This window comes from Planctomycetia bacterium (assembly GCA_016795155.1).
GTDB lineage: Bacteria > Planctomycetota > Planctomycetia > Gemmatales > HRBIN36 > JAEUIE01.
The window spans coordinates 57,672-115,342 of sequence record JAEUIE010000029.1 but is presented as its reverse complement, the minus strand read 5'-3'; the positions used below and the strand labels follow the sequence as shown (position 1 = coordinate 115,342).

Below are 57,671 nucleotides of genomic sequence, written 5' to 3'. Positions count from 1 at the left end.
AAATGGATAGGCGATTTCCTATGGCATCATATGTGGTATAGATGTTGCGATGTACCGCGTTATTGGTCCACCAGGTTTCCTGTATTTGCCGATTCATCCGATCATATTCAAACGAAATACGATTGCCATTGCGATCGATTACTGCTGATCGATTGTGATTAGCATCATATTCATACCGGGTCAGCTGCTGATTGGGGTCGATCACGGCAATCAATCGATCCAGCGTATCATATTGGAATTCGGTCCGCTGATTTAATGGATCCGTCAGGGATGCGATGTTGCCATTGGCATCGTAGGTATACCGAGTCAACTGCCCTGCAGAATTGGTTATGGAAACAGGCAAACCCGCATCATTGTAAGTGAACTCAGTAATCAGTTGGTTGCCATCCGTGAACTGCACAAGAAGTCCATTGCTGTCATACGAATACTGCTCAACCGCACCATTTGCATAGATTACGCGAGTTGGCTGATTGAATGGCTGATCATACTCGTATTCCCTACGTTCGCCTCCACAGCAGGCAGCATCAGTTCGGGCAATAATACGCCCAGAGGAATCATACTCGGTAGTGTAAAGAACACCGCGCTGGTCGATACGGGTAATCAAACGACCATGATTATCGTAGACAAAGGTGAGGAATTGACCGAGTGCATCCGTTCTACGGATCAGGTTGTTCCCAAGGTCATATTCCAACTGAGTGTGATTGCCCAATGCATCTGTCACAGAGGTACGATTGCCTCGTTCATCGTAGGAATAGAGCGTGGTGTGGTTGTTGGCATCTGTAGTGGAAAGCAGCAAAGAACGGTTGTCGTAAATATTCAAGGTACGACCGCCATCGGCATCAATGATTTCAGTCATGTTGCCTTGCGCATCGTAGCGTACCGTGGTGGTATTGCCTCGTCTGTCCATGAAGGATTCAGTCATGGTCTCCACATCAAAAGTGGAAATCACAGGAAGGCCGGATGCATCAACCAGGCCGGTAGCACGTCCGGTAATCGGATCGTATTGCATTTCCAATGCCGTGTTACCTCGCGGATCAATCAGCCGGGAAATGTAGTGAGCAGGACTGGCAAGATACTGATACTGCGTCTGCTGATGTAGCTGGTCTGAGTAGTTAACCAGATTACCTGCTGCATCATAGGTGTAACGCAGACTCTTTCCACTGGGATCAATGATTTCCGCAATCCGCCCCCTGGCATCACGGAGAAATTGAATACTGACTCCCAGACTGCTGGTGATACCATCGGCTCCAAAGGTTAGTGTGTTGCCATTCGGATCCACTACTTCTCTCAATCCAGTATGCTGGTTGTAACGGTAAATGGTTCCATCCGTCATGGTCAGGTTGTAGCTATCGGGATTGAAACGACCCCCAAAAATGGCCATGGGCAATGTGAAAGTATCATCGGGCAGTTTGACGTAGAGATCGCCAAAGGCATTGCCCGGCTGTGTCAGAACATCGAGTTTTTCAAATACACCAGGATCAGCAACAAAACGCGGACGGTAAAAGATGCCAAAGAAGGGCACGCTGATGGCATCCATGGCCAGCGTAAAGCCCACCCTCTTACCGTTCGGCGTTGTCAGGTAGACTTTGGTTCCTTCCTTAAATGGTGCTGCTTCAGGGCCAAAGAATCCGTTACCAATGTTCTGAGGTACCGTTTCACGTATGCGTGGATCTGCAATCGAAAGCGACCAGCCATAACCAAAGTCACCCTGAATGCCGGAATTCAATGTGTCATAGACTCGGCGGATCTCAATGGGAATACCCGCAAGCGGAATGGTCAGATCGATAAACTCCTGGCGGAACCGACCAAGCTTGAGTTCACCTTGCACATTGATGGCAACATCGATCTTGCTGCTGCGATTGAGACTATCTCGTGCAATAACACGAACGATGTATTGATCGTTGGCCAAAAGTGTTGGATCAATAACTGCCAGTACATCATTTGTGACGGCACCGGTACCAGATGCCAGTTGGCGGAATTCCGTCCCCCCATAAGGAGCGATGGAAACGGTCCAGAAACTGACACCTGATGCACTGCTGATGCTGCCTATCAGGTCGGCAACGGATGATACATTGGCGTTGTCACTGGGACTGCTGATGACAATATCAGGCCCTTCACCGGTGGGATCATCTTCATCCACCACAACCAGATTGGTCGTGAAAACACCCTGATTACCAGCAGCGTCGGTGGCGATAGCTTCGATGGGAAAATTGCCAGCTGCGACTGCATCCACCATGGCGGTGCCATCAGCAGCTAGCGGAATAATGGTGCCATTCAGACGCAATTGCAGCGAAGCAATACGATCATTATCAGTAGCATTCACCCGCATCAGCACGGCATTGCCAATGACCGCCGGATTGGGATCGACACTGACACTCACCTGTGGAGCCTGAGTATCTCCCGTGACAGTCAGTTGATAGGTCTGGTTGGTTACACCGCCTCGACCATCAGTAATGGTAATGCCGATATCCACGGATCCTTGCGCCTGCGGTACCATCCAACGAACTCTTCCCTGAGCATCGATGGTCATGCCTGCCTGGAATTGAGTCAGGCTGTAGGTGAGAGTATCGCCATCAGGGTCGCTCGCCAGAACATCATAAAGATACAACGTCCCTGAAGTTCCTGTTGTTTTCGGAGACGAAGTGATAACAGGCGCCTGATTTTCGATGACGCTGATGCGATAGGTCTGCTGACCGTACACCCCGCTGGAGTCACGGGCACCCACCGTTACCAGGTGTGAACCAAACTGGGCAGGTGTGGGTGTCCAAGTGAGGAGGCCTGTTGTGCTATTGATCGAGATGCCAGAAGGGCCACTGAGCAGTGCAAAGGTGATAGCATCGTTCTCAGGGTCTACTGCTTCCACCTGGTAGCTGTAAAGCCGATTGAAAGAAGCTTTCAGTAATGGAGTCGAAGTGATCACTGGCGATCGATTGAATCCTGTTGCACTCACAACGACAGTGAAGTTCTGGACAGCTTGTCCGCCTTGCTCATCGGCGACAGTCACCTGAACACTGTGATTACCTGTTTGTCCGCTGGCAGGAGTCCAGGTGATGATGCCGGAATCAGGATTGATCACCATGCCAGCCGGTGCAGTGGTAAGGGAATAAACTAGTTGATCCCCTTCTGCATCCTGAGCCTGTACCCGGTACTCATAATCCTGCTGGATTGCTGCTTCGGTGATGGCACTCGAGAGAATAACCGGTGGCGTGTTGTTTCCACGCACAACGATGGAAAATGTCTGTGTTGTGCTGGCTAATTTGGGATCAATTGCCTGCAGAACTACCGTATGAGTACCAAGCTGATTGACAGCAGGCCGCCAGAGAATAGTACCAGTGATTGGATCTATTCCCATGCCTGCCGGTGCGGAAACCAGTGACCAGATAACCGGATCGCCATCAGCATCAGTGAAGGATGGTGCATAGCGCAGAGTGCGGTTAACCGTAGCTGCACTGGGTGCAGTTGAGGTAATGACTGGTGCGTGATTGACTTCCTGCCCGACAACATTCAGCACAAAACTCTTTTCAGCCGAGCCACCCTGTCCATCTTCAACACGCACTGTTACAGAATGCGAACCAAACTGACCGGCATCAGGAATAAAAGTGATTTGGCCTTCGTTATTGATCGACATTCCAGCAGGTGCCGATGGTAATGAATAATGGAGGGGATCGCCTTCTGCATCCCAGCCGGTGAACTGGGTGAAATATTGATCGCCGATGCGGACCTGGGTGCGTGGAGTTCCCGTCAATACCGGATCAGAATTGGGAACGGAGGCTGCTACGGAGAGGGTAAACTGCTGGAATGCTTCAGCACCCTGCCCGTCGCTGACACGCAACTGTACCTGATGAGTTCCGAGCTGGCCTGCTGATGGAGTCCAGGTGACCCATCCACTGCTGGAGACAGTCAAACCCGTGGGACCATTGACCAACGCAAAAGTCAATGGATCGTTATCAGCATCAACGGCCTGGGCACGATATTGCCATGGGCGATTCAATGCAGCCTGCAAGACAGGATTTGAAATAAACGCTGGTGCAGTATTTCCCGGACTGACATCAATGGAGAATGATTGGAGAGCGATTCTGCCTTGACCATCGCGAATGCGAATGACAACACTCTGCATGCCTTCCTGTACTTCGCCAGGCCGCCAGGCCAGCAAGCCTGTTACAGGATCGATTGCCATGCCTGCCGGTCGCTGAGGCAAATCGTAAGTAATGCCGCCAGAACCTATTGCTTCAACGTTGTACAGGTACAGTTCATTCACTTGTGCAGTGCGTATAGGCTCGGAAGTAAATTCCGGCCCTGCATCGGCCAGTCGTCGATTGATAAAGTCCATTCCTGTAGCTGTTGCCCCTGCTGCGAGATCAACACTGTGGAATGAAGGATTCGACGGACTGACTTGTTCCCATAAACCTGTTTGTCCAATGTTCTGTACTGTCACTGCCCAGTTATCGACGCCAAATTCATTCAGCAGCCTGAAGCCCGGTGTGCCAAAACCATTAATCCAGTGACCATAACCAAATTCGATCGGCGCCCCATTGGCGGAGAAATCTGGATGATTGCCCAGTCGCTCTTCGGGGACGATCGCGATATCAAAGTCTTCGGCTGTCATACCGTTTGTTGTGTAATTTCGCCAGGTTGTGGAGCCGTTGCCAAAGGGTGTCCCAAAATAAAGCTGACCATTCTGCCGCAATGCGATGACAAATGCAGTTCCGCCCGGACCCTGACCAGGCAGAACCGGTGGAAATTGAATCACATCCATGGAGAAATCGACGCTGGCCAAGGCCCCCTGTACTTGCGGATCATAAATCGCTGTCGAATTGATGCTGGCCGTAGCAATCCAATCGCCCACTCGGAAGTCATCGGCCTGGTAGCGATAGTTGGCAGGATTGCCACCTGTCGTGCGCAGTGAAGGACCTACTACCAACGGGCCTGATAGAGAAGGATTGCCATCGCGAAGGAAGACGGTGCTATCCTGCCAGTGTGCAGGTGCGAACTCACCATCGGAGTAGAGATACGATTGCGAGGCAATCGGCTGGGCATCTTCTCGAACGATGTACTGACCACTTGGCAGGTTGCTGAACTGGTAGTTTCCCTGTCCATCGGTAACCTGGTATTGTTCTCCAGGATCACGGACACCGTTGTTGTTCTGGTCGAGATAGACGACCCAGCTTGAAAGCCCCGTCGTGGGTGTTTGACGATTGATGATTATGTTGAGGTTGTCGATCAGGACTGCAGTACTGAGCGGAGCACCCTGAGGCCCACCCCCAGCATTGCAGTCAACGAAGCCAAATGTCATCGGCGCAGCATTGGCGGAGAAATCAGGATGTTGACCGTCAGGTTCACTGGGGATGGTACCACCTGTAAAACCAACCATGACATTGGTATCGAAATCGGTTTCACGGAGGCCGCTGGCGGTGAAGGTCTTCCATTCGTCAAAATTGTTGAGTCCTACTCGCAACTGCTTGTCATAATAGCGAACACCATTCTGTTCAATCATGATCTTCCAGACCGTGCCCGCCGGGTATTGCCCAGGTTCTTCGACATGGTTCTGCATCAGATCAACCGAGGCATCAATGCTGTGAATGGCACCCTGGGTTTGTGGTGTATAGATAAGATTATTACTGCTGCCGATGGTGCTGATGAAATCACCAACTCGCATGAACTCCCGGATGTATTGAGTAGCTCCGGGATTGCCACCGGTGGTACGGTGTTCAATCGTGACTGCATTGGGTCCACTCAGTGATGGGTTGCCGTCATGAATTGGCCCTTGTGCAAACGTCCAATTCGCCGGGCTGAATTCAGTTTCGTTAAGCAGAATGGGAGCAATCATCTGGCCAGCGGAGACCAGCACCGAGAGGTTGCCGTTGTTGTTGGCATAGGAAGGGTTATCGGCAATACCGATAAAGAGTCTGGTGGCGCCAGCAGGAACAGTGATCTGCTGGGTGACACCGGTATTGGTTCGTCCATCGCCAATAAAGAAGACCTGCTTGAGCAGTGGGGACAATGAAGTATAGTTGATGCCGCCTGGAACGTTCCCATCATCATTGAACATCAGCAATTCGGGAGCAGGTGTCTGATCTGGTCGGTCATCACCCAGAAAGACAGCAAGAACGCTGGCGTACGGGGCAATGACGGTACTGATGCCATTCTCTTCACCTATGGCTAAAAAGTAGCCGCGAGTGCCATCAGGAGTATAGGATGTATTCGGTTCAACACTGGTAGAGCCTACACTGAGAAAATTGAGCACCTGCCCAGGTGTCACCGAGATACCAGCCAGAGTAGGAGATTGTGCCGGAGCACTATCGCCAGTGACAGTAACCGTTTCATTGGGCATTCCTGCCAACCATGGATGCGATGTGGCAGGAACAGCAAACTCAATGACTCCTTCCTGAAGCTTGCGGCCGCTAATCGTGCCGCCTGGGCCGGCTTGCACATTAACAGTAAACGTCTGTAAGGCCTCCCCACCCTTGCCATCGCTGGCCTTCAACGTGATTAGATGGTTTCCAATGATGGCTCCGGATGTATTCCAGGTAACGATGCCCGTTTCCGGATGAATCACCAGCCCTGCCGGGCCATTGACAACACTGTAGCTGATGGCATCCTCATCAGGATCAATGGCCAGTGAATCATAACGCAGAGTTTGTCCGGAGACGACCTGTGTGGGAGGAACACTTACGAAGAGGGGAACATTGTTATCGTTGGGATTATGCACGGTTACCGTGAAAGACTGTTCAGCCTCACCACCACGGCCATCACTGAGCTTGACCTTGACTGCATGATCGCCCAGTTGCAGACCGGTGGGTGTCCAGGTAATGACGCCGGTACTGGCATTAATCGTCATCCCTGCGGGGAATATTGTCAGACTGAAACTGGTCGGATCAAAGTCTGGATCAAAGCCCTTTACATCGTAGCGGTACTGAAGGTTTGAAGGTGCGCCGATATTGTTGACATAGGCATCGACGACTGGTGTACTGGTTATAATGGGTGGACGATTAGGAATTGTCTCACGCACCGCAATAGTAAACTGCTGTGTCGCTAAACCGCCTCGACCATCGTTTGCCTGAAGAATAACTGTGTGATTACCAATCTGTTCAAGCGAAGGAATCCAGATCACCTGCCCCGTGGCTGGATGCAACGACATTCCAACTGGCCCAGCGATTAGTTGATACGACACTGTATCGCCATCTGGATCGACTGCCTGAGCAGCATAACGATAGGTGCGACCTACCATGACGTCCGGTAACGCATGAGAAACAAATTCAGGATCACGATTCGCCTGCGCCAACACGGTTAACTGATACGTGAAGGGTTTGTTGTCAGGTGAATAAAACCTCAATGCTTTGGCTTGACTCGTATTTCCTGGTTCCAGCTTGTCATCATTTAACTGACTCGTGAAGTTGTAATAGCCCCGGCCATCAGGGAGAATGCCATCAATTCCCTGAGGCACCACAGTAGGATCAGAGAGTTGATCGATAACAACAAGAACTGGCCCCCCAATACCATAGCTGCCGATATTCTTCAGCGCAAGGGTAGAATATGCAGTATCGTTGTTGGCAAAGTAACTGCTTTGGCCATACACCCCGTGAATGCTGCCACTTACATTTAACAGATTGCTGATATCAACAGAGATAGGTGATGGCGTTGGCGGAGTTGCTGTCGAGAAGGTTGCACTGGGCGGAGTCAAGCCAGGATCTTGCTCCTGCCTGACGCAATGGATAGTGACTTGTGATTGTGTGTCACCATCATTATTGAACAAGCGAAGATAAAGTCGGCCTGTGGTACCGGGAGCGATTCCAGCCAGGTTGACATTCAATCGGCCCTGACTTTCAAACACGCCCGCAGCCAACAGCGGTGACAAGCCTTCCGTTGCGTTGTAATACGCATCTCGCGTTATGGAGAAAGGCAAAACAAGACTGTTACCAGTTGCATCAACGTAGGCAATCTCGAAAGCGTCTCGCAAACGCGCGACGGCAGTGGAATCAAACTGCGGTGTCGAAAACTCGATACTCAGTCGGGCTGTGCCATTGGTTGGAACGATGAAGTCTTTGGAAAGACTGACCAGATAGGAATCACCTTCATGAATAGTTGCAGAGCCGCCGAGCACAGAGACGGTGCCCTTACCAGCCAGACTGCCGCCGAGTTCTTCGACAATCCATCCAGTCAGTTCATCATCAAAACCACAATCGCCTGGCGGCTCATGTTCAATCGTTATATTGCTGATGCGTTCATTACCAGCAATATCCGTGGCTTTGATGGAGAAAAGATTGTTACCAATGGATAAACCTATTCCTGTGAGGGTGTAACTCCCCAGACTGTTGGCAATGGTAGTCATGGCGCTACCCACCAGTTCCACAACAGCACCTGGATCAGTTTGCCCGGTAAGATTGATGACTGACAGCGACGTTTTCAAATCGCCAACGGGTGGAGTGTCTGAATCACCAGCCAAATCAACTGTCAAGGCAATTTGCGAGTCCAGAACGAAAGGTACGGTGTAAATAGCTGAAGTATTGTTGAATTGATCGCTGGCTATCAACTTGAGTGTATGTTCACCATCAGATAGTACACCGCCCGCCAATTGATTCAGCAAGCTGCGGTCAATAACGAAGTTACCGTTGCTGTTGAGACGTGATGTGAGGTTGACGAACTGCTGCAACGTTGCGCTATCAAGTCCTGCACGAAAAGAAGTAATACGGCTTTGATCAGTTACAGTACCCTGCACCTGCGGGTTGAATGTGATGGTATCATTATTGGTGGTCCCGCCTGGTGCTGTATCCTGAGACAATGCTGCCGAGATCACAGGTGCATTACTCTCAGGCGGTACTACCGGACCCTGGGGATTCGACATCGTGAATCTCACGAGGATGTCGTTGAAATCTCTGTCTCCTCCACCAAAAATGTCTTCAAATCCAAACGATTTGAAGTTAAACCATATTTGATGGTTGATCAGGTCTGGATTGGCTTGCTGAAGGGAGAAGAATGCCAATGGCCCCTGCCCTCGCTGGTTACCAGGATTTTTGTTGAGAAATTCTGCTGTGGTGCTGTTCTGCACCATGTAGAACACGACGAAACTTTGCGAGGGCAGACTAACCTTGCGCGAGGTACCGACTCGACTGTTCTTGCTGAAGATTACCTGTCTGGATTCGCTCATTAGCGCTGCTTGCGCGTAACCAGCATCCCCAGGCATGATTCCGTTGATCGAACCACTTGCATCATCCACCAGGAAAAACCCTGCTTCGTTGCGGTAGCCTGCAGAGCGCGCTGCCAGAGTAAAATGGGTGGCTACGGTCTGCCCTGGCTGTCCCGGAATCTGCAGGACAGACTCGCGAACCGGCTTGATGCTAAAGGTTTGATCATTAAACAATCGTCCGGCAGCGGTCAGGGAATCTTCCCAGCGCACCTGGGTAGTATCAGCCGTCAGGCTTTTGGTGCGCACAGCATCGCGAAGTTCCGGATTTGCTCCATCAAAGGAAAATAAAAGCAATGGAGATTGCTGTGGCAGATTGTCAGGATTCGACTCACTCCACTCCTGCAACGAACCCCGCTTAACCAGGAGATACCCAAACTGCTGTCCAGCTTCAGCAACGATTTCCTGCCTGGTTCCAACGGTAGCAGAATCAGCGAACAACTGTTGAGCACGCGAGGCAGCGGCCTGCGCATATCCTGTCTGGTTCGGCAATATTCCATTGACTCGTCCCAGAGAGTCGTCCACCAGATAGATGCCCAGTTCGTTATTGGCCGTGCTGGTTTTGCTACTCAGAGTGAACTGCAGCTTAACCGTTTCGCCCAAGACTCCGGGCACACGATACAAGTCATTGGCAAGCAACAGACGTTCTTCAAGCGATTCAACATAAGGACGATATGATTTAGTAATGCTGGATATTCTGCAACTACGGCTGGCTGCACGATTTCCCTTGACCTTGAACATAAAATACTCCTGTGTCTCGGTGTGAGACATCATTTACGACTGCTTGACCCAGTCCCATGCAGGCAGGTGTTCACGAATTGGCAGCCACATGGCATCCTGGGATAGTGATTGTTTCAATCGAATCCAGGCTGCTGCTCCAGCCTGTTTTTTTGCTTCTGATAACCAGTGAAGCGCTTGATGACTGCATTGCTGAATCTGTTTATCCTTTTCGGCGGTTGAAATCGTGGTGTCTTTCACAATCTGTGCAGCATTGCGGCAGTACGTCATGGCCAGGTATGCTTTCTGCTCAAAGTTCAATCCAGCATACTGACCGGCCAGTTTGCATGCTTCCAAACTGAGACGATATTCCCCTGCCATTGCCCAATTGCTGGCAACAAACAACTGATAGTAGTTGGCTTCGCGCGGATCAGCAAAACGGACCACATCCAGAAAAGCGGCGGCAGCTTCATGATGTCTTTTTTGAGGGCCGAGGATATTGCCTCGAGTCCCCTGGGTCTCAAACAACCTTTCTTTTACATCTCGGAACTCCGGTTCTCTCTGCAACAGAGCTTGTAAATCGTGAAGATTGGCATCCAGCAATGTCATAGCTTCTGTGTTTCTGCCTTTGGAAGCAAGCATGTTGGCCCGATTGACTCGCAAGCCACTCAAGCTGATCTGCGCGCGAATATTCTGAGGGTCGTTTTGTAGTATCGATTCAAATCGCTTGAGCGCTCTCAGGTAGAATTGTTCTGACTGTTCAGGCTTCTTCAAAGATTCATACACCAGACTGAGATTGACTTCTGTTTCAGCAAATTCAATTTGTGGTGCACTGTTTACATCAACTGAAATGTGCTCCAGTACCTTGATAGACTTCAGAAGAAACTCTTCGGCCTTATCTAATTGCTTCAGACTGATGTAGTTGGAACCCTGATTGTGGAGGGTAATGGCCAACATACGCTGGATGTCGCGATTTTCCGGCTGCTCCAAAGCCACTTTTGTCTGAATAGCGAGGACTTCCTCATTCAATCGCAGGTTTTCGCTTCCCATTGGGTAGGTGACGGCAAGAGCCTGGAGGCTGCCGGCCATATCCAATCGTAGCGATGAATCATCAGGTGATTGCTGTTGCAATTCTCTTAAAAGGGTAATGGATCGCTGAAGATCCTGACGGGCTTGTTCCAACTCTCCAAGAACCAGACGAAGTCGTCCGGATGTATACAGTGCCTTGGAAACATCCCTCATGATCTTGGGATCGTTGCTGGTATTGGCAGTAACGGTCTGAAGAAATTGCACAATCTCATGCTGTTGTTCCCGACGAAGAGCCTGCAGTTGAGGCACATTGGCACGTCGCGGATCATCCAATTTCTGGAGCATACGTTCCAGAGCTTCTCGAGCACTTCGGTAATTGGAGTCAGCCCGGTCTCGCTCAGATTCAGTTCTCAGCAATGCTGCCTGTAGCCGCCGCTCGTAGCTGATACCACCTACCGTCAGCAATGCCAGCGAAGCCAGTAGCACGATGGCCAGGGCAGCTAGTGCAGGCTTGCGGCGAGCCCACTTCATGGCACGTTCCATCACATTGGCAGGACGTACCATGATGGGTTCATGCATGAGGAAACGATCCAGGTCTTCTGCCAGTTGCAGCGCGGTAGCGTATCGACGCTGAGGTTCTTTATCGAGACAGTGCATGCAGATTGTTTCAAGTTCACGCGAGAGCCCGGGACGCAATTTCCTGGGTGAAAGAGGCAATTCAGTCTGAATCTGCACCAGAGTTTCAGCAACCGTTTCACCTCGAAAGGGAGGACGGCCTGTCAGAAGTTCGTAGAGAATGGCACCTAGTGAGTAGATATCACTGGCTGGACCATGTGTCGCTTCATCAGGATGCTTCATCAGGTTCTCTGGAGCCAAATAGCCTGGAGTCCCTAAAACAGTCCCGGACTCAGTCTTTCCAGGTACTTCCATTCGCTTGGCGAGTCCGAAATCTGCAATCTTGCAGCGCAAGTCTTTCAACAGACGTGAAGGTAATGTTTTCACTGCATCGACAGGTTTCTCAATCAAGATGTTCGAAGGCTTTAAATCACGGTGGATGATACCCTGCGAGTGAGCGTGATGCACGGCTCTCGCCAGTTGCGCTACCAGGAATGCACTATCTTCAGGATTCTGTGGCTCCCCACGTAATAGTGTTGCCAGGTCGCCACCCGGCAAATACTCGAGAACGAGGTAGGCGCGACCTGCTTCTTCACCCACTTCGTAAATCTGGACAATTTGAGGATGCGCCAGCCGAGCAAGTGTACCAGCCTCGGAAGTGAAGCGTTCAATATGTTGCGAATGCCAGACTCTGCGATCCAGAATTATTTTGATTGCAACATAACGCCCGAGTGTTTCGTCCCAGGCACGATAGACTTCACCCGTTCCACCTGTCCCAAGTTTATCCTGTAAGACATAGTGTCCTATTTTGTCCGGCATCAGCTTATCTGACTGATCGGCATTTCCGTCCATATCCGGAAGATCATGATAGTCTTTCAATAAGCTGGATTTGGTTGAAACTCCATGCAGCAACGAGACCCTGGTTGTAATCTGGTTATAAGCTGCATGCAGTTGACGCTGAATTGGCTGAACTTCCTCTGGTATGGTGAAGGCAGGCCTGGTCCACTGCTCACGTAGTGTTTCGATGATTGGATCGCATTGGGAGATAGTACCAAGTTGATTAGCGCAGCTGGTACACGTCAGAATGTGTTCTTCAATCGAAACACTTTCTTGTTTATCCAATACCCCAAATACAAACTCATGCAGAATATGATGAGATGGGCAACATTCCATTTTCATCACTTGATTTCCTGTATCTAGATCAGGACATAATTCACGCTATCACAACAGAAGATGCGCAGACTAGGAAAAGTCTGTCAGAAAATCTAATACTTCACCCAAGTATTTCACTACCGCAGCGTGAGTTCAGATCAAAGCTGATTTAATCAATCCAGCAAGCCTGTTAAATCTTCTCGTAACTGTCGAAGTACACGTGACTTAGCTAAATAAACCATGTTGGTTGTTATTCCCAACTCAGTGGCTATCTGGTCAGCTGGACGATTTGCGACTACTGATTCCCAACAAGCTTTCCAAGTGGTTTCCGGAAATGAATCTTTCAGGATTTGCATAATTCTTTCTGTCAGGTATTTGCGGTACTCCAATTCTTCCAAAGCAGAAAGCGATTCGCTGCCGTATACATCTGATAGTTGACCATTGATCGGATGCTTATGGCGTTTTCTCAACCACTCCAGAGCCTTGTTTCTAAAAACTGCGTGTAGCCAGCCGTGAAAATGGCCACGGCGACTCAGTTGGAATTCAGGAAGTTCCTTCAGCAGATGCACGTACACATCCTGGATTAAATCACTGATATCACTGGCTGGAATGCTCATTTTTTGAGCCCAGTGATAGAGCAAAGGTGTGTAGAGATCAACAAACCTATGCCACGCCTCCTCTGCTTGTGGATTTGCCAGCTTATCGAGCAAGCTGACAGGGGTGTGTAACATGCATCCATCCTGTTATTTCAGACAAGTTCTCAACAATCATAATACCTGATTGGTTTTGGTGAGGAAATCAAATATTGTAATCATAAATTAGACAATTCTCAGCCCAAATCGGGCTACAGCTTCTTCAATGAGCAACAACCTGTAACCAAAGAAAACCCATGTCGGCAACATTAACGGTATGGGCAGCCTGATCAAGACTGACACCGGTACGCTCGTACTCACCGGTAACTATTCCTACAGCGGCGGTACTTACCTCAACAATGGATTCATTCAGGTGAACAGCGATTCCCAGCTGGTTATCTTTAACCCTTAAGCGTTACACTTTTACCCCATCACGCGCTGCACTTTTACGGTACTCCCGCAAGTATGGTGCAGCCAATAGTCTTCCGACGTTACTCAGTTGCTTCTACTTATGCACTAGCACTCTCGCCTTGAGCAGATCAAACTTGGCTCTTCCGAACATCAAACTCTTGATGAACTTCAAGCGGTTCACATGCACTTCGACGGGTCCATTAATCCAGTGAAGAGATAGAGCGGCACGTACTGCTTGCTCATCACGCCGAAGAGTTATCGCGAAGGCACACAATTCACGGATCTAGGATCACTCGGCTTCGTGCAGCCAAGCACCCAAGGACACCTGCTTCTTGTCGCGCACCATGGCAGCAAATGATTCCGCTCAGTTGGATACCCTAAAGACCTCACGAGGCCGACAGCTGGTGTCCCAGGCGGTAATAATCAACTGAAGTGGAATCGCTCAAGTGGGCATTCGGTTATGTCTGGAAAATCTAGGATCAACTGATTTCCAGCATGATGCGTTGTCGGAACATTTCTCCGGGCAGGTGGATACCAGCTTCGTTAATCTTGTGCAAGTGATGTGGCAGGATGCCAGTACATTCAAAACGGCCATAGGCTTTGCCCACTGCATTGACACCGAGTTGCTTGAAGATGAACAGATCCTGCATGGTGATAATTTCGCTTTCCATACCCGTCAATTCGGTGATCCTGGTGATTTTGCGAGCCCCGCCGGGCAGTCTTTCTATCTGCACCACCAGATTTACTGCCGAGCAGATCTGTTGCCGCATGGCAGAGATAGGCAGTTCTAGCCCGGCCAGCATGATCATCGTTTCCAGTCGACTCAGGGAATCGCGCGGGCTGTTGGCATGGAGAGTGGTGAGAGAACCATCATGTCCGGTATTCATGGCCTGGAGCATATCGAGTGCTTCCGCGCCACGGCACTCGCCAATGACGATGCGGTCCGGACGCATGCGCAGCGCGTTGCGCAGCAGCTCGCGAATAGTAACCTGCCCCCGGCCTTCAATATTGGCCGGACGTGATTCCAACCGACAGACATGCCGCTGCTGTAACTGCAGTTCAGCGGCGTCTTCAATGGTGACGATGCGATCGCGATGCGGAATATAGGCCGACAGTGTATTCAGCAGCGTCGTTTTCCCGCTGCCTGTGCCACCACTAACGATAATGTTCAAACGGGCCTGCACGGCTGCTTCCAGAAAACGGGCCATATCACCGGTGAGTGATTTGAAATTCAGCAGATCCTCCAGGCGAAGCGGCCTGGCGCCAAATCGGCGAATACTGACCAGGGGGCCATCGAGCGCCAGAGGAGGAATAATGGCATTGAAACGCGAGCCATCGGGCAAGCGTGCATCCACCATGGGCGAACTTTCATTGACTCTTCGCCCGACCCGGCTGATGATCCGCTGAATAATTTCCATCAACTGGCTGTCGCTGGAAAAGGGATTGGGGATCTCCTTGAGAATCCCCGCCTGCTCGATGAACATGGTGTTGCAGCCATTGACCAGAATATCGTTGACATTCGGCTCGCGCAGGATGGGTTCCAGGGGGCCGAAACCCAGCATCTCGTCCAGTAGTTCTTCGATTAATGTCGCTCGCTGCAGAGGGTTGAGCGGATGCGTATCCGCTTCGACCATACTTTCCACCAGTTGCTTCAGTTCCGTTCGACGCGACTGCTCCGGAATGCGTTCGAGTTCTGCCGGATCGATCCGCTGAATGATCTTCTTATGCAGGTGTTTCTTGGCAACCTGGTAGATGTCCTGGGGATCTACCGGATGCAGCATCATGACGGTTTCAGGTTCCGCCGTCGGTTCGGGAACCTGCGGGGTGGTTGGCGTATTATCGGCATGTTTATTCCTGTCAGTATCCTGTTCACCAATCCTGGTGAACACTTCGGTCATGTACTTCTGAAGTTCCATGGAGAATGTCCGGATGTTGCAAGTGTGAACAAGCTGAAGAATAGTCAGCTATGCAGGAAGCGGGTCAGGCGGTTGAGCAGACCGTGGGATCGCTCGTGCGTTTCAGCAAAGCCCAGCAGGTGGCCCGTAAGCTGGCGCATGGCTTTGACAATGGGCAGGTTGCCATCGAGTTTTCTCAGTGGCTTGCCTTCAGCGGCAGCGAGCAGCACATGCTTGCGATCATCGGGGATGGTATGGATCCGCTGCACCTGCAGCAGTTCCTTGATGGCTTCTTCCGTGTAATTGGTGATCGCAGGATCATATTTGTTGACGACGACCTGTACTTTCTTGGGCGGACGCGCTCGCAAAAGAGCATCCTTCATCATGTTGGCAGCTCGAATGGAAGGTATCGTCTGTTCCAATACCAGAAGAATCTGATCGGAGGACCAGAGCGTTTGAAAATGGGTGTCATCGAAGTTGGCCATGACATCAATCACGAGTGCATCTGCCATCTCGCGCGCTGCGTGAATCAGTTTCGGCATGCCCTTGAGCGCAGTGCCTGCAGCAGTAATGTCCATGGGCCCTGCCAGCACATCAAAGCGGGCATCGACATGAATCACTGCTTTCTTGATGCGGGTAGCGTCCAGTGAACCCTCATCGATCAGAAGATCTGTCACCGTCGTAAGTGGGCGGATATTCAGATTGATGGCCTGGGTCGCCATCTGTTGCGCCGTTTCGATCAGCAGGGTATGCTGGCGATAATCATGAGCAATGATATCAGCGAGATTCAGTGCCAGTGTGGAAACGCCACACCCTGCAACACTGCCGGAGATGGAGATGACGGTGGAGTTTGGCACCTGTTTGACGAACCGCTGATGAATCAGACTGAGGGCTGCTTCCAGATCATCGGCATGCATGGGAATCGTGACAATTTGATCGGCACCGGCCCGGTTCACCGCCAGGATCAGGTTAGGTTCAGATTTCTCCTGAATCAGGGCAATTATCGGCCAGCCTGGAAATGTGTCATGCAGTTGTTGAATATGCTGGGCATCGGAAGCCTGGTTGGCCTGAGCGATCAGCAGAATCCGTTGTGAGCTCAATTGTTTTTTCTGTTCCAGCAATTCCTCAGCATTCGAGTATCTACCTTGAACTGCAATTTCAAACTTGTCCAGCACCCTCTGAACATCCTGGAATACATCGTCGGGGACACCCACCAGCACTACGTTGATCGCAACCACAGTATTTACCAACAGAGGAAGGCAAGGAAAAGGAGATAGAGGACAAGTAACTCTATTTTATTAATCCTATCAATGCAAATGATTTAAGGTGAATCAACTACGCTTCCTCGACACGTTGGATATGTGAGATGATTCGCGGGATATCCTTCCCTGCGCGCAAAGCTCAAGTTGATCTTGAGTCAAACATCAGGTGGGTTAAGGGTATGCGGACTACTTTTCTAGGAGGCAAACTTCCATGGCAAAGAACAGAAATCGGATTTTCCGACTGGCCGCGTGGGGATGATCACGATCGTGACGCTGCTGCTAGCAGGCAGTTACCGGTCGCCCCTGGCCCAAAGTGCTGGAGGGCTTGCTGTACTTTTTGTGCCTGGTGATGCTGTTCTGCCATGCTCCGCTGCAGCTCCACGGTATTTGCATCTCTGCTCAGCAATTACTCTTTGCCCACCCCGGAGAAAGCGGAATGATGGTCAAGACCTGAAACGTATCGTTTGAAACGCAAATGAAGAGAAGGCGGGGATATGTACCACGTCATGGGAACTGACACGACCAAAGTCACCATCAATGATCCAACCGGTCGTCCTCAATATCTGGTGAACGGCGATCCCATCAAGGAACTGATAAGTTAAAGCCTCGCTCTTGAACTATCAGGTTGTTGCGCTCGATTGTTTCTTGGACAAATAACTGACACAGCTCTCGATCGTCATGAGCTGGGGATAGTCCTTTTCAGGGATGTCGATCTTGAACTGTTTATGTAGTCCAATGATAAAGTTCAGGAAATCAACCGAGTCCAGGTCGAGTTGATCCCGTAAGTTCTGTTGCAGCTGAACCTGAGATGGTTCTGTTTCCGGAGCAACAGCACACAGTTGCTGAAAGACAATCGCCTTGATCTCATCTGCGTTCATAATTTGCCTGGCTCCTGTAACAGTTTATCGACGGCAGAAAGGAAGCGCCCTCCACTGTGTCCATCGCTCACGCGATGATCTGCAGCCAGCGTAGCTGTGACGACTGGCCGAACCACCAGTTGCCCGTCAACTACCCAGGGCCTTTCCACTATTTTGCCGAATCCGACAATCGCAACCTGTGGTGGATAGATGACACCGTATACAGACTCAACCCCCTGCTCTCCCAGATTGGTCACAGTAATGGTTGGATCAGCCAGTTCTGAGCTGCGCAACGTTCCAGCTCTCGCGCGATTGACAAGATCACGAATTCTGGTCATGAGTTCAGTTACAGTCAGTTGGTCAGCATGATGAACAGCAGGAGCTATCAGGCCGCCCTTTCGAAGTGCGACAGCAACACCGGTGTGAATTTCATTTTTCAGTTGCACCCTGGTTCCGTCCCAGGTGGCATTCAATTCCGGCGTAACCTTCAATGCCAGGGCAACAGCCTTAATGAGCAACGCAATGGCAAGCAGACGTTCCGTGGGAGGACGCTTTGCATTCTCCTCAGCGAGCCAAGTCATGACTGACTGCAAATCGATGGTCGTGGCCAGATAGTAGTGTGGTATCTCACGTTTTGATCGAGACATGGCTGCTGCAATCGTTTCACGCAGCCTGGCCTGCCGATCTTCTTTAGGTGCAACAGGCACAGATGCTGACGCGGCTCGTTCCACATCTTCTCGTGTTATAGCGCCTTGCGGCCCCGTTCCTTGAAGAACTGACACATCCACCTGGAGTTTTTTTGCCAACTCCCGTGCTGCTGGTGATATTCTTTGACGATTACCTGCATCGGGGGGTGTTTGTACTCGAACGAAGTCAGATGGTTTACTCTCAGGTGGCTTGATCGAAGCTGGCACTGGTGGCACTGTAGCTGCGTTGGGTGAAGATATTCCATCATCAATGATGGCGAGAATGGCCCCTACCTCGACCTTCTCGCCTGGTTGCACGATGAGTTTAGTCAGCACTCCGCTGGTAAAACACTCAACTTCGATGGTACCCTTTTCGGTTTCAACTTCAGCGATGATATCGCCACGCTGGAGTGTATCACCAACTTTCTTTCGCCAGGCAACCAGGGTGCCTGCGGTCATATCTGATCCCAGTTTCGGCATGATGAAATCAGCCATGACGATTCATTATCTCCACAACAGTTTTGACTACCGTTTCAGACTGAGGAAGTGCTGCATCCTCCAGGTGCATGGCATAAGGTATAGGCACCTCGGCTGAACAGATACGAGCAACAGGGGCATCGAGATCGTAGAAACCTTGTTCCATGATCTGCGCGCTGATCTCTCCTGCAAGGCTACCTGTTTTCCACCCTTCATCGATTATTACCGCACGGTGTGTCCTGGAAATGGATTGAAGAATCGTTTTCATGTCCAATGGACGCAGCACTCGAAGATCAATCACTTCAGCATCAATACCCTGTTTGGATAGCGTCTCAGCTGACTTCATCACTTTGGGGAGCGATCCACCATAGGTAATCAGCGAGATATCTTTGCCGGGTCGGCGAATGGCTGCCTGCCGCAGCGGCATGGGTGAAGCAGTTTCATCTACTTCACCAGTTACTGGCAGCAGCATGATATGCTCAAAGATAAAAACAGGATCAGGCTCCTGAAGTGCCTGACGCAACATGTACCGAGCATCTGTTACCGTCGCAGGTGCCAAAACTGTAATACCCGGGATATGAGCATACCAGCATTCCAGGCTGTTGGAATGTTGAGCAGCCACACGACGGCCTCCTCCTGTTGACATCCGAATCACCACCGGAACACTGACTTGACCTCCCGACATGTGGCGGAGTATGGCAGCATTATTCAGTATCTGATCGAGTGCGAGCAGACTGAAATTGACCGTCATAATCTCGACGATCGGGCGCATACCATTAATCGCAGCACCAATACCAGCTCCCACGAATCCAGATTCCGAGAGTGGAGCATCCCGTATGCGTTCAGGTCCAAACTCTTCATACAAACCTTTACTACAGGCAAATGCACCACCGTAGCGACCGACGTCTTCCCCTAAGAGAAAGACTTTCGGATCGTTAAGCAGAGCTTCTCGCAGTGCTGCTCGAATGGCTTCGCGAAAGGTCATACTGGTCATATTGATTCCGGAGTGTGAACGTCTTTGAGCAGGTCTTCTATTGGCTCCCAGGGACCCGTCTCTGCGGTCTCGATTGCTTGCCTTATTTCCTCTGCCACACGATCTTCCAGAAGTTGTAGATCCTGCGCATTCATTAATCCGGCGGATGTCAAATAGGTGATAAACAGCTGTATGGGATCACGTTGTTTCCACACCTCCACTTCATTCTTGTTTCGATAAAGTTCAGCATCGTACATCGAGTGAGCACGGAACCGGTACGTACGCATTTCCAGGAAACAAGGACCTTCGCCGCTGCGAATCGAATCAAGAGCGGATTGTGTACCCGTTCGCACAGCCAGGATATCCATTCCATCAATCACCTCAGCAGGCATGCCATAGCTTTTTGCTTTAGCAGCAATATCAGCCTGTGCCTGATGACGCACCAGGTGGGTTCCCATGGCATAATCGTTGTTTTCACAGAGAAAGAGTACAGGTAACTTCCAGAGAGCAGCCAAGTTCAGTGACTCGTGGAACTCACCTTCAGCAACCGCTCCATCGCCAAAGATACACATCGTGACGTGATCATTCCGTTGCATCTTGTCAGCCAGTGCCATACCAACTGCCAATGGCAAACCACCTGCAACAATTGCGTTACCACCGAAGAATCGCTTGCTGGCATCAAAGATATGCATCGAACCACCACGACCCCGGCTGCATCCATTGGCCTTGCCAAACATTTCAGCCATGATAGCACCAGCACTGATACCTCGAGCCAATGCATGGCCATGCTCACGGTACGTGGAAATGATGGCGTCTTCTGACTTCAGACAAGGGATCGCTCCCACCGCTACTGCTTCCTCACCAATGTAGAGGTGGAGAAAGCCCTGGATTTTTCCCTTGGAGTACTGCTCAGCGGACTGTTCTTCAAAGCGACGAATCAAGAGCATTGTCTTTAACAAGCCCAAGCCTTCCTGTGCGGTTATTTGATCAGTCTTTTTCAAGTCAGGCATGGATCAGTCCTTCTTGCGAAGTAGCATGGCACTTCGTACACGTTCTCTGGCAAGATCAATAGCTGCCTGTCGTGGTTCCACTTTGTCAGCCTTGCTGCGTGTAAGTACATCGTGAGTATTTTCACGAATCTTCTGAGCAATCGTGTCAAACGCCATACCTTGCGTTCCTGAATGATACTCGACAGAAGCACAAATCACACCACCAGCATTGGCGATGAAATCCGGCACGATCACAACACGACGTTGATGCAACAATGTCTCAGCTTCAGAAGTTGCAGGGATGTTTGCCCCCTGCAGGATCAGCTTCGCCTGAATGGATGCTGCATTTTTAGCATGAATGCAGTCTGGACGGGCAGCGGGGATCAAGATGTCACATGGAACGGAAAAGAGATCATCCGGTTTAATAGAAGTACCCTGTCGATACCCTGTAACACTGCCAGATTGATGTTTGGCAGCAATCAGCTGCTCAACATCGATTCCTTGTTCCTGGTAGATCGCCCCCTTTGAATCACTGGCAGCTACCAGTTTGACACCTAGCTCAGCGAGTCGCTGAGCTGCCGGTCGTCCGACGTTGCCGAATCCTTCCACAGCCAACCTGGCACCTTGAAGCTTCAGCTGACAGAACGGTGCTGCCACTTCAGCAGAACGAGCCAGGCCGAAACCTGTTGCACCCAATTCATCGAGAGGAATACCTCCCAGTACTCGTGGCAGTCCCACCGAGCGGCCAATCTCATCCCGTATCCAACCCATACAGCTTTCATCGGTCCCCATATCCGGCCCTGGGATATAGCTGGTAATCTCTCGAATGCTCCGTGCAAAACTGCGAATCAAACGAGCCTTGTCGCTGCTTCTCGGATCCGCCATGATCCCTGCTTTGCCACCACCATGTGGCAGCCCTGCTGCAGCATTCTTCAAAGTCATCGCTCGTGCCAGGCGGAACACCTCATCCATGGTTACATCAGCAGCCATGCGTACACCACCGATGGCTGGCCCACACGCAGTGTTGTCAACTACTACAAATCCACGCATTCCTATCTGGGGGTCATAGAGATGAACCACCTTTTCAGGTCCGAGTTCATCACAGTACTTTTCCCAGACAAAAGGTGCCGTAGTCATTGTGAACCTCGTTTGCGTAGAGATCAGTTTGATTCGAGAGTGGAAGTATCGCCTTCAGGCAAACCGAGTTCTCGAGCTTTCAAAAGTCGTCGCATGATCTTGCCAGCCCGGTTCTTGGGCAAGGTTGTGAGGAAGTCAATTTCTTTAGGAGCTACTACCGCGCCAAGTCGTTTGCGAGCGAAGCCTAGAAGCTCACGCCGCAGTTCGTCGCTGGGCTGGTGACCGGGTTTTAATGCGACAAAGGCTTTGACGATTTCCAGAGTCACAGGATCCGGTTTGCCGATAACTCCCGCTTCAGCAACCGCTGGATGCTCCATCAGGATGCTTTCCACTTCAAACGGGCCAATCAGATGTCCCGATGTCTTGATGACGTCATCTTTTCTGCCGACGAACCAGAAATACCCATCAGCATCGCGTTTGGCGAGATCACCGGTGAGATAAAATCCATCCACAAAGCACTTTTGATAACGGGCTGGTTCCTTCCAGTAAGATCTGAAGATGGATGGCCAACCAGGACGCAATGCTAATTCGCCCATGGTATCTGGAATAGTGATTTCCGTTACTTTGCCAGATGCATCCTGCTGAACGATTGCTGCTTCAACACCTGGCAAAGGCTTACCCATCGAACCTGGACGCACATCCATGCTGGTATAATTGGCAATCATGATGCCGCCTGTTTCAGTTTGCCACCAGTTATCATGAAACGGTATGCCAAAAGCCTCCTGTCCCCAAACCACCGCTTCCGGGTTCAGTGGTTCGCCCACACTTGCCAGAAATCGTAATTGCGGAAAGTGGTAATTTTTGACAACATCCAATCCAGCCTTCATCAGCATTCGGATAGCTGTCGGGGCAGTGTACCAGACAGAAACGCGCTGATCCTGCAGGATGCGGTACCATCGCTCTGCATCAAAGTCAGCTTCATCAATGATACACGTGACGCCAATGGTTAATGGGGCGATGATTCCATAGGAGGTACCCGTTACCCAGCCTGGATCTGCGGTGCACCAGAAGATGTCCTCTGGATGGAGGTCCAATGCCAGCTTTCCTGTTACGTAATGTGCGATGACAGCGTTGTGAACATGCACAGCTCCTTTGGGGGTTCCTGTCGTACCACTGGTGAAATGCAGCAGAGCAGGATCTTCCGGCTGAGTTGGAGGTATGGTGAACGAGTCACTTGCTTCACCTAATAAGGCATGAAGATCTTGCGTTCCTGGAATATCAGCTGAATTAGCTGAGGTTTTCACAAGCAACACATGTTCCAGTGATGGAAGTTCTGAGCGAATGCCAGCAATCTTCTTCTGGTAAAGCGTGTCCGTAGTGAGCAGGACTTTGCCACCACCAATATTCAGTCGCGATTTGATCGGCTCTGGTCCAAATGCCGAGAACAAGGGACAAAAGACGCACCGCAACTTCAATGTTCCAAGAGCGGCAACATATAGTTCTGGAATACGGCCTGCCAGCACGTAGACTCGATCACCTGCAGTAACGCCTAATCGTTGCAATGCATTGGCAAAGCGATCGGTACGCTCTTTGAGTTGAGGATAGGTGATCTCTTGTGTGTCACCACTTTTGCCAAGCCAGCGAATCGCTACATGATCTCGTCGTGAACCAGTAGCATGGCGATCGACAGCTTCATAAGCAATGTTAATTCCACCATCAGGCAACCCAGTGATTTCACAGCGTGCTTTATCCCAGGAGAAGGAAGCACGCACTTGGTCATAATCAGGCAGATTAGGCAGAAGGCCGGAAGCCATCTTCTTTTTTTGAATCGGTTGCCAGTGCATCGTGACTCCTTGACGGACAAGTGAGTAGATGTCAAAGCTCAATACGGCATGATACCATGACTGCAAACCAGCAGCGACAGCCTCTGGAATGCCTTACTATCGTTTATTTTACGACATATGTCATGCATAATCGGACATATACGGACAATTTCACCCAGTGTGAGATAATATTCCAACCTGATTGAAAGTAAGTAAGACAGAAATCGGCTTTAGCTGGCAACTGACCTGGTTAGAAGGAGGGAAAAGGACATGAAGAGTAAGATGCACACGGCAGAAGAGATCGTAAACAAACTCCGTGGTCAGTACTGATCAATCGCTACTTCACATCCACCAAAGTCACATCGACCATGGGCACCTGGGACAGCAATCGTTCCACGGGGGAGTTGCCAAACCAGCGACGATACCAGGGAAGCTGGGAACGGCCCATGACGATATGAGTGATGTTGTACTCGGCAACGAAAGCTGCCACGGTGGCTTCGAATGTCTCACCTTTGAACTGCATCGGAATAGCGCCGAGTTGCTGAGCAAGGGTCTGGGCTTCCGTGATCTGCCGCTGCAATGCGGCATCGACTTTGTCCATGGCTTCACGGGGCGTCTGCACATAGACAGCATAAAGGGGTGCGTTGAAGCGATCTGCCAGGCGTGCAGCCTTGCGGAGGAGCCGATGGAGGTTAGGACTGCGGGAACTGAGGCAGACCATCACGCGGTCGGAAGCATTGACGGTAGTCCCGGTACGCTGCTGGCGCTGACGATCGAGAGCAGAAGCAATTTCCTCCAGGGTAAGTTCACGCAGACGACTGAGATTCTCCGCGGTGAAGAAGTTCGCCAAGGCGCGTTCGACACGCTCGCGTGGATAGACTTTGCCTTGCTTCAGCCTGTCCTGTAAATCCTCGGCGGCGACATCGACATTAATGATCTGATCAGCCTGAGCAAGCACATGATCCGGCACGCGTTCCTTAACTTTGATGCCGGTGAATTGTTCGATCACATCGTAGAGGCTTTCGATGTGCTGGATGTTGAGAGTGGTAATGACATGGATGCCACCCCGCAGGATTTCTTCTACATCCTGATAACGTTTGCTGTTGCGAGAGCCTGGAGCGTTCGTGTGAGCCAGTTCGTCAATGAGTGCCACGGTAGGCTTGCGTCGAAGTAGACCCTCCAGGTCCAGTTCTTCGAGTTTTACTCCCCGATACTCCACCATTCTGCGAGGTATTAGCTCCAGGGTGCCAATCTGTGCTGCCGTTTCGGTACGGCCATGTGTTTCCAGGATTCCGACGACGACATCGATTCCCTGCTTCTGCAGCCGCTGGCCTTCCTGAAGCATCTCGTAGGTTTTGCCGACACCGGGAGCGAAGCCGAGGTATATCTTCAGTTTTCCGCGTTGCTGCGAGCGAATGAGGCCGAGAAAGTGTTCAGGGTCGCGGTTTGGCGTCATTCCGCACCCCCGCTCGTTGGCAGCGTGATGATAAATGCGGTACCTTGACCCGACTGGCTTTCGCAGGCGATTTCTCCACCGTGTGCTTCGACGATTTCCTTCACGATGGCCAGGCCCAAGCCAGTGCCCGGGGTTTGATCCTGATCTGGGACGCGAAAGAAACGGTCGAAGACCTTCGGTAAATACTCAGCAGGGATGCCCACTCCGGAATCGTTCAACGTGAGTTTAATATGGTTGGTCGATGTCGGTTCTGCTCGTAGCATGATTCTCCCCCCTCGCGGTGTGTACTGAATCGCATTATCGAGCAGGTTGGACACAGCCCGCTTGAGTCGAATGGGATCGAGGAAGGACAAAGGCATGCGTGGAGCGACATCCAATGTGAATTCAAGCTGCTTGTCATCCAGCCGCGATTGCACCTCATCAATACATGATTGCAATAATGCACGAATATCCACCATTTCTCGCTGCAAAAGCTCCGCCGAGTCTTCCAGCCGAGCCAGTGCAAGCAATTGTTCGATGAGCTTGAAGAGCCGTTCGGTGCCGTCACGTGCTTCGAGCAGGAGTTCTATCTGTTTCGGATTTAGAGAGCCAACCACTTCCTCCAGCAGCACATGCACCGCCAAACGAACGCTGGTAAGGGGCGTCTTCAGTTCATGGCTGACCGTAGCAACCCAATCAGTTTTGTACTTGTCCAGAAGCCGAAACCGAGTGACATCGTTAAGAACCACAGCAGTGCCGAGGTAAGCCTGCTCTGGCGATTCGATCCGCCGGATTTGCGGTAAGTAGGCACGTTCTTCATTGCTGAAGCGAAATGTCACAACGTCACGAAAACTGTTGCTTTCTATGTTAAGTCGTTGTGTGCGGGCATTCTCGACCATTTTCTGCAACTGCTCAGGAGGTACCCAGTGTGGCCCTGTATTATCAGGACTGGGTGAGCTAATTCCGAAAAGTTGTTGAGCAGCGGGATTGGCTGATTCAAGCTGTCCTTGCGGATTGAGCACGATGACTGGATCGGGGAACGAATCAATGGTCGCCTGACGGGTTTGCTGGGCAAGGCGAAGTGTTTCAAGATCTGACTGCTTGTAGCCACGGAGTTTGCGCGTCATAGCGTTGAACTCGTTCGCCAAATCACCGATTTCATCATGACTAAGTACGGGCACTACTAACTGCAATTCACCCTGGCCTATGGAGCGAGCGGCATCCCGCATCGCCTTCAGGGGAACGACGACGGTGCGATCCATCCACCATAAGGCCAGCAGTACGATTGCGAGGGCGACTATCAGCCCAGCACAAATCCCGACGATGGCCCGTTGCGCAGTCGTTCGCGCTGCCTGGCTGGCCAGATACATATGGGTATCATTCAGATCACGAATCTGTAAGGCCAGCGATACGACTTCGGCGTGTTGCTCGGTCAGCGAGATGAGTAATTGCTTATCAGGCTGTACCAGGTAGGTATCACTCATCTGACGATATCGCTTTGCCGCAGGCTGCAGTAATGCGACCAGCTGCTGTTCTTCAGGCAATATGGTGATATTGTTCTCTTCGATCGACATCTGTTGGTCAAACTCAGCCCAGCTTTGTTGATGGAGAGCACGCATCTGGCCACTGATACCGGAAGCTGCCTGACGATGTGCTTCGTCGATACGCTCCAGTGCACTCAGCATCCTCGTCATGGCCCGCACACTGTCATAATTCTCCCGTAAGATAGTGCTGCTGCGTTGGCCAAGTAAGACAATGATCCACGCACCGATGCCGCCTGTAACGATCAACAGCAAGAACACTGGAGCGATAATCAGCAGCAACCGGCGTCGAAGCGTAGTATGCATCCGACCTCCCAATTAATATCCCAGCTTCTTGCGTTTGCGATACAGCGTGGAGACATCTATACCCAGAATACTTGCTGCCTCCTCCAGCGATGCTGCACGTGAAAGCACCAAACGCAGATGCTCCGCTTCCAGTTCCTCCAGGGTGACGTTGCCTCCTAACTGAAACATCTCCCCCTTGTGCAGTTTTGTTACTGGAACTGGAAGCTGTGTCAGGCCAATCTCCTGATCACTTGCCAGGATCACTGCCCGTTCGATGGCATTGCGAAGTTCACGCAGGTTGCCGGGCCAGCGATGGTGTTCCAGAGCAGCCAATGCTTCGTGAGTAAACCCGGTCACCTGCTTGCCTGCCTGCTCAGCGAAGAATGCCAGCAGGTTTTTGGCGAGTACAGCGATGTCTGGTACACGTTCACGAAGGGCAGGCAGGGTGATCTCGATGACGTTGAGTCGATAGAGCAGGTCTTCGCGGAACATACCCGCACGAACCGCTGCTTCCAGATCGCGATTGGTGGCTGTGATGATGCGTACATCGCCGATGCGGGTCTGCGTATCTCCCACTCGCTCGTATGCCTTCTCTTGCAGGAAGCGAAGCAGCTTGGGTTGTAGTGCTATAGGCAAGTCGCCGATTTCATCCAGGAAGAGAGTGCCACCTTCCGCTGCTGCGACCTTGCCTTGAGTGGTTTCAAATGCTCCAGTGAACGCCCCACGGACGTGGCCAAAGAGATCGCTTTCGAGAAGCTCAGCGGAGAGACTGGGGCAATGCACCGTGATGAATGGAGCATTGGCCCGCTTGCTTTTGGCATGGATGGCCCGGGCGAGCACCCCTTTGCCTGTACCACTTTCGCCACGAAGCAGCACCGCTGCTTCCGATGGTGCCACCTGGAAGGCTGTATCCAGTGCAGATTGCATCGCAGGCACAACGGTCTGTAGATCGACTTCAGGTAGCGCTCGCCTAATTTGTTCACGTAAATTGTTGACTTCACTGCGTAAGCCACGCAGTTCCTGCCAGCGGTTCAGTAGGAGTCGCAGTTGTTCCGGAGTGAACGGCTTGGGGAGATAGTCGAACGCTCCCCGCCGCATGGCTTCCACTGCAGTATCGATACCAGCATAGGCAGTCATCACCACAATGCCTGCGGTGGGATTGCTTTGCAGCAATTGCGACAACACATCGAGACCCGATTCGCGGCCTAGCTTCAGATCGACGAGGATGATATCGAAGTCTTCCTTGCTGACGAGATGGAGCGCAGCAGCACCGTTGGCAGCTTCCGCTACCTGATGCTTCATGCTCTCCAGTGTCAGTCGCAAGGTTCGCCGCAAACTGACTTCGTCATCAACAATCAAAAGACGCAACGCTTCCCCTCTGAGTGCATTCCATTATTATGCGACTCTTATGCCAGCCGAGTGACAATTTCACTTACTCCCCTCTCTCCACCGGGGTGAGGGGTTTGTTCTCGTATTCAACCATGTTGATGTCAGCCATCTTGCAATCCGCACGATCCACCATGCAACTTGCACGATTCACTTTCCACGTGCCTCATCAATCGCCCTAGTTCCAAGCACCTTTCGATAACTCCAAGCCATTGGCACGCTCCGTGCATTCCATCACGAGGTTCAACCGGAGTGCATCATGGATTTCCTTCCCTGGTACGTTGGGATGTTGCTTCTGGGCCTCGTCGCCCTGGCTGGCATGATCGCCTTCGTCCGATTCTGCGAACGGGTTTAAGGTGCTGACATGATCTGGATCACCATCATCCTGACCCTCTTTCTACTTGCCTATCTGGTGGCAGCGTTGCTGCGACCAGAGTGGTTCTAGGAGCTTGATCTCATGTGGCTGCTGCCATTGCTGATAGTGTTCGTAGCTGTACTTCTTTCGATTCCACTCGGTCGTTATCTCACGAAAGTGCTGGATCGTCCTGCACAAGGTTGGCTTGAAAAGCAGCTCGATACCGGTGCACAGAACTGGAAGCAGTATTGCCTGGCGATGCTGAGTTTCAATGTGCTCGTCTTTGTGATTGGCTTCCTGGTGTTGTTGCTTCAGCCGTGGTTGCCACTCAATCCTGATAACAAGGGGATGCTGGCACCGACGACGATCTTCAACACTGCCGCATCGTTCCTGACCAACACGAATCTCCAGCACTATTCCGGCGAGGTGCATCTTTCGTACTTCAGCCAGCTCTTCTTCATCTGCTGGAAGCAGTTCGTGACACCTGCTATCGGCTTGGCTGCGCTGCTCGTCATCATCCGTGCCTTGCGGGGTGATATAGACGTAGGCAATTTCTATGTCGATTTATGGCGCGGTGTCGTTTGGGTCTTTTTGCCTCTGTCTATCATCGTTGGTGTACTCCTGCTGGCAGGTGGTGTGCCCATGACACTGGAAGGCGCTGCGGCGGTGAAGACGCTGGCTGTTGGTGACCAAACCATCGCCCGTGGCCCCGTGGCAGCCATCGTGGCTATCAAGCAATTGGGAACCAATGGTGGTGGCTTCTTCGGTGCGAACTCGTGCCATCCCTTTGAAAACCCTTCTGCCTGGACAAACAATCTCGAATGTATCTCCATCATCCTCGTCCCCATGGCTTGTGTGTTCCTCTTTGGCAACATGCTGAAAGCCCAACGGCATGCGACACTTCTCTTTGGAGTGATGCTTCTGTTCCTGGTGACCTTCCTCATCTGGGGTATCGCCACCGATACGTTGCAGCCTAACCCCGGTTTGCATTCACTGCCACTGGATCAAATTAACGGCAACCTCGAAGGGAAAGAACTTCGGTTTGGTCCTTCAGCTGGCCCAACGTGGGCAGCGATTACCACCTGCACTTCAAACGGCTCCGTCAATTGCATGCACGATAGCCTGAACCCCCTTTCTGGGTTGACACCACTTTCAGGCATGTGGCTAAACTGCATCTTCGGTGGCGTTGGTGTGGGGATGATCAACTTTCTGGTCTATCTCATTGTCGCGGTCTTCCTGGCTGGCCTGATGGTAGGACGGACCCCGGAATACCTGGGCAAGAAAGTGGAAGCCCGCGAAATGAAGCTGGCTATGCTGGCACTCCTCATCCATCCGCTGATGATCCTGGTTCCGACAGGTATCGCAGCCATCAGCGATTGGGGTACCGGTGCAGTGAACAACCCTGGCCCCCATGGGCTGAGCGAAATGCTCTACGAATTCTCGTCCGCCTCCGCGAACAATGGTTCAGGCTTCGAAGGTCTGGCTGATACGGTTGGCACCGCTGACGACTTCCGCAATCCTGAGAAGCTGCCAAGCAATCAACGAGCTGTGATTTGGGACATTGCTACAGGGCTGGTGATGCTCATCTGCCGGTTTGTGCCGATCATTGCCCCGATTGCCCTGGCTGCATCGCTGGCAGCTAAGAAGCGAACTCCCTTTACCACCGGAACCCTTCGTACCGAAACGCTCACCTTTGGATTCGTGCTGCTAGGTACCATCATCCTGGTCGGTGCGTTGTTATTCCTTCCCGTCGCTGCGTTAGGACCAGTTGCAGAACACCTTGGCACTATGCCATTCGGCAAATAAGGAGTTACCCGTGATCGCTGTGAATGAGCCGAAATTGGCTCGCCGTCAAAGTCGCAGCTTAAGCATCTTCGCACCTGAGTTGCTGAAGGTCGCTGCCTGGCGTTCCATCGTGATGCTACGGCCTGACATTCTCTGGAAGAACCCGGTGATGTTCGTGGTCGAGGTGGGAACTTTTCTTTCCCTCCTTTACACCTTCGCTGCGGTGTTCAACCCGGAAGCAACTCAGGTACCGCTCAGCTATTTAATGACGCTCAATGCCTGGCTCATCATCACGCTACTGTTTGCCAACTTTGCAGAAGCACTGGCAGAAGCACGGGGTAAAGCCCAGGCCGATGCTTTGCGAAAGACACGTCAGGCAACACCTGCGGTTCGACTCAAACAGGTGGTCTCTCTCTCGGCTGCAAGTGAGAAGCATTTGGAGACCACCGTCTCTACTCAACTGGCAGAGGGTGATGTGGTACTGGTGGTGGCAGGTGAACTGATCCCTGCTGACGGAGAAATCGTCGAAGGCGTTGCATCCGTCGATGAATCAGCCATCACCGGTGAGTCTGCTCCGGTGGTTCGTGAAGCGGGTGGCGACCGTTCTGGTGTAACGGGTGGTACACGAGTACTCTCCGATCGCATCCTCGTCAAAGTGACGGTCAAGCAAGGCGAATCTTTCCTCGACAAGATGATCGCCCTCGTCGAAGGTGCCAAGAGGCAGCGTACACCCAATGAAATAGCACTTTCCATTGTTCTGGCAGCTTTCACGCTGATCTTCCTCATCGTCACAGCAACACTCTGGCCACTGGCACGTCATGCTGAGCAGTACATGGCTGACTTCAATGGGGTGCCTGCAGTCTCCAGCCTGGGTACCGATATCCCGACGCTGGTGGCACTGCTGGTTTGCCTGATTCCTACCACTATTGGTGCCTTGCTCGCTGCGATTGGTATTGCAGGAATGGATCGGGCTCTTCGGTCCAACATCATCGCCAAGAGTGGCAAAGCGGTCGAGGTGGCGGGCGATGTCGATACGCTGCTTCTGGATAAGACCGGCACGATCACCATGGGGAATCGCCGGGCAACCCGCTTCGTGCCCTTCGGGGATTACAGCGCTGTCGAAGTGGGTCGCTTGGCAACCCTGGCTTCAGCGTCTGATGAGACGCCGGAAGGCAAGAGCATTGTCGAACTCTACCGGCGACAACCCGGTGTTAACATCATGGCTGCGGAACCTCCGGCCAATGCTCACTTTGTCCCATTCAGTGCTCAAACCCGCATGAGTGGGGTCGATATTCCCAATGGTGAGAGCATTCGCAAGGGGGCTATCGATGCGGTGCTGAAATATATCAAGTACAATCACGGCACCACTCCTGAAGTGGTTCAAGAGCAAGCCAAGCAGGCTGCCGGACAAGGTGCTACACCACTACTGGTTTGCGAAGGCAACCGCATCGCAGGTATGGTAGTGCTCGAAGACATTCTGAAGCCCGGCATCCGTGATCGCTTCGAACGACTCCGAAGAATGGGCCTGAAAACCGTCATGGTGACTGGCGACAACCCACTGACTGCCAAGCATATCGCTGAGCAGGCCGGCGTAGATGACTACATTGCGGAGGCGACTCCCGAAGCCAAGTTGGCCTACATTCGTAGCGAGCAGGCAGGGGGCAAGCTGTTAGCCATGATGGGCGATGGCACCAATGATGCACCGGCCCTCGCCCAGGCTGATGTCGGCGTGGCCATGAACAGTGGTACCCAGGCAGCCAAAGAAGCAGGGAATATGGTCGATCTTGATAGCGATCCGACCAAGCTCATCGAAGTCGTGGAAGTAGGAAAACAGTTGCTGATGACCCGTGGGGCTCTCACCACGTTCAGCATCGCCAACGATATGGCCAAGTACTTCGCCATCGTTCCTGCACTCTTTGCGGACACGTTGCCCTGGCTGAAGTCCCTCGATTTCATGCATCTGGCTTCGCCGACGTCTGCCATTCTGTCAGCGGTGATCTTCAACGCCATCGTCATTCCCTGTCTGATACCAATCGCACTCAAGGGTGTGACTTACCGTCCGGTCGGTGCCGATGCACTGTTGCGACGCAATCTGCTGGTGTGGGGATTGGGCGGGGTATTGGTGCCTTTCGTAGGCATCAAGCTGATTGACATGGTTCTTGCTGGAGTATGGGGTGCCTGATGATCACGCCTTCTACCTGGGACTCTTCGACCACTTGGAATGATGCTCAGAACGCACCTGTCAGTATCTGGAGCCAGCTTACTCGTGAGGGCGAGGTGCTCGCAGTGATAGTACTCTGGTCGGGCATTGGCGGGATGGCTGGTCTGCTCTTCGCGTTCATGCTCTGTCCAGGTTCCATTTACTGGGACTATGTCGCCCTGATCATTCTTGGAACAGCAGCTGGTGCCATCACCGGTGGAGCCATGGAAATCGACACGAACAATACTCTTGCTGAAGAAGGAATACCGCAATTATCAGCCATTTCCGTGCACAACTGATTCTTGTGGCCGGTACGGTGCTGCTGTGCTGCATCGGCTATCCACTCTTGCTGTTTCTCATTGGAATGGGACTATTCCCAAGCCAGGCTGCAGGCAGCTTGCTGACTGATGCGAAAGGCACTGTTATCGGCTCCCGTCTCATCGCTCAACCGTTCAAGGGGGATGAGTGGTTTCAGCCACGTCCTTCTGCAGTGGATTACAACGCTGCTGGCTCGGGTGGTTCCAACCTAGGGGCGAACAATCCCAAACTCCGTGAACGAGTGGTAGCTGCGCTCAAGACCCTCCAGTCAACCGGCACTATACCTGCTGATGCTGTAACTGCATCCGGCTCGGGGTTGGACCCCCACATCACCTTGGCGAATGCACAGCTACAGATGAAACGCATTGCACAGGCGTGGGCCAGGAAGACTCAGCAACAGGAATCGCAAACAGAAGCGATCATTGACAAATTGCTGAAAGAACACGCCTATGAACCAATGTTTGGCCTGGCAGGTTGTCCACCACTGGTGAAGGTACTCGAACTCAATCTGGTACTGCAGAAATCCTTCGCTGAACAACGATAGTTGACTGGATTCAGCCAGTCGCTGGGGTAGGGGATCGACGTGACAGCCGATCCCCTTACTTCCTTTACCAGCGTATGAGTACATCAAAGGCAGCGGTGATCAGCTTCGATTCCCCTTCAAATGGCCGGGCATCGTTGTGATCATAACGTACTTCGGGGCGAATCCAGAGCCAGGGCTTGGGCTTGTAGGTGAAGCCCGTCGTCACTGTCGAATAAAGCCCGGCGTAACCTGTTCGCTGTCCCTGTATGTCATCAAAGAATTCGACACGTGTGGTGGCTGAGAGAGTGTCGCAGACCTGGTAGGTCAGATAGTTGACGATGCCATACCAATTCGCGTAGCCGATGCCTGGGACATCATTGGTAAATCCGTAGAGCCCTTCGCCGGTCCAGGTGAGCTTGTCAGATAGTTTGTAGGTGAGGACCAGATCGAATATTTGTGGGTTGTGGAAGTTCTCAGAAACATCGAACTGACCATTGCCGAGGATCACTGCGAAGAGGGCACTGGCTTTGCCATCCTTCGGCGCCCATTTGATACTGCCGATGTAGGTGGGGTTTGCTGCTGAATCAATAAAGACATCGGAGCCGGTTACGATGCCATTCTGCACACTCCAGTCGTCGTTCAGTTTCAGAGTGGTGACTGCACCAGTGTGGGTGAACGGATTGTAGATGAACGTATACGAACGCGAAGCCAGGGCATTGAGCGAGGCATCAATGCTCTCCACTCCATACTGAGCGAAGAAGCGACCAGCTTTGATTTCCAGTCCCTGTCCGAACTCAGGCAGATACCACTGGGCATAGAACTGGACGGGATCGATGCCGTAAGTATTGGGTTGCCCGTTGTTGGCAGTCAACTGGCTGTCCCACAGTCCACGTGCGACTGTGAAGCGGTAGTCACTGCCGGGCAGAATCAGATCAGCATGGTAGCCCCATGAGGGGGTCTTGGCTTCGGTATCGAGTGGTCTATCGATCCTCAACCAGTTCTGTTGCAACAGAAACTCATTGGCTTGATAGTTGAACCCCATCGGCAGTTGATCCTGCCCAGCCGAACTACCGGTGAATGAGAAATTGCTCCAGCCACTGATGGTTGTTTGATGGGCATTAAGCCAGCATCCTGCCCGTGTGCCGGCCAGCGACTGCATGAGCCACCCGACCTCAGGCGCAGGATCACTTGCCGCTTGTTGCGTCTCATCCAAAATGCATGTCAATAACAACAGTCCAGTAAGTACTTCCATGGCCACAGCCCTTATCGACGTGGATGCCAAAGCTGTGACAGCAGCGCATTAGCGATAGCTTTTCCTGTTTCATCGGCATTCCATCTAAAAGGACTTCAGCGGTTCACTATGTCAGAAAAGTTCAAGCAAGAAAAATGTCTAATGGGCCCAGCAGGATTCGAACCTGCAACCAAGGGATTATGAGCCTGGTGGCAAGGCGTTCTAAGTTTAGTTTTCAGTTAGACTTACGCAGTTTAACCAATCCCGGTCACCACTTATTACACCAGTTCAAGGATCAAAACACAAAACAGTCACAGCCCATCGTACCCCAGATGGCGCTTGAGCAGGGGGCAAGCATTGCCATCAGATTATGTCCCGCTATTGATGCTCCTTTTGGTTGAATAGCTGAACGATGGTAGCCGCCATAGTGTTTCACCGGCGACCAGTCGGGCATTGCGAGTGGAACAGTCGGTGATAATGTGGCATAGGTACCTGCTCCATATACCACTTTACCATCGACGATGGTGAGTATCGATTCGATGCGTTTGATTTCTTCTTCGGGCACAGTGAAGTAGTCATTGTTCAACACAGCTACATCTGCCAGTTGTTCAGGTGTAATGGCGCCTTTGTTTGTTTCTTCACCTGAGAACCACGCGCTTCCTTGGGTGTATCTTCGAAGGGCTTCGAGGCGGTCTAATCGATTGTTTTCGGAATAGAGCGTTGTACCCCCAACCGTCTTGCCAGCAACCATCCAATAGAGTGAGACCCAAGGGTTGTAGCTGGCTACGCGTGTGGCATCGGTGCCTGCTCCAACAGGTATTCCGGTTTTCAGCATCTTTGTTATGGGCGGCGAATTGCCTGCTGCCTTTGCGCCATACCGATTGATGAAGTACTCACCCTGGTAAGCCATGCGGTGCTGGACAGCAATTCCGCCACCGAGAGCCCTGATGCGATCCAGGTTGCGTTCGCTTACTGTTTCTGCATGATCAAAAAACCAACGCAAGCCATCAAAAGGAACATCACGATTTACTGTTTCAAAGACATTGAGGAACCGCGAAATTGATTCATCGTAGGTTGCATGCAGTCGGAATGGCCAGCGATGTTTAGCCAGCAGGCCAACAACGCGAGTAAGCTCTTCTTCGAGTGATGGAAAAAGATCGGGACGGGGTTCCAGAAAATCCTCAAAGTCTGCAGCGGAAAATGTCAGCATCTCCCCTGCACCGTTCATTCGGTAGAAGTCGCTGCCGGCACCAGGTTTGGTCATGGCGATCCATTTGGCGAAGTCGTCATATTCCTGTTTGGGGTGCTGAGTGAAAAGGTTGTATGCCACTCGCACCGTCATCTCGCCCCGACGGTGCAGTTCGTCCATGATCTGGTAGTCTTCGGGATAGTTCTGGAAACCACCACCTGCATCAATCACACTGGTCAACCCCAGGCGATTGAGTTCTCGCATAAACTGCCGTGTCGAGTTCAATTGATATTCAGCTGGCAGCTTCGGCCCCTTGGCCAGCGTTGCATAGAGTAACATGGCGTTTGGCTTGGCGATGAGTAGGCCTGTCGGATTCCCTAACTTGTCACGCTGGATTTCACCACCTGGAGGATTAGGCGTGTCCTTCGTGTAGCCACAGGCACGCAGGGCTGCGGCGTTGAGCAACGCACGATCATACAAATGCAGAACGAAGACCGGTGTATCAGCGCAAACCGCATTAATTTCGTCCAGAGTAGGTAGCCTGCGCTCAGCGAACTGAAACTCTGTCCAGCCACCAACAACACGCACCCATTGTGGCGGAGGCGTTCGCTGGGCCTGCTCTTTCAGCATACGTAGGGCATCGGCCAGTGAAGGCACGCCATCCCATCGCAGCTCCATGTTGTAGTTCAGCCCGCCTCGAATCAGGTGCAAATGCGAATCGTTTAATCCCGGAATAACACGCCGCCCACCCAGGTCGATCAGTTTCGTAGCATTTCCTTTCAGGCGTAGTATCTCCGCATCATCGCCAATTGCAGAAAACCTGTTGGCCGCAATGGCCACTGCAGTCACTTCGGGTTTGCTCGCATCCAGGGTGGTGATTCTGCCGTTATGCAAGATCAGATCTGGTGTGTGCATCAGTGGACTCCACTTACAGGCCGATGGGCAGGCAATAACCAGGGACGGAACACTCGATTGAGAAGAGGCATGACAATCCAGGTCAGTCCGGCAACCACCACGGCGTTGGCAAACATGTAGGCAAGCAACGTGGGCCAGTGATTTGTCATCGGACTGAGCAACCAACTGACGATATAGACCGTCAGCGAAACGCCAACCCAGGTAACCACGGCCATTTTCCAGCGCGGCGGTACACGAGTGAATTGTTGGCCCAGAGGTGTGAACCAGCTTTCCAGTCCGCAGATCGTTTCAATTTTCGGCTCGGTTTCGAGCATAGGGCGCAGTGATTCCACAAACCCACGATATTCGGCAGAATCACGAAATGCATGCCAATCATCTCTGGAATTGAATTTGATGACTGCCCCGTATTCCCTGCTGCCTGGCATGGGGCGAAGCATGTGCACCCCAAGATAGCCCGGAAATTTCAGTGCTCGCTGGATCCAGTCTTTTACTTTTTCCTCAAAGGACTGTTCCTATCCGGCACGTACGAGACGAGTGATCAGAATCGTGACAGGTTCCGGTTGCTGCATGGTTGGGTTCAATGAGCAGAAGAGACAGGTACTTTGTATTCCGGAAACTTTGTTTCTGGAGCCTTGTGGACCATGGTGTAGGCATATTCAACGCCTACACCGTAAGCGCCACAGTGGTTCTTTACAATGTCCATGACAGCATCGTAGGTGTCTTTTTGTGCCCAGTCACGCTGCCATTCCAGCATCACCGAAAGTGCTGTAACGGGCTTGGCGCCAGCCTGTATGACGCGCTTCATGGCATTGTCATGTGCCAGGGCACTGACATCGCCACAACAGTCTTCCACAACATACACTTCGTAGCCATCATGAATCGCCTGGATGGTTGGCAAGGCAACACACGTTTCTGTCCACAGTCCGGCTAACACGATTTTCTTTTTCCCTGTCTTCTTTACGGCAGCAACAAAGTTTTCGTCATCCCAGGAGTTCATCGAAGAACGCTCAATGGGCTTTTGCTGTGGATAAATGGCCTGGATCTGAGGCCACATGTTGCCACTGAAGCCTTTAGTCTCCACGGTGCTCAAAACGACTGGCACACCAAATACTTTCGATGCCTTGAGCAGCACCAGATTATTGTTGATGATCGATTGCCTGTCGAAGTTGCAGACGCCGAACAACATCTGCGGTTGCAGATCGATGATGGTGACCACACAGTTTTCGTGGGTGAGAAGACCTTTTTCGCTACGTTTGGCAATTGCCATGATAACTCCAAAATCTGAGCCATTTATCGATACCACGAGAAACCTCGGTAAAGAGATCAGCAGTATCCTTATCGCCAAGCTTGTCAGCCTCGTCGATGGCTTGGCGGACGGACTTTCCGAAAGCTGCTAATGCTGAAGAAAGAGCTTCAACGTGGCTGTGGCCATTGGTGGTGCCAGCCGGGTATTCTGCCAATGAGGATCGCTTGGATGCTATCCGAACGGTGCCCTCAGCAACACCTCCCAGTTGAACAGCACGCTCAGCAAGATCGTCCACATAGTCTTCTACAGCTTCATTGACCTTATCAAACAACTCGTGCAACCCGATGAAGTTTGGGCCTTTTACGTTCCAGTGTGCCTGCTTGGTCTGCGACTGCAGATCAATGGCATCGGCCAGCCTGGCATTGAGCAGTTCAATGGAGGCCTGTCGAGTTTTCTCAGGCAGATCATTCTTGGTCTTGTGCATGCTGTTACTCTTGAAGTGTTCCTGCCTTTGCTCTATGGGAAAGCAGCATAACTGCGAAGAGGCAAGCACATCAGGCGGTGCGTATTTCACCAGTATTTCCTGGAACAACTTGCACTGGTTGGAACCGCTTGATTGCCAGAATTGTCAGCGTCATGAAGATCACAAGGTTTGCCAGTTGAGCGATCAGGAATGGCGGTTCCTGCTGTGTCGGAGCCAGATCGTGAAGCACCTGTATCTTGAGAAATGCCTGCACGATGAGCACAAAGACATTGAGATAAAGAGCCAGCATTGCCGAGATGATGTACACCCATCGCCAACGGCCCACGAGTCGTTGTACATAGCGGGCATAGTAGGCAACCGGCAGTATGAGCAGGGATGATATTCCAAACGCATGGGAAGGCAGGAACTTCACGAAAGGGAATAGGAACCCCGTTACGCTGGTGGCTACGGTGGTTGCCAGAAAGATGGTTGTCCATGTTTCAAGTCGCTTGTTATTGAGCAGACCGTAGAGTGCGACGAAGCCCGTAGCAATAGCCACGAGGCTGATAACGACGTGGATGAATGTCAGCGGATTCATGCCGATAATCATAGAGTGCCTCCCTGAATGAACTTAAGAAGATCATTGTTGATGATCTCATGACGGGTTGAGCACATACCGTGATCGAACCCGGGATAGACTTTAAGTGTGGAGTTTTTGACCAGCTTGCTGGAAAGCATAGCTGAACCGGCATTAGGCACAATCTGATCGTCATCGCCATGCATGATCAGTGTCGGTATGTTGATCTTCTTCAAATCTTCAGTGAAATCCGTTTCGGAAAAGGCTTTGATGCAGTCGTAAACCGCTTTGACTCCAGCCATCATGCCTTGCCGCCACCAATTATCAATCAGGCCCTGCGATATCTTGGCACCTGGACGATTGAAGCCATAGAACGGCCCTGAGGGCACTTCGCGAAAGAACTGGGCACGATCTGCCAGTAGTGATTTTCGAAAGCCATCGAATAGTTCCAGAGGCAAACCCACGGGATTGTTGGGTGACTTCACCATAATCGGCGGTACCGAACCGATCAGCACAGCCTTCGCAACCCGCTGTGTACCATGTCGACCCAGGTAACGAGCCACTTCGCCACCTCCCGTGGAGTGACCAATGTGGATGGCATCTTTCAGATTCAGCGATTCGACCAGAGTAGCGAGATCATCTGCATAGGTATCCATCTCGTTGCCAAGCCAAGTCTGGTCAGACCGTCCATGGCCTCGGCGGTCATGAGCGATAACGCGAAATCCTTTCTGTCCAAAGAAGAACATCTGGGCATCCCAGTCGTCGGCGCTAAGTGGCCAGCCATGGCTGAAGACGATGGGCTGTCCCTGGCCCCAGTCCTTGTAGTAAATCTGTGTGCCGTCTTTTGTTCGAATCGTACTCATGCTTGTACCCCAATCGTTGTGCTCACAGTATTTCTGTCACTTTATGTGGTGAACAAACGAAGCGATTGTTTCCGCACACAACTCTGGATGCTGATGCTGCGGGCCGTGTCCAGCTTGCGGGAAAGTCAGAACAGAAAGGCTTTGCCATTGGCGATTGAGTGCATACCAGTTCTCCGCAGGAAATACGATGTCGTGATCACCACAGATTGCCAGTATGGGCACCTTGGTTTGCGACAGTGTTCTGAAGTAGAACTGCTCTGGGTCGGCAAAGATGGCTTCCGGACTACTTGATTCTCTGACAAGTTTGAGATATGTCGCTTCTGGAATAATCGGACTGGTATCTGTCTGGCGTGAAGCAATGCGATCGTGTGAAGCCTTAGCGGCTCGGCGACTCGCGTCGGAGGCCGGCTCAAAGAACAGAATGTACTCATCCTCCAACGTGTAGTGAAGCTTCATGGCAGTTGGCATAAATATAGGGTCAACAGCGTATGGTTGCTTGCCGGGAGGCCCTGTCCCAATCAGTATTGCATGGCTGACTCGTTCGGCATACCGAGCCACGAAAACTTGTGCTGCCAATCCACCCAATGACCAGCCACCAATAATTACACGATCCATACCAAGCGAATCGATCAAATCCTTGGCATCCTGTGCCAGCGCTTCCCGGTGGTAATCCGGTTCACCAGAAGATTGTCCCAATCCAGTGTAGTCAAACGTGATTACGGTAAAGTGTGCAGCCAGTGCATCCAGAAAGGCAGGGTCCCACACATCCATAACACCACGAAGCCTTAAACAAAGCACTAGAGGGGGTCCCTGGCCAATTCGTCGATACGCCAGGGTTCTCCCTCGCGTCTGAACAAACTGTGTCGGCACGTTTCTGGCAGTAGTTGTCATGAAATCACCTCCTCCGATTGCATCAGTTGAACCAGCTCCGCGGTATTCATCACCTTGTGAGCATAGGTAGGAGCATTGATGTTATGAGCGGCATGCATGGCTTCCTGACTCAAGGCCGCTGTGGCATCACGTACCAGCGTTACGTGATAGCCCAGTTCGACTGCAAAGCGAGCGGTTGTCTCAATGCATGTGTTGGCAATTAAACCGATCAGGATCACATGCCTGATCCGATGTTGCTTCAGGAGGTAGCCCAGGTCTGTGTTCGCAAAACCACTCGATCCCCAATGCTCTTTGACCACAATATCACCAGGCTGCGGAGCAAACTCAGGATGCCAGTCTCCTCCCCACGACCCCTTGGCAAAAACCTGGGCTTGCACGGAGCCCAGTTGATAGGGAGTGGGATGATCCCATTGATCAAGGTCACCAGGCTCAAAGCGATGGTGGGGCACAATAAAGACTGGACATTTTGACTGACGGAATACGGAAACCACCTTACGAAGGTTGTCCAACAGATTGACTTCGCATGCTACGGCGGCCAGCATTGGCCAGAGCTTTCCACCTTCGGAAAGGAAGTCGTTATAGGGATCAATCAAGAGTAGTGCGCTGTGTCCCTGCCGATAGCTATGGCCCGCCATAGGGTAACCCTCCGGAATATATCAAGCCTGTCATGTTGAACCGTGCTGTCTTGATGATCAGCGAACAGGAGAATCTTCTCACGCGTGCTGGTAATTCATAAATCAGCACTGCCTTTGTGCAACTAAGCGTAAGGGGTGGACACACCGTCGTTTCTTTGAGCTTAACTACCGAACTTGCTCATGCAGGAAGAACAGACTACCGCTGCCGTTCAGCGCTATTTGAATGAACTGGATGGCAACAAGCCGGTCGAACCGATTGTGCGTGAACTGCTTGGCCGTTCCGTGCATCGGCTCAGGCTACTCTGCTCACACTTTCTTTTTCGCAGCTATCCGCGTCTCACCAAACCACCACTGAATCTGCAGGCTGATGAAATGCTGAGTGCAGTTGTGGAACGGTTACTCAAAGCCATGCATGAAGCCAGGCCCCACACTGTGAGAGAGTTCTTCGGTCTGGCGAGTCAGCATATACGCTGGGAACTGAATGACCTGGCTCGACGCTTAGATACATGGATACCGACGCTTTCCTCGCCCGAGGCAATGATCCAGGACAGCAGTAATTCCGCCGTCACGGTGAATGCCCAGCGAATGCTGGAAGCCATTGATGAGTTGCCGGAAGTGGAGCGTGAGGTGTTCAACTTGATACGCATCCAGGGATTGCAATACTCCGAAGTTGCCCGTGTACTGGGCGTATCGCAGAAGACCATACAACGAAGGCTGAACAAAGGCCTGTTGATTCTTGCTGACAAATTGAGCGACCTACGGCCTGATGGATCTACCGAGATGGTGATATGACTGATGATCCACGGATTAATGAGCTGGTAGAGGAGTTACTCGAATCTGAGCTGACCCCAGAAGAGGTTTGCAGGGATTTCCCCGAACTGTTGCCTGCAGTCCAGGCTCGCTGGGAGAAAGTATTTCGGTTACAGGGCGAGCTTGATGCCTTCTTCCCAAGCTCAACCGATGGAAGGAATGGCCCTTCGTCTCCTACTTTAAACCGATCCATCAACACACTACAAATACCTGGCTACGAAATCCTGTCTGTACTTGGCCAAGGGGGCATGGGAGTTGTCTACCAGGCCAGGCAGTTGAATCTCAACCGTATCGTGGCCCTCAAGATGCTGCTGGGCATGACCTATCGAGGAAGCATCGAACAGGAGCGATTCCAGCGTGAAGCAGAAGCGGTGGCATCGCTTCACAGTGCAAATATCATCCAGATTTATGATGTAGGTGAGAATCAGGGCCAACCCTATTACACGATGGAGTTTGTCGAAGGTGGCAGCCTGGCCCAGGCATTGGCTGGTACACCCCTTCCAACCAGGCAGGCTGCAGAGAAAGCCATTCTTCTTGCTGATGCAGTGGCCATTGCCCATGCGAGTTGCATTGTTCATCGTGATCTGAAACCATCGAATATTCTTCTCACGAGCGATGGTACACTCAAAATCACTGACTTTGGATTGGCACGTAAGCTCAGTAATGATTCCGATTTGACAATGAGTGGGGCCAAACTGGGAACGCCAAGCTACATGGCTCCCGAACAGGCATTGGGGCAGCCCAACTCCATTTGTCCCACGGTAGATATCTACGCGCTTGGGGCGATACTCTATGAAATGCTCACCGGGCGTCCGCCATTTCGAGGCGAGACTGCTTCAGAAACGGAGAGGCAGGTCATTTCAGAAGAGCCGGTACTTCCTTCCAGGCTCAATCCGAGAGTACCCAAAGATCTGGAAACTATTGCTCTTAAATGCATTCGCAAAAACCCAGATCATCGCTACCGCTCAGCGAACGAGTTATCGGACGATCTTCATCGGTTCCTTCGTTGTGAACCAATTCATGCCCGTCCGGTGGGTCGTACAGAAAGAACCTGGCGCTGGATACATCGACATCCTTCAACCACCGGCTTGATCCTGACCGCCGTCCTCCTCTGTGTTATTGCCTTGGGTGCCCTTTGGAGAGAACAGGAATATCGTGTCAGGCATCGGGCTGAATCAGCCCGATGGACGGATCGCTTGGCCTACATGTCCCGCTTGCAGCAAGAGAACCGTTTCGCCGAAGCACGTGCCGTACTGCAAGATGCCCACACCGACGATCCGGAGTTACAGGACAAGATCGAACAAGCTCGTTCACAGCTGAGCCTGGTCGAAGAACTCGATTCGGTCCGCCTGGGTCGCGACCGCCTGCAGGATAATGGCAACATCAATTATGCCGCATCAAGTAAGCAGTATGAAGCTATTTTCCTTAATGCTGACCTTGGCACATATCAAGATGATCCAGAAATCACAGCTGACAAAATGTTGCATTCACCGGTTCGAAAGGCCTTAGTCGCGGCTCTCGACGACTGGGCAGCATGTGCCGAGAAAAAGGAACGCGATTGGGTGTTGCGTGTTGCTCGACGCTTAGATCCCGATCCCTGGCGTGATAGGATACGCGATACCGATGGCTGGGCGAAGAAAGAAAACTTCCCGGCACTCGCCGAGGATGCCGAAGTGGCGGCACAACCTGTTACCCTTATGGTGGCTTTTGGCACGCGCTGGCGGCGATTGGGAGGTGATCCTACTTCCTTTCTCGAACGTGTTCAGCGACAGCACCCAAGCGACTTTTGGGTAAACTTCGAACTCTGCCATTTGCTCGAGAATCTGGACACTATGAAGTCCTTGAGTTACTCGCGTGCTGCTCTGGCGGTGCGGCCTGATTCATCGTGGGTGAACTATAAGCTCGGCATCTGCCATGCCAAGCTTAAGCAAGATGTAGAAGCAATCCCCTATTTTCGTCGCGCTCTGAATGTAGATTCCGGATTCAACATAGCAAGAATCAGCCTTGGTACTTCATTGGCCACTTTGGGAAAAACGGAGCAGGCTATCGACGAATGGAAACGGGTGCTTGCTGTGAAGCCTGAGTTGAGTGATATCCGTCGTGCAGTGGTGGGTTACCTGATACAACTGGGCAAACCTCAGGAAGCGAAGGAGTATTGGCGGAGCCTACTGCAAGGCCGTTCAACCAACTTCGAGGATTGGGATGGTTACGCTGAGTTATGTCTATTCCTAGACGATTCTGCTGAGTACACCCGCGCCTGCAACTTCCTGCTGAAACACTTCGGTTCTCCGAATGATCCTCGTGATTGTGAACGGTTAGGAAGAACCTGTTTACTATTCTCAAACTCATCGGCATTATCCAAAACTGGCAGCAAGTTGATCATTCAGGCTCTCAGCGCTGACAAGAAAACAATTCCCGACTGGGTGGAACCCTACTTTCTATTTGCCTATGCTTTGGCTGAGTATCGACTTGATCGATTTGATGAGGCAGCTCTCATCCTTCAGGGCAAAGCATCTGGAGTTCTGCCACCAGCTCCCAAACTGGTTCTCTCAATGGTCTCGTTCAAGCAAGGTAACGACCGCCAGGCTAAGCATCTGCTCAACGAGGCCCTGCACAACTTCGATTGGAAAGTTACCAATGCACTAACCCGCGAACAGTGGATCTACCATATTCTGCGAAAGGAAGCGGAGCAGTTGATCCTTCATACTGGGGGAAAGTAGCTTATGGATGACTAAGGGGCAACGTATCCCTTGGTTACATGTAGCTTTCAACTTGATTTTCTAGGCCTTTGCTGAGCATGAGTGGGCTGTGTCCCCTCTCGTGTCCTCCTACAATACTCAACTCTTCCATTTCGCGCATGACTAGTTCCTGTGGAACAACGATGAGCATATTTCCCACTATCAATCATCGATGTTGTATCTTCGATAAAGTCTCACGACCTCAGTTTCGTTGCCTCGCTTGATCAGTTCCTTTCGACATTGGTCCGCTAACTTCATGTTGCTGGTTGCCAGGTAGATTTCGGTTTGGATCAGGAGTGGCTGGTGATTGTCAGGCTCAGATGTTGACCACTTTTCCAGATAGTAGAGTGCAGCTTTATCGAGTCGGCGTCTCCAGTATTCGAGTGCCTGCTCGCGATACCGCTGCGATTTCGAACGAAGAGCAGTATTCGGAAACCCTGCCAATACTTGTCGTCGCTGGGATAACTCGTCAGTACTCAGCCAGCGTGGCACTTCCTGGGTCAGGGCAGTCCCGGTGTATGCCTCAGCATATTGTTCATACCAGGTGCGATCATGATCAGATGGTCCAGGTAACGGCCAGGTACTTGCGATGCCACTCTCATCCATGATCAGGAGCGAACGGCTATCGGGACTGAATCTTAAGGTAAGAATGCGATGGTGGTTATGAATGATTGGCCCGACTGCCAGACCAGTGATGGCGTCACGGATACGAACGCGATGAGTTCCAACACCAATGGCCAGCCAGCGGTTATCAGGACTGAAGATCATCTGCCGAATAATATCGTTGTGGTCCTGGTACTCACCAATGCGAGTACCGTTCTCCAGGTTCCATAGCCCAACCACCCCTTCCGTGTTGCCCACCGCCAGGCGTGTCAAACTCTGATTGAGTGCAAGGCTGCTTTCGTTTTTTTCTAAGCTGACTTCCTGCAGTTCATACTTTTCCAGACGTTTTGCATTACCCTGCACCTTTCCATTCATCGAGAACCGTGTGACTTCAGCCTGCTTCAGGTCGATCATGCAAATCTGTTGCTGTTTCTGATCGAGACGGATCAATGGAGCATATGATGTCGGAACGAGTTCATTTACTGCTGAACCCGTTTTCATGTCCCAAATCCGGAAGCCCGGCTGAGTACTCCAACCGTGTCGAGTTGCTGACAGAAGTTGCTTGTCGTCCTCGGTGAACGACAGGGTGATAACTGGGCCAGGATGACGGAAGCTCAGAGGTACAGCATAATCTTGCTGATTAAGAAACTTGTTCTCTTGAAAGTCATACAGCAAAATGCCAGCTACCATACCAATCGCCAGGTAGCGTTTGTCGTGGCTGAAGGCCAATGAATGGACGTATTGCGGCACCTCGTTAATGGTGTGAAGCAAGCGGCCTGTTATGGCATCGACCACCTTGATCTGATGTGCCGTTCGTGCATGATTGGAGGCTAGTGCCACCAGTCGACTGTCGTGACTCCAGGTAGGCAGAATTTCGACATCGTGAATTGCAGTGCCGTAGTAATCACCTGTGTCCGTACGCATCAGGAAGGCACGGGTCGAATTCTGTCGTTGCTGTATCAGAATCAGACTTTTCTGGTCAGGGCTCAGGGACGCGCTGCTAAACGGCGATTCCAGCTTTATTGCCTGATTCTTGATGACCTCAGGTGAGTGTAACATTCTTGCCTCATCATACATTCTGATGAGGTTTGAGTTGCAAAGAGCAAGCGTGGGATTTGATGGATTCATCAGGCTGCTTTGGGCACTGGGAAGCGAAGTAATGGTAGTCATATACGGCTGTTGATCCGCCAAATCATAAAAGCGAAGAGTCTTGTTTGATTCGAAGGCCAGCCCGATTACGCCATTGGGATGTTTATTGAACGAGCGGGGGGACCAAGGGCGATACTTGCCATTCTGAAGATACAATTGCCCGCCCATTAATGATGCTGCACTAAGATGAACGATATTCCGGGCAGGTGAATGGATGGATGGATACTGCATAACAGTTTCCTGAGACATCTCCTTTCCGGTCAGTAGTGTTCTGCACCTGTGGTTGCCGTCAGCATCGCCTTCGAGAACGAGCCATGTGCCGTCAGCAGACTTTAATGGCTCCAAGACACCAAGAATACTGCCAATGATTTCTGGGCCAGCTGGTGTGCCATCTTTGATGTGAAATGCCTGGAGGATACTCCTTTTGTTCATAGGTACATCAAGTAACTCCGATCGGACAACAACCAGATCTGGATCGTCCAGGAAATGGATACGACAGAAGCCATATTTCCTGCCTTCCTTCATCATGGTGATGGGCTTGCCCAGGGGTCGCAGGGTCTTCGCATCAAAGAGATAGCCTATGCGGAGACCGGGAACGGCTTTTGCATCGATCAACGCGAATCGGTTTTCATCCGGCACTGAAGTGATGTTGAGCGGTTCGTTGATGGCATCGAGTTTGACGCGCTCGTTCAGTTTGCCCGTGTAGGTATCGCGGCGAAGAAAGAACCCATCCTTCCAGGTCAACAGTTCATCGCCACCATTAATGAAACACAGTACCCTTTCGTCATGGAGATCGTGCTGCCAGAGCACCCGTGGTACATATTGCAGCCATGCATCGATATTCAGACGAATGGCATTCTGAAAGGCGGTATCTTCCTCGGGTACCAGTTTCCAGGCGCGCAGCATCGATGGGATTGCCTGATCGATCTTGCCACCTTCGGCGAGTGTCATGGCCTGGTTAAAGAGTAACGATGCCGATTGTGCATGAGCCAGTTTACGCTCCTCCATCGCTTGCCTGCTGGCCGCGTCGGCACGCTGTGCTTGTTTGGTGGCTTCCTCAGCATGGAAGTTGGCGTTAATGGCAAAGAACAGAGAGACTACACTGCCGACGAGAAGAAATAGCAGAGCTATCAGAATAGTAGCAGCCAAAGCAGGCTTACGTTGCGACCAGAACCAGAGACGTTCCCAACTGGTAACCGGGCGAGCGGAAATAGGCTCGCCTCGCAGAAACCGCTGTAGATCGTTGCTGAGGTCCAGGGCTGATGCATAGCGATTGCCCGGATCACGCATCAGGCACTTATGGCAGATCGTCGCCAGGTCCGGGGGTATGGGTTTGCCGATCTGAGATAGCGGCTTGATCTCTTCCTGAATGACCTTTAGCACCGTCTCCATCGATGTGCTGGCAACGTGTGGTGGCTGACCGGAGAGGAGTTCATAGAGAATAGCTCCCAGACCGTAGATATCGGTGGCCGGGCCGATCTGTTTGTTGCCGCGAGCTTGTTCCGGTGAAAGGTAACTCGGCGTCCCCATCACCTGACCTGTCTGAGTCAACGCCGTATTGTCATCCACTAACTTGGCCAAACCAAAATCTGTGATCTTGGGGATGAACTCACTGATCGGTAAATCTGCTTGCGAGATTCTGGCTCGCTGCTCTGCTGTCTGGTTGACTGAGAGCATGGCTGAACTGATGCTGGAAGCGCCAGAGCGAGTCGCCAGAAGGATATTGCTCGGCTTCACATCACGGTGAACGATCCCCAGGGTATGGGCATAGTGCAACCCGCGAGCAAGCTGTTCAATCAAAGCCGCGGCATCTCGTGCAGCCAGTTTGTGCGACCACAGATAGTGGGACAGTGTCCCCCCTTCGATCCACTCCAGCACCAGGAATGGTAACTGCTGATGTTGCCCTACTTCATAAATCTGGACAATGTTGGGATGCTGTAGCCTGGCAACCACCTCGCTTTCCTTGAGGAATCGCTGTTCTTCCTGTTTTCCTCCATACTTTCCACTGACCACCATCTTGATGGCTACTTTGCGCTTCAGGGAGGTATCCCAGGCCAGGTAAACCACACCCATGCCGCCACGCCCGGTTTCCTCGAGTATCTGATATCGCCCGAGTGATCGAGGCATTTCACCAGAAGGCGGTACTTCCCGGGATGACTCCAATGCCCGATTGTCTTGGTAAAGACTTTTCTGCTGTAACACCTGGATGACTGAATCGGAGACTCCATCCAACTTTTCCAGGTTGCTGAGGCAGCTTGGACAGTTCTCTGCGTGCTGAAACAATTCTTCGCTGGTGAGTTCATCCAGCTCTCCCAACTGGAGTGCCAGCAGTTTCTCCGGTGTGGGACACGAATCCATGGAGGGCATGTCTTGTGAACTCAAATCAAGATAAAGGTATGCCAGCGGTGCATTCCACCATTATCATAATTGCATCTGGTGTGACAGCACCGGGATTGACAGGAAACGTGGATGTCAGCACCAGGCGAAAATCGCACGAATACCAGCCAGAAGACTTCCTTAAGTCTACTGGCTCGGTTGCGTGAAAACGATGGAGATGCCTGGAAACGGTTGGCTGAACTCTACCAGCCCCTGGTGCTGCACTGGGTAAAGCGCCGGGGTGTGCAGGAATCAGATTCCGATGATGTTGTGCAGGAAGTGTTCCATGCTGCTTCCCAATCGTTGCAGCATTTCCGCAAAGAGAAACCGGAAGATACCTTTCGTGGCTGGTTGCGAGGTATAGTCAACCATCAAGTGCTGATGTACTTCCGAAAAACGGGCAAGCAGCCGCAAGCCAGTGGTGGCACCGAAGCTATGCTGTTCATCCACAATGTTGCACAACATCAGTCCGATCCAGGGCTTGATGAAGACAGTGCTGTCATGCTGAATGATCTGTACCACCGGGCCCTGGAACTGGTCCGGAAAGAATTTGAAGAAGTGACGTGGCGGGCATTTTGGCGTGTTGTCATTGATGGCCAGCAGCCAGCTCTGGTCGCTGAAGAAATGGGCGTCTCCCCCTCCGCCATTCGACAGGCGAAATCGAGAATCTTACGCCGTTTGAAGCAGGAAATAGGCGAATTGATTCAGTAACGGCCCCTTCGGCCCAACCCGACAGAACATTTTTTCCAAAATGCTGTCACACGCGTTGCAATAAGTAGATAGGGAATTATTTCTTTATCGCTTGCTGGAACGCTGCCATGTCGAAGAAACGCCTTCTGTCTCTGAGCCACATCCGTCGTAAATTGTTGTTTGGATGTGTCTTAGGTATTCTACCCATGGGGCAAGCCTGGTCTCAGGATACCACCTGGACCGGGGCAGCCAACAGTAATTGGGATTTGGTTTCCAGTAACTGGTCCGGACTTTGGCAAAACGGCCAAACCGCGATTTTTGCCGGAGCTAATCAGAATCCGATCACGGTCAGTCCCGTCTCCGCCTTTGGCATTTCCTTTACTTCGGGGGCATACACCCTCAATTCGGGAACCATTACCCTGGTCTCCGGGGGCAGCAGTGCTTCAGGGTTGGTTGCCGGGGAAATCCGGGTGGCCACCGGGCTAACTGCCAACATCAACTCGGTCCTCGCTGGCAGCGTCGGGATGACAAAAACGGGACTGGGATCGCTGGTCCTCTCCGGCAACAACACCTACTCCGGCGGCACAACCATTACCGGCGGGACGCTACAGGTCGGCAATGGTTCCAATACCGGCAGCCTGGGAAGCGGGACAGCCACGATCAATTCCGGCACCACCCTGCGTTACTTCCGGAACGATCAACACACACTGACGACAAGCTTTACCGGCACCGGGACACTGAACTTTATCGGTACGGGAGTCGCAAACCAATCCTCGTACATCCTCACGGGCATCAATAACAGCAGCTTAGCTGGTACGTTGCAAGTCGGCAGCCCCGGCGGCAATGGTGCCCGCGTCGTCGTCAATAATCAGAATCAACTGGGCACCGCTGCCGTCACCGTCAACAGCGGCAGCCAGATATTCATGCAATCTGGAACGTACTCCAATAACTTCACGCTCAACGGCATCGGTTGGCTGGAAGGCGCGAATAGTCTCGGTGCCCTGCGAATGGATAGCGGTTCGACAGTCACCGGAAGTGTCACCCTCGCCGGTAACAGCCGTATAGGGACATCCTCCTCAGCCACAGTCTCCGGAGTCATCAGTGGTGGCTTTGCCCTGGAGAAAACGCTGACAGGAACCCTGACGCTCTCTGGCAATAACACCTACACCGGTGGCACCAGCCTCAGTGCGGGCACCCTGAGTGTGAGCAGTAATAGTAATCTGGGCAACGCCGCCGGCGGACTGACCTTCAACGGCGGCACGCTACAAGTCAATGGTACCAGTTTCACCAATAACACTCGCTCCATTAGCTGGGGTGCCACCGGCGGTGGCTTCGATATTGCCAACGCTGCCAACACCTTCACTGTTTCCCAAAACCTGGGTGCAGGTGGCAGCCTGACCAAACTCGGTGCCGGTTCGCTCGTCCTCTCCGGAGCCAACACCTACACCGGCGGGGTGAATCTAAATGCTGGTACCTTGAGCGTGGGGGCGGATAACAACCTCGGGGCCGCTGCAAACGCCCTCACCTTCAACGGTGGCACCCTGCAAACCACCGGCACCTTCACCACCGCTCGCGGCACCACGCTCAATGCCCCCGGTGGCAGCATCGATGTGGCCAGCAGCACGACTCTCACCCATAGTGGTCTCATCAGTGGTGCAGGCGGACTTACCAAACTGGGTGCCGGCACGCTGATTCTCAGCGGAGCCAACACCTACACCGGAGGGACGACGCTGGCGGGAACAGCGGGTTCGACCGTCATCCTGGGTAACCCGAGCGCCCTGGGGGCCAACACCAACAGCCTGACGGTCAACGCTGGCAATACGCTCGATCTGAATGGCCAATTTGCTGGAGATGGTGTCAGTGTCGGAACCTTGACCGGGACGGGAACGATCATCAATAATCATCCATCTTTCGGAGCAAACCTCTCAGTGGGTCAGGGCAATGTCTCCAGCACCTTTGCCGGGAGCCTGCAAGATGCTGGCGCATCCAAGCCGTTGAATCTGAATAAAGTGGGCACCGGGACATTGACCCTGACGGGGAACAATACACATAATAACACGATAATTTCAGGGGGCATCCTCAGTGTCGCCAGCAGCAGCAACCTGGGGGCCACAGGTAGCCTGAAATTCTCGAGCTCAGGAAGCACCCTGCAAATCACTGGCAGCAGTGGTTTTACATACGACGGTATTGTTTACTTAACCGCTCCCGGGACGGTCGAGATTACTGATCCCGCCAACACCATCACCTTTAGCTGGCAATTAGTAAATTCTGGAAGTCTCACCAAAGCCGGCCCGGGCACCCTTACGCTGACAAATACAGATAGTACTTACAGCGGTGGCACCTTCCTTAACGGCGGCACCCTGAGTGTGAGCAGTAATATCAACCTGGGCAGCACCATCGGCGGCGGCGGCGGCGGCGCCCTCACCTTCAACGGCGGCACGCTGCAAGTCACCGGCACCAGCTTTACCAACAACACTCGCTCCATTACCTGGGGTACCAACGGCGGCGGCTTCGATATTGCCAACGCTGCCAACACCTTCACCGTTTCCCAAAACCTGGGTGCAGGGGGCAGCCTGACCAAACTCGGTGCCGGTACCCTCGTCCTCTCCGGAGCCAACACCTACACCGGGGGCACCAACCTGAACGCCGGAATCCTCAGGGTGGCAGGAGATGGCAACCTGGGCAACAGCAGCGGCGGACTCACCTTCAACGGCGGCACGCTGCAAACCACCGGCACCTTCACCACTGCCCGTGGCACCACGCTCAATGCCCCTGGTGGCAGTATCGATGTGGCCAGCAGCACGACTCTCACCCATAGTGGTCTTATCAGTGGTGCCGGCGGACTCACCAAACTCGGTGCCGGCACGCTGATTCTCAGCGGAGCCAACACCTACAACGGCGGCACCAACCTGGCGGGAGCAGCGGGTTCGACCGTCATCCTGGGTAACGCCAGTGCCCTGGGGGCTGGCACTAACAGCCTGACGGTCAACGCTGTTAACACGCTGGATGTGAATGGTTTGTCTGTCAATGTTGGAGCTTTGGCCGGTACGGGAACGATCATCAACAATCCCGCAACCAATGTCGGTGGCATCTTGCGCGTCGGCAATGGTAATGTCTCCAGCACGTTCGATGGCACACTGCAAGATGGTAGCGTATCCAAGCCATTGACCCTGAACAAATTGGGCAGCGGGACGTTGACCCTGACGGGGAACAATACCCATTCAGTTACGCAAATCTCAGGGGGCATCCTCAGTGTTTCCAGCATATCCAACATGGGGGCTGGTACTGGAGATTTGGTTTTCCTTAGCTCTGTAGGCACCCTTCAGATCACTGGTAGCAGTCCATTCACTTACAGTGGTGGGGTTAAATTGACCGCTCCCGGCACGGTCGAAATTACCGATCCCGCCAACACGATCACCTTCAGCTCGGTAATCCAACACGGTGGAAGTCTCACGAAAGCTGGCCCGGGTAAACTCGTGCTGACAAATTCACCGAATTCCTACTCCGGTGGCACCATCTTCGCAGGCGGAACCCTGAGTGTGAGCAGTGATGGCAATCTGGGCTTGGGAGGTCTTACCTTCAACGGCGGCACCCTGCAAGTCACCGGCACCAGTTTCACCAACAACACTCGCTCCATCACCTGGGGCGCTAACGGCGGCGGCTTCGATATTGCCAATGCCGCTAACACCTTCACCGTTTCTCAAGCACTTGGAGCGGGTGGCAGCCTGACCAAACTCGGCGCCGGTACCCTCGTCCTCTCCGGAGCCAACACCTACACCGGCGGCACCAACCTGAACGCCGGAATTCTCAGCGTGGCCGGCGATGGCAACCTGGGTAACAGTGGCGATGGCCTCAACTTTAACGGAGGCATCCTGAGAATCACTGGTACATCCTTTTCCAATAATGTTCGTCCCATCAACTGGGGGGGCAACGGTGGTGGATTCGATATCGCTAGCGCTCCCCATACCTTTACGGTCTCTCAGGCTCTTACTGCGGGTGGCAACCTTACCAAGTCGGGCGCGGGCACGCTCGTGCTCGCCAATAACAACTCCTACACCGGCACCACCACCGTTAGTGCAGGAACCCTGCAAGTAGGCAACGCGGCATTCACCGGAAGCCTGGGAGCGGGTTTAGTGACCATCAATCCCGGCGCCACCTTACGCTACTACCGGAACGATCTCTCCAGTTTCAGCACCACCTTTTCCGGTAACGGCACCCTGAACTATTTCGGGACGGGGAACCAGAATGAATCGACCTATCTCCCCACCGGCAACAACAGCGGCTTCACCGGCACGGTGCAAGTGGGTAATTCTGCAGGTGGAAATGGTGCCCGCGTTGCCGTGACCACGCAGAATCAACTGGGGGCAGGGCCTGTCGTGGTGAACACTGGCAGCCAGGTCTACCTGCAGTCTGGAACGTATGCGAACAATTTCACCATCAATGGTAACGGCTGGCTGGAAAACTCGGGTAACCTTGGTGCCTTGCGGATAGATGCGGGCTCAACGATCACCGGGAGTGTCACCCTCGCCGGGAACAGCCGGATCGGGTCATCCACCACGGCTAGCGTCTCCGGGGTGATCAGTGGTGGTTTTAGTTTAGAGAAGGTGTCGTCCGGTACGCTCACCCTTTCCGCAGCCAATACCTACACCGGTCCCACAACCGTCATTGGCGGTGCGTTGATCATCAATGGCAATCAGTCAGCAGCCACTGGCGACTACACGGTCAACGCTGGCGCTACCCTGGGGGGCAGTGGCATCGTCGGCAAGCTGGTCAACTTCAATGGAGGCACGGTCAGCCCGGGCAACCCCGGCGACACGGGTATCCTGACGATCAATGGCGGCATCAACTTCAATGCGGGGTCCAGCTTCCGTGTTGAGTTGCAGGGAAGCGTGGTAGGTACCGGCTACGATCAACTGATCCTCAACAGCACCACACAAAGTTATGTGATGGTGCCTGGCATTCAGTTGATTGGCGACCGCTTAGGAACCTACCAGGCTAACTTCCTCGATTCCTTCATGATCCTCAAAGGCAGCAACCTGGGCATCGGTACCTTTGCTGGCTTGAGTGATGGTGCTCTCTTTAACTTCGACGGCCAGGTCTTCCAGATACGCTACAACGTGCCGGATTTGTACACGGTGACCCCACAGTTCGGCATCACCTGGACCGGCGACGATGGCTTCGGCAACTACGGTGCCGACAACGGTGGCAACATCGTGATCGCCGCCGTGCCCGAACCGGGTACCTGGGCATTGATTCTGGGAACGCTAAGCATTTGCGGCTATGTGGCGTATCGCCGCAATTCGAAATCCAGCAGTCTTGAGGAATTGGTAGAGGAAGACTGTTAGTTCATCAATTATCTCATGAGTGAGTCGTGTAACCAAGGGATGCTTAGTCTCTTGGTTACAGGTTTCAACAACTGCTCTTTAGTTCCAATATCCAGATATGCTGGTTTTGTCCTCTTCGGTGTCACCATGTAAACCCTGCCACTTTTCGTTCTTTTCAAATGGGAAAACCCAACCATCAACTCAGAATTTCTTTACATACTTTACCATGCACATCGGTCAGCCTGAAATCACGGCCGGCATAGCGGTAGGTTAAGCGTGTGTGATCAAACCCCAGCAGGTGCAGCATCGTCGCATGCAGATCGTGTACATGCATAGGTTTCTCAACGGCGCGAAAGCCAAACTCGTCCGTGCTGCCTTGCACGATCCCCCCCTTGATACCGCCACCGGCCAGCCAGCACGTGAAACCATAATGGTTGTGATCACGTCCATTGAGCTGAGGCAGTTCCGCTACAGGCGTTCTGCCAAACTCGCCACCCCACAATACTAGAGTTGAATCAAACAAACCCCTCTGTTTCAAATCGGACAGGAATGCAGCTATCGGTTGATCCCACTGGGCCGCCAGTGCTCGATGTTGCTTCTCCAGCCCATCATGATTGTCCCAGGGCTGCCCTGCTCCGCTCCAGAGCTGGATGAAACGAACACCTCTTTCAATTAAGCGGCGCGTGTAGAGCAGTTGTCTTCCATGGGTGGTGTGGCCGTAACGGTCTCGAGTAGCTGGCGTCTCTTTGTTGAGATTGAATACTTCAGCTGCATCGCTCTGCATGCGAAATGCCAGCTCAAAAGTACGAATGCGTGATTCAAGCATCTGATCCTGCTGACGAGCCTGCAAGTGCTGCTCGTTCAAGTGCCGAACCAGATCAAGTTGTTCCCGCTGCCGCTGTGGGGTCATGCTGGTGTTGTGGATATATTCGACGAGTTTATCAATCTGAGTGTGCTGGCTGTCGATATAGGTTCCCTGATAGACACCAGGCATAAAGGCAGACCGCCAGTTTTGTGTGGTAACAATGGGATACCCACCAGGACACATGACAACAAAACCGGGTAAATTCTTGCTCTCGCTGCCGAGACCGTAGGTAACCCATGAGCCAAAGCTGGGACGAGGCAGTCTGCCATCACCACAATTCATCAGTAAGAGTGAAGGTTCATGATTAGGCACATCGGCATGCATCGACCGGATGATACACATATCATCGATGTGTTCAGCTGTTCTGGAAAATAGCTCACTTACTTCGATCCCAGATTGGCCATACTTCTTGAAAGCAAATGGAGAGCGCATTGCTACTCCGGTCTTGCGCTCCGTACGGAAGTTCTGGATAGGCAGTGGCTTGCCGTGATTACGGTCAAGCATCGGCTTGGGATCAAATGTATCAACCTGTGAAGGCCCCCCGTTCATGAAGAGATGCACGACATGCTTGGCCTTGCCCGGAAAATGAGGTGGGCGGGGAGTCATAGGATCAAGTGAGGGTGGCTCCATCACCAATGCATGATCATCTGCGAGTACCCCTGCCAATGCCATCATTCCCAGGCCGGTCCCGCACTTTTGCAGCATATTTCGTCGGGAATACAGATGCATCAAACGCTCCAATTAATCCACAAACGCAAACTCATTCGTCATCATCAGACCATGTATGAGGTCAATCCAGCGATCCTGGCCTGGTTTGCCTCCCAGGTACTGCTGAGCAAGCATAAGTTCCCGCTCTCTTGGAACGCGCTGAAACAGTATTCGATACACTGCATGAAGCTTTTCCAAGTTGGTTATGCCCTGCTGAACTTCTTTCATCGCACCGATTCGACCAGCAGCTTCCCGCACCATCGGTCCGTTCATAAGAAACAGTGCCTGGGGAGCTACCGTCGTCAGGTTACGTTGTGGCGAGCTGTTGGCTGGGTTGGGTACATCGAATGTCGTGAGCAGGCTGGGGAAATCGAGTCGATCCACATACCCATAGATGGCCCGTCTGTTCTTGCCGGCAAAGAGGGGCGCCGATGGCCCGCCCATGGTAGCATCAAGTTGGCCGGACACGCTCAAGATGGAATCATGCAGTGCCTCGAACTCCAGCCGTTTGCGATTCATTTTCCATAGCAAACGGTTCTCGGAATCCCTGGCCAAAGCCTCCGTTCGATCCAGACTCTGCTGCTGATACACTGTGGATAACATGATCTGACGGTGTAATCGCTTCAGCGACCAACCATGTTCCATGAAATCAGCAGCCAGGAAATCGAGTAATTCTGGGTGACTTGGCTTAGAGCCTCGCAAGCCAAAGTCACTCGGTGTATCAACCAACCCGGTGCCGAAGTGATGCATCCAGATACGATTCACCGTGACACGGGAAGTCAGTGGATTCTTCT

36 protein-coding genes (2 of these 36 cut by a window edge) are annotated in these 57,671 nt (G+C 52.2%); 10 read left to right on the top strand and 26 right to left on the bottom strand.

The window, feature by feature from the left end; all coding sequences use genetic code 11:
* The 3 genes from JNJ77_11585 to JNJ77_11575 form a co-directional block, all read right to left on the bottom strand.
* Positions 1-9,922: the 5' portion of a tandem-95 repeat protein gene (locus JNJ77_11585; protein MBL8823222.1), read on the bottom strand. 1,475 nt of this gene lie to the left of the window's left edge; the window shows 9,922 of its 11,397 coding nt (coding positions 1-9,922); it begins with the start codon at positions 9,920-9,922; its stop codon lies off the left edge, out of view.
* Between the two features lie 33 nt (positions 9,923-9,955).
* On the bottom strand, positions 9,956-12,721 hold the full coding sequence (locus JNJ77_11580; protein MBL8823221.1) for a protein kinase: 2,766 nt from the start codon (positions 12,719-12,721) through the stop codon (positions 9,956-9,958).
* A 146-nt stretch (positions 12,722-12,867) separates the two neighbouring features.
* On the bottom strand, positions 12,868-13,425 hold the full coding sequence (locus JNJ77_11575; GenBank protein MBL8823220.1) for a sigma-70 family RNA polymerase sigma factor: 558 nt from the start codon (positions 13,423-13,425) through the stop codon (positions 12,868-12,870).
* Between the two features lie 178 nt (positions 13,426-13,603).
* Between JNJ77_11575 and JNJ77_11570 the strand changes: the two genes are divergently transcribed.
* Positions 13,604-13,738, top strand: coding sequence for an autotransporter-associated beta strand repeat-containing protein (locus tag JNJ77_11570; protein ID MBL8823219.1), 135 nt, complete (start codon positions 13,604-13,606; stop codon positions 13,736-13,738).
* Positions 13,739-14,216: 478 nt separating this feature from the next.
* On the opposite strand, the gene JNJ77_11565 is transcribed toward JNJ77_11570, so the two are convergent.
* The 11 genes from JNJ77_11565 to JNJ77_11515 all read right to left on the bottom strand — a co-directional run bounded on the left by JNJ77_11565 (position 14,217) and on the right by JNJ77_11515 (position 28,405).
* A complete protein-coding gene (locus tag JNJ77_11565) occupies positions 14,217-15,521 on the bottom strand; it encodes a CpaF family protein (GenBank protein MBL8823218.1) in 1,305 nt (434 codons plus the stop codon).
* A 176-nt stretch (positions 15,522-15,697) separates the two neighbouring features.
* Positions 15,698-16,870, bottom strand: a complete 1,173-nt coding sequence (locus JNJ77_11560; protein MBL8823217.1) for a hypothetical protein — start codon at positions 16,868-16,870, stop codon at positions 15,698-15,700.
* Between the two features lie 644 nt (positions 16,871-17,514).
* Positions 17,515-17,772, bottom strand: a complete 258-nt coding sequence (locus JNJ77_11555) for an acyl carrier protein (protein ID MBL8823216.1) — start codon at positions 17,770-17,772, stop codon at positions 17,515-17,517.
* A complete protein-coding gene (locus JNJ77_11550; GenBank protein ID MBL8823215.1) occupies positions 17,769-18,932 on the bottom strand; it encodes a 2-oxo acid dehydrogenase subunit E2 in 1,164 nt (387 codons plus the stop codon). Before JNJ77_11550 ends, JNJ77_11555 begins: the two co-directional genes overlap by 4 nt.
* The gene (locus JNJ77_11545) at positions 18,925-19,908 is read right to left on the bottom strand and encodes an alpha-ketoacid dehydrogenase subunit beta (protein MBL8823214.1); all 984 of its coding nucleotides are present in this window, start codon (positions 19,906-19,908) and stop codon (positions 18,925-18,927) included. Before JNJ77_11545 ends, JNJ77_11550 begins: the two co-directional genes overlap by 8 nt.
* Positions 19,905-20,897 carry a pyruvate dehydrogenase (acetyl-transferring) E1 component subunit alpha gene (pdhA, locus tag JNJ77_11540; protein ID MBL8823213.1) on the bottom strand — a complete coding sequence of 331 codons (993 nt, stop codon included), beginning with the start codon at positions 20,895-20,897 and terminating at the stop codon, positions 19,905-19,907. The genes JNJ77_11545 and pdhA overlap by 4 nt, the downstream gene beginning before the upstream one ends.
* Positions 20,898-20,900: 3 nt before the next feature.
* Positions 20,901-22,013 carry a Glu/Leu/Phe/Val dehydrogenase gene (locus tag JNJ77_11535; protein MBL8823212.1) on the bottom strand — a complete coding sequence of 371 codons (1,113 nt, stop codon included), beginning with the start codon at positions 22,011-22,013 and terminating at the stop codon, positions 20,901-20,903.
* A gap of 23 nt (positions 22,014-22,036) precedes the next feature.
* Positions 22,037-23,797, bottom strand: a complete 1,761-nt coding sequence (gene acsA / locus JNJ77_11530; GenBank protein MBL8823211.1) for an acetate--CoA ligase — start codon at positions 23,795-23,797, stop codon at positions 22,037-22,039.
* Between the two features lie 316 nt (positions 23,798-24,113).
* Complete coding sequence (locus JNJ77_11525) at positions 24,114-25,232, bottom strand: universal stress protein (protein MBL8823210.1); 1,119 nt, start codon at positions 25,230-25,232, stop codon at positions 24,114-24,116.
* Positions 25,229-27,058, bottom strand: coding sequence for a HAMP domain-containing protein (locus JNJ77_11520; protein ID MBL8823209.1), 1,830 nt, complete (start codon positions 27,056-27,058; stop codon positions 25,229-25,231). Before JNJ77_11520 ends, JNJ77_11525 begins: the two co-directional genes overlap by 4 nt.
* Positions 27,059-27,070: 12 nt before the next feature.
* On the bottom strand, positions 27,071-28,405 hold the full coding sequence (locus JNJ77_11515) for a sigma-54-dependent Fis family transcriptional regulator (protein ID MBL8823208.1): 1,335 nt from the start codon (positions 28,403-28,405) through the stop codon (positions 27,071-27,073).
* Between the two features lie 382 nt (positions 28,406-28,787).
* Between JNJ77_11515 and kdpF the strand changes: the two genes are divergently transcribed.
* Genes kdpF through JNJ77_11490 form a run of 5 tightly spaced genes read left to right on the top strand, consistent with a single transcriptional unit; the run spans position 28,788 to position 33,625 of the window.
* Positions 28,788-28,868 (top strand): K(+)-transporting ATPase subunit F, encoded by an 81-nt coding sequence (gene kdpF / locus JNJ77_11510; GenBank protein ID MBL8823207.1) that lies wholly within the window; start codon positions 28,788-28,790, stop codon positions 28,866-28,868.
* Between the two features lie 12 nt (positions 28,869-28,880).
* Positions 28,881-30,584: a potassium-transporting ATPase subunit A gene (kdpA, locus tag JNJ77_11505; protein ID MBL8823206.1), complete on the top strand. Its 1,704-nt coding sequence runs from the start codon at positions 28,881-28,883 to the stop codon at positions 30,582-30,584.
* 10 nt (positions 30,585-30,594) lie between these two features.
* Positions 30,595-32,745, top strand: coding sequence for a potassium-transporting ATPase subunit KdpB (kdpB, locus tag JNJ77_11500; protein MBL8823205.1), 2,151 nt, complete (start codon positions 30,595-30,597; stop codon positions 32,743-32,745).
* Positions 32,745-33,062: a hypothetical protein gene (locus JNJ77_11495; protein MBL8823204.1), complete on the top strand. Its 318-nt coding sequence runs from the start codon at positions 32,745-32,747 to the stop codon at positions 33,060-33,062. The genes kdpB and JNJ77_11495 overlap by 1 nt, the downstream gene beginning before the upstream one ends.
* A complete protein-coding gene (locus tag JNJ77_11490) occupies positions 33,035-33,625 on the top strand; it encodes a potassium-transporting ATPase subunit C (protein ID MBL8823203.1) in 591 nt (196 codons plus the stop codon). Before JNJ77_11495 ends, JNJ77_11490 begins: the two co-directional genes overlap by 28 nt.
* Before the next feature lie 64 nt (positions 33,626-33,689).
* Here JNJ77_11490 and JNJ77_11485 read toward each other — a convergent pair whose 3' ends face one another.
* From JNJ77_11485 to JNJ77_11445, 9 genes are all read right to left on the bottom strand, one after another.
* Positions 33,690-34,763 (bottom strand): outer membrane beta-barrel protein, encoded by a 1,074-nt coding sequence (locus JNJ77_11485; protein ID MBL8823202.1) that lies wholly within the window; start codon positions 34,761-34,763, stop codon positions 33,690-33,692.
* Positions 34,764-35,130: 367 nt separating this feature from the next.
* Entirely contained in the window at positions 35,131-36,939 is a 1,809-nt protein-coding gene (locus JNJ77_11480; GenBank protein MBL8823201.1) for an amidohydrolase, read from the bottom strand.
* The gene (locus JNJ77_11475; GenBank protein ID MBL8823200.1) at positions 36,939-37,418 is read right to left on the bottom strand and encodes a hypothetical protein; all 480 of its coding nucleotides are present in this window, start codon (positions 37,416-37,418) and stop codon (positions 36,939-36,941) included. The genes JNJ77_11480 and JNJ77_11475 overlap by 1 nt, the downstream gene beginning before the upstream one ends.
* A gap of 98 nt (positions 37,419-37,516) precedes the next feature.
* Complete coding sequence (locus tag JNJ77_11470) at positions 37,517-38,206, bottom strand: hydrolase (GenBank protein MBL8823199.1); 690 nt, start codon at positions 38,204-38,206, stop codon at positions 37,517-37,519.
* Positions 38,187-38,669, bottom strand: coding sequence for a DNA starvation/stationary phase protection protein Dps (gene dps / locus JNJ77_11465; protein MBL8823198.1), 483 nt, complete (start codon positions 38,667-38,669; stop codon positions 38,187-38,189). The genes JNJ77_11470 and dps overlap by 20 nt, the downstream gene beginning before the upstream one ends.
* 70 nt (positions 38,670-38,739) lie before the next feature.
* Entirely contained in the window at positions 38,740-39,258 is a 519-nt protein-coding gene (locus tag JNJ77_11460) for a hypothetical protein (protein ID MBL8823197.1), read from the bottom strand.
* Positions 39,255-40,088, bottom strand: a complete 834-nt coding sequence (locus tag JNJ77_11455; GenBank protein ID MBL8823196.1) for an alpha/beta hydrolase — start codon at positions 40,086-40,088, stop codon at positions 39,255-39,257. The genes JNJ77_11460 and JNJ77_11455 overlap by 4 nt, the downstream gene beginning before the upstream one ends.
* A gap of 36 nt (positions 40,089-40,124) precedes the next feature.
* A complete protein-coding gene (locus JNJ77_11450) occupies positions 40,125-40,979 on the bottom strand; it encodes an alpha/beta hydrolase (protein MBL8823195.1) in 855 nt (284 codons plus the stop codon).
* The gene (locus tag JNJ77_11445; protein ID MBL8823194.1) at positions 40,976-41,614 is read right to left on the bottom strand and encodes a cysteine hydrolase; all 639 of its coding nucleotides are present in this window, start codon (positions 41,612-41,614) and stop codon (positions 40,976-40,978) included. The genes JNJ77_11450 and JNJ77_11445 overlap by 4 nt, the downstream gene beginning before the upstream one ends.
* A gap of 180 nt (positions 41,615-41,794) precedes the next feature.
* On the opposite strand from JNJ77_11445, the gene JNJ77_11440 reads away from it, so the two are divergent.
* Entirely contained in the window at positions 41,795-42,406 is a 612-nt protein-coding gene (locus tag JNJ77_11440) for a sigma-70 family RNA polymerase sigma factor (protein MBL8823193.1), read from the top strand.
* Positions 42,403-45,144, top strand: a complete 2,742-nt coding sequence (locus JNJ77_11435; GenBank protein ID MBL8823192.1) for a protein kinase — start codon at positions 42,403-42,405, stop codon at positions 45,142-45,144. The genes JNJ77_11440 and JNJ77_11435 overlap by 4 nt, the downstream gene beginning before the upstream one ends.
* Positions 45,145-45,324: 180 nt before the next feature.
* Here JNJ77_11435 and JNJ77_11430 read toward each other — a convergent pair whose 3' ends face one another.
* On the bottom strand, positions 45,325-49,281 hold the full coding sequence (locus tag JNJ77_11430; protein ID MBL8823191.1) for a protein kinase: 3,957 nt from the start codon (positions 49,279-49,281) through the stop codon (positions 45,325-45,327).
* 102 nt (positions 49,282-49,383) lie between these two features.
* On the opposite strand from JNJ77_11430, the gene JNJ77_11425 reads away from it, so the two are divergent.
* Both JNJ77_11425 and JNJ77_11420 read left to right on the top strand, forming a co-directional pair.
* Entirely contained in the window at positions 49,384-50,001 is a 618-nt protein-coding gene (locus tag JNJ77_11425) for a sigma-70 family RNA polymerase sigma factor (GenBank protein ID MBL8823190.1), read from the top strand.
* A gap of 107 nt (positions 50,002-50,108) precedes the next feature.
* Positions 50,109-55,325 carry an autotransporter-associated beta strand repeat-containing protein gene (locus JNJ77_11420; GenBank protein ID MBL8823189.1) on the top strand — a complete coding sequence of 1,739 codons (5,217 nt, stop codon included), beginning with the start codon at positions 50,109-50,111 and terminating at the stop codon, positions 55,323-55,325.
* 175 nt (positions 55,326-55,500) lie between these two features.
* Here JNJ77_11420 and JNJ77_11415 read toward each other — a convergent pair whose 3' ends face one another.
* Positions 55,501-56,844, bottom strand: a complete 1,344-nt coding sequence (locus tag JNJ77_11415; protein MBL8823188.1) for a DUF1501 domain-containing protein — start codon at positions 56,842-56,844, stop codon at positions 55,501-55,503.
* Between the two features lie 66 nt (positions 56,845-56,910).
* A protein-coding gene (locus JNJ77_11410) for a PSD1 domain-containing protein (GenBank protein ID MBL8823187.1) crosses the window boundary here: on the bottom strand, positions 56,911-57,671 show its end. Its footprint extends 1,993 nt past the window's final position; 761 of the gene's 2,754 nt are visible here — the last part of the coding sequence; its start codon lies off the right edge, out of view; it ends in the stop codon at positions 56,911-56,913.

Excerpts from the sequence above, each read along its gene's own strand:
- JNJ77_11435 (MBL8823192.1), top strand. The coding sequence starts at position 42,403 with ATGACTGATGATCCACGGATTAATGAGCTGGTAGAGGAGTTACTCGAA.
- JNJ77_11455 (MBL8823196.1), bottom strand. The coding sequence starts at position 40,088 with ATGAGTACGATTCGAACAAAAGACGGCACACAGATTTACTACAAGGAC.
- kdpA (MBL8823206.1), top strand. The coding sequence starts at position 28,881 with ATGTGGCTGCTGCCATTGCTGATAGTGTTCGTAGCTGTACTTCTTTCG.
- JNJ77_11570 (MBL8823219.1), top strand. The coding sequence starts at position 13,604 with ATGGGCAGCCTGATCAAGACTGACACCGGTACGCTCGTACTCACCGGT.
- JNJ77_11495 (MBL8823204.1), top strand. The coding sequence starts at position 32,745 with ATGATCACGCCTTCTACCTGGGACTCTTCGACCACTTGGAATGATGCT.
- JNJ77_11535 (MBL8823212.1), bottom strand. The coding sequence starts at position 22,013 with ATGACTACGGCACCTTTTGTCTGGGAAAAGTACTGTGATGAACTCGGA.
- JNJ77_11445 (MBL8823194.1), bottom strand. The coding sequence starts at position 41,614 with ATGGCGGGCCATAGCTATCGGCAGGGACACAGCGCACTACTCTTGATT.
- JNJ77_11420 (MBL8823189.1), top strand. The coding sequence starts at position 50,109 with ATGTCGAAGAAACGCCTTCTGTCTCTGAGCCACATCCGTCGTAAATTG.
- kdpF (MBL8823207.1), top strand. The coding sequence starts at position 28,788 with ATGATCTGGATCACCATCATCCTGACCCTCTTTCTACTTGCCTATCTG.
- JNJ77_11470 (MBL8823199.1), bottom strand. The coding sequence starts at position 38,206 with ATGGCAATTGCCAAACGTAGCGAAAAAGGTCTTCTCACCCACGAAAAC.
- JNJ77_11415 (MBL8823188.1), bottom strand. The coding sequence starts at position 56,844 with ATGATGGCATTGGCAGGGGTACTCGCAGATGATCATGCATTGGTGATG.
- JNJ77_11430 (MBL8823191.1), bottom strand. The coding sequence starts at position 49,281 with ATGCCCTCCATGGATTCGTGTCCCACACCGGAGAAACTGCTGGCACTC.
- JNJ77_11575 (MBL8823220.1), bottom strand. The coding sequence starts at position 13,425 with ATGTTACACACCCCTGTCAGCTTGCTCGATAAGCTGGCAAATCCACAA.
- JNJ77_11555 (MBL8823216.1), bottom strand. The coding sequence starts at position 17,772 with ATGAACGCAGATGAGATCAAGGCGATTGTCTTTCAGCAACTGTGTGCT.
- JNJ77_11525 (MBL8823210.1), bottom strand. The coding sequence starts at position 25,232 with ATGACGCCAAACCGCGACCCTGAACACTTTCTCGGCCTCATTCGCTCG.
- JNJ77_11425 (MBL8823190.1), top strand. The coding sequence starts at position 49,384 with ATGTCAGCACCAGGCGAAAATCGCACGAATACCAGCCAGAAGACTTCC.
- dps (MBL8823198.1), bottom strand. The coding sequence starts at position 38,669 with ATGCACAAGACCAAGAATGATCTGCCTGAGAAAACTCGACAGGCCTCC.
- pdhA (MBL8823213.1), bottom strand. The coding sequence starts at position 20,897 with ATGCCTGACTTGAAAAAGACTGATCAAATAACCGCACAGGAAGGCTTG.
- JNJ77_11550 (MBL8823215.1), bottom strand. The coding sequence starts at position 18,932 with ATGGCTGATTTCATCATGCCGAAACTGGGATCAGATATGACCGCAGGC.
- JNJ77_11485 (MBL8823202.1), bottom strand. The coding sequence starts at position 34,763 with ATGCAGTCGCTGGCCGGCACACGGGCAGGATGCTGGCTTAATGCCCAT.
- JNJ77_11580 (MBL8823221.1), bottom strand. The coding sequence starts at position 12,721 with ATGAAAATGGAATGTTGCCCATCTCATCATATTCTGCATGAGTTTGTA.
- JNJ77_11450 (MBL8823195.1), bottom strand. The coding sequence starts at position 40,979 with ATGACAACTACTGCCAGAAACGTGCCGACACAGTTTGTTCAGACGCGA.
- JNJ77_11460 (MBL8823197.1), bottom strand. The coding sequence starts at position 39,258 with ATGATTATCGGCATGAATCCGCTGACATTCATCCACGTCGTTATCAGC.
- acsA (MBL8823211.1), bottom strand. The coding sequence starts at position 23,797 with ATGCACTGGCAACCGATTCAAAAAAAGAAGATGGCTTCCGGCCTTCTG.
- JNJ77_11545 (MBL8823214.1), bottom strand. The coding sequence starts at position 19,908 with ATGACCAGTATGACCTTTCGCGAAGCCATTCGAGCAGCACTGCGAGAA.
- JNJ77_11440 (MBL8823193.1), top strand. The coding sequence starts at position 41,795 with ATGCAGGAAGAACAGACTACCGCTGCCGTTCAGCGCTATTTGAATGAA.
- JNJ77_11565 (MBL8823218.1), bottom strand. The coding sequence starts at position 15,521 with ATGATGCTGCATCCGGTAGATCCCCAGGACATCTACCAGGTTGCCAAG.
- JNJ77_11480 (MBL8823201.1), bottom strand. The coding sequence starts at position 36,939 with ATGCACACACCAGATCTGATCTTGCATAACGGCAGAATCACCACCCTG.
- JNJ77_11520 (MBL8823209.1), bottom strand. The coding sequence starts at position 27,058 with ATGCATACTACGCTTCGACGCCGGTTGCTGCTGATTATCGCTCCAGTG.